The organism is Aquibaculum sediminis (genome assembly GCF_040712085.1).
In the GTDB taxonomy this organism is placed as follows: Bacteria; Pseudomonadota; Alphaproteobacteria; order Kiloniellales; family DSM-21159; genus Aquibaculum; species Aquibaculum sediminis.
In genome coordinates this window covers 112,296-169,413 of the sequence record NZ_JBFCVK010000008.1, presented here as the reverse complement: position 1 = coordinate 169,413, position 57,118 = coordinate 112,296, and the positions used below count along the sequence as shown (strand labels likewise).

Annotated in this window: 51 protein-coding genes (2 of these 51 only partly in view); 30 read left to right on the top strand and 21 right to left on the bottom strand. The window is 65.8% G+C overall.

Translation table 11 applies throughout. The annotated features are described in order from the left end of the window. The 7 genes from ABZ720_RS14050 to ABZ720_RS14020 form a co-directional block, all read right to left on the bottom strand. Positions 1-377: the start of a trans-sulfuration enzyme family protein gene (locus ABZ720_RS14050; protein WP_366556159.1), read on the bottom strand. The gene continues 793 nt to the left of window position 1, outside the view; 377 of the gene's 1,170 nt are visible here — the first part of the coding sequence; it begins with the start codon at positions 375-377; its stop codon lies off the left edge, out of view. Positions 378-385: 8 nt separating this feature from the next. Next, entirely contained in the window at positions 386-1,762 is a 1,377-nt protein-coding gene (locus ABZ720_RS14045) for a pyridoxal-phosphate dependent enzyme (protein ID WP_366556158.1), read from the bottom strand. Between the two features lie 72 nt (positions 1,763-1,834). Then, positions 1,835-3,067, bottom strand: coding sequence for a threonine ammonia-lyase (locus ABZ720_RS14040; protein ID WP_366556157.1), 1,233 nt, complete (start codon positions 3,065-3,067; stop codon positions 1,835-1,837). A 7-nt stretch (positions 3,068-3,074) separates the two neighbouring features. Further along, positions 3,075-5,447, bottom strand: a complete 2,373-nt coding sequence (locus ABZ720_RS14035) for a penicillin acylase family protein (protein ID WP_366556156.1) — start codon at positions 5,445-5,447, stop codon at positions 3,075-3,077. A gap of 152 nt (positions 5,448-5,599) precedes the next feature. Further along, a complete protein-coding gene (locus tag ABZ720_RS14030; protein WP_366556155.1) occupies positions 5,600-6,043 on the bottom strand; it encodes an acyl-CoA thioesterase in 444 nt (147 codons plus the stop codon). A gap of 17 nt (positions 6,044-6,060) precedes the next feature. After that, positions 6,061-7,539 (bottom strand): aldehyde dehydrogenase family protein, encoded by a 1,479-nt coding sequence (locus tag ABZ720_RS14025; protein ID WP_366556154.1) that lies wholly within the window; start codon positions 7,537-7,539, stop codon positions 6,061-6,063. A gap of 29 nt (positions 7,540-7,568) precedes the next feature. Continuing rightward, positions 7,569-9,086, bottom strand: coding sequence for a malonate--CoA ligase (locus tag ABZ720_RS14020; protein WP_366556153.1), 1,518 nt, complete (start codon positions 9,084-9,086; stop codon positions 7,569-7,571). A 175-nt stretch (positions 9,087-9,261) separates the two neighbouring features. Here ABZ720_RS14020 and ABZ720_RS14015 point away from each other — a divergent pair, with 175 nt between their 5' ends. Continuing rightward, positions 9,262-10,722 carry a malonyl-CoA decarboxylase gene (locus tag ABZ720_RS14015; protein ID WP_366556152.1) on the top strand — a complete coding sequence of 487 codons (1,461 nt, stop codon included), beginning with the start codon at positions 9,262-9,264 and terminating at the stop codon, positions 10,720-10,722. Between the two features lie 8 nt (positions 10,723-10,730). Here the strand turns inward: ABZ720_RS14015 and ABZ720_RS14010 are convergent, their stop codons facing one another. Then, entirely contained in the window at positions 10,731-11,174 is a 444-nt protein-coding gene (locus ABZ720_RS14010; protein ID WP_366556151.1) for a YybH family protein, read from the bottom strand. A 135-nt stretch (positions 11,175-11,309) separates the two neighbouring features. Here ABZ720_RS14010 and ABZ720_RS14005 point away from each other — a divergent pair, with 135 nt between their 5' ends. Continuing rightward, entirely contained in the window at positions 11,310-12,167 is an 858-nt protein-coding gene (locus tag ABZ720_RS14005) for an alpha/beta fold hydrolase (protein WP_366556150.1), read from the top strand. Here the strand turns inward: ABZ720_RS14005 and ABZ720_RS14000 are convergent. Further along, positions 12,164-13,063 carry a LysR family transcriptional regulator gene (locus ABZ720_RS14000; RefSeq protein ID WP_366556149.1) on the bottom strand — a complete coding sequence of 300 codons (900 nt, stop codon included), beginning with the start codon at positions 13,061-13,063 and terminating at the stop codon, positions 12,164-12,166. The genes ABZ720_RS14005 and ABZ720_RS14000 overlap by 4 nt on opposite strands. A gap of 311 nt (positions 13,064-13,374) precedes the next feature. On the opposite strand from ABZ720_RS14000, the gene ABZ720_RS13995 reads away from it, so the two are divergent. The 19 genes from ABZ720_RS13995 (at position 13,375) to ABZ720_RS13905 (ending at position 35,487) form a co-directional block, all read left to right on the top strand. After that, complete coding sequence (locus ABZ720_RS13995; protein WP_366556148.1) at positions 13,375-14,637, top strand: ABC transporter substrate-binding protein; 1,263 nt, start codon at positions 13,375-13,377, stop codon at positions 14,635-14,637. 63 nt (positions 14,638-14,700) lie between these two features. Then, positions 14,701-15,903: an iron-containing alcohol dehydrogenase gene (locus ABZ720_RS13990; protein WP_366556147.1), complete on the top strand. Its 1,203-nt coding sequence runs from the start codon at positions 14,701-14,703 to the stop codon at positions 15,901-15,903. 147 nt (positions 15,904-16,050) lie between these two features. After that, positions 16,051-16,887: an AraC family transcriptional regulator gene (locus ABZ720_RS13985; protein WP_366556146.1), complete on the top strand. Its 837-nt coding sequence runs from the start codon at positions 16,051-16,053 to the stop codon at positions 16,885-16,887. Positions 16,888-17,122: 235 nt separating this feature from the next. After that, entirely contained in the window at positions 17,123-18,127 is a 1,005-nt protein-coding gene (locus ABZ720_RS13980; protein ID WP_366556145.1) for a branched-chain amino acid ABC transporter permease, read from the top strand. Between the two features lie 5 nt (positions 18,128-18,132). Then, positions 18,133-19,218, top strand: coding sequence for a branched-chain amino acid ABC transporter permease (locus ABZ720_RS13975; protein ID WP_366556144.1), 1,086 nt, complete (start codon positions 18,133-18,135; stop codon positions 19,216-19,218). After that, on the top strand, positions 19,215-20,012 hold the full coding sequence (locus ABZ720_RS13970; RefSeq protein ID WP_366556143.1) for an ABC transporter ATP-binding protein: 798 nt from the start codon (positions 19,215-19,217) through the stop codon (positions 20,010-20,012). Before ABZ720_RS13975 ends, ABZ720_RS13970 begins: the two co-directional genes overlap by 4 nt. Continuing rightward, positions 20,005-22,224, top strand: coding sequence for an ABC transporter permease (locus ABZ720_RS13965; RefSeq protein ID WP_366556142.1), 2,220 nt, complete (start codon positions 20,005-20,007; stop codon positions 22,222-22,224). The genes ABZ720_RS13970 and ABZ720_RS13965 overlap by 8 nt, the downstream gene beginning before the upstream one ends. Before the next feature lie 4 nt (positions 22,225-22,228). Next, the gene (locus tag ABZ720_RS13960) at positions 22,229-23,059 is read left to right on the top strand and encodes a phosphoenolpyruvate hydrolase family protein (RefSeq protein ID WP_366556141.1); all 831 of its coding nucleotides are present in this window, start codon (positions 22,229-22,231) and stop codon (positions 23,057-23,059) included. 54 nt (positions 23,060-23,113) lie between these two features. Next, positions 23,114-25,987, top strand: coding sequence for a flotillin family protein (locus ABZ720_RS13955; RefSeq protein ID WP_366556140.1), 2,874 nt, complete (start codon positions 23,114-23,116; stop codon positions 25,985-25,987). A gap of 12 nt (positions 25,988-25,999) precedes the next feature. Beyond that, on the top strand, positions 26,000-26,437 hold the full coding sequence (locus ABZ720_RS13950; RefSeq protein ID WP_366556139.1) for an SRPBCC family protein: 438 nt from the start codon (positions 26,000-26,002) through the stop codon (positions 26,435-26,437). Between the two features lie 10 nt (positions 26,438-26,447). Continuing rightward, positions 26,448-26,909: an SRPBCC family protein gene (locus ABZ720_RS13945; protein ID WP_366556138.1), complete on the top strand. Its 462-nt coding sequence runs from the start codon at positions 26,448-26,450 to the stop codon at positions 26,907-26,909. Further along, positions 26,909-27,727: an FAD binding domain-containing protein gene (locus tag ABZ720_RS13940; RefSeq protein ID WP_366556137.1), complete on the top strand. Its 819-nt coding sequence runs from the start codon at positions 26,909-26,911 to the stop codon at positions 27,725-27,727. Before ABZ720_RS13945 ends, ABZ720_RS13940 begins: the two co-directional genes overlap by 1 nt. A gap of 3 nt (positions 27,728-27,730) precedes the next feature. Further along, positions 27,731-28,216, top strand: a complete 486-nt coding sequence (locus tag ABZ720_RS13935; RefSeq protein WP_366556136.1) for a (2Fe-2S)-binding protein — start codon at positions 27,731-27,733, stop codon at positions 28,214-28,216. A gap of 10 nt (positions 28,217-28,226) precedes the next feature. Next, positions 28,227-29,933 (top strand): xanthine dehydrogenase family protein molybdopterin-binding subunit, encoded by a 1,707-nt coding sequence (locus tag ABZ720_RS13930; protein WP_366556135.1) that lies wholly within the window; start codon positions 28,227-28,229, stop codon positions 29,931-29,933. 1 nt (position 29,934) lies between these two features. Beyond that, positions 29,935-30,957, top strand: a complete 1,023-nt coding sequence (locus ABZ720_RS13925) for a xanthine dehydrogenase family protein molybdopterin-binding subunit (protein ID WP_366556134.1) — start codon at positions 29,935-29,937, stop codon at positions 30,955-30,957. Positions 30,958-30,962: 5 nt separating this feature from the next. Then, a complete protein-coding gene (locus ABZ720_RS13920; RefSeq protein ID WP_366556133.1) occupies positions 30,963-31,844 on the top strand; it encodes an AAA family ATPase in 882 nt (293 codons plus the stop codon). Then, complete coding sequence (locus tag ABZ720_RS13915; RefSeq protein ID WP_366556132.1) at positions 31,841-32,956, top strand: vWA domain-containing protein; 1,116 nt, start codon at positions 31,841-31,843, stop codon at positions 32,954-32,956. The genes ABZ720_RS13920 and ABZ720_RS13915 overlap by 4 nt, the downstream gene beginning before the upstream one ends. Continuing rightward, positions 32,953-33,834, top strand: a complete 882-nt coding sequence (locus ABZ720_RS13910; RefSeq protein ID WP_366556131.1) for an amidohydrolase family protein — start codon at positions 32,953-32,955, stop codon at positions 33,832-33,834. Before ABZ720_RS13915 ends, ABZ720_RS13910 begins: the two co-directional genes overlap by 4 nt. A 66-nt stretch (positions 33,835-33,900) precedes the next feature. Beyond that, positions 33,901-35,487, top strand: coding sequence for an isochorismatase family protein (locus ABZ720_RS13905; RefSeq protein WP_366556130.1), 1,587 nt, complete (start codon positions 33,901-33,903; stop codon positions 35,485-35,487). A gap of 9 nt (positions 35,488-35,496) precedes the next feature. Here the strand turns inward: ABZ720_RS13905 and ABZ720_RS13900 are convergent, their stop codons facing one another. Genes ABZ720_RS13900 through ABZ720_RS13885 form a run of 4 tightly spaced genes read right to left on the bottom strand, consistent with a single transcriptional unit; the run spans position 35,497 to position 40,132 of the window. Continuing rightward, positions 35,497-36,432 carry a putative B6 ABC transporter permease subunit 1 gene (locus tag ABZ720_RS13900; RefSeq protein ID WP_366556129.1) on the bottom strand — a complete coding sequence of 312 codons (936 nt, stop codon included), beginning with the start codon at positions 36,430-36,432 and terminating at the stop codon, positions 35,497-35,499. Between the two features lie 7 nt (positions 36,433-36,439). Continuing rightward, positions 36,440-37,480: a putative B6 ABC transporter permease subunit 2 gene (locus tag ABZ720_RS13895; RefSeq protein WP_366556128.1), complete on the bottom strand. Its 1,041-nt coding sequence runs from the start codon at positions 37,478-37,480 to the stop codon at positions 36,440-36,442. A 16-nt stretch (positions 37,481-37,496) separates the two neighbouring features. Beyond that, positions 37,497-39,047 carry a putative B6 ABC transporter ATP-binding protein gene (locus tag ABZ720_RS13890; protein ID WP_366556127.1) on the bottom strand — a complete coding sequence of 517 codons (1,551 nt, stop codon included), beginning with the start codon at positions 39,045-39,047 and terminating at the stop codon, positions 37,497-37,499. 44 nt (positions 39,048-39,091) lie between these two features. Continuing rightward, positions 39,092-40,132, bottom strand: coding sequence for a putative B6 ABC transporter substrate-binding protein (locus tag ABZ720_RS13885; RefSeq protein ID WP_366556126.1), 1,041 nt, complete (start codon positions 40,130-40,132; stop codon positions 39,092-39,094). A gap of 417 nt (positions 40,133-40,549) precedes the next feature. Between ABZ720_RS13885 and dctP the strand changes: the two genes are divergently transcribed. The 3 genes from dctP to ABZ720_RS13870 all read left to right on the top strand — a co-directional run bounded on the left by dctP (position 40,550) and on the right by ABZ720_RS13870 (position 43,558). Next, positions 40,550-41,629, top strand: a complete 1,080-nt coding sequence (gene dctP, locus ABZ720_RS13880; RefSeq protein WP_366556125.1) for a TRAP transporter substrate-binding protein DctP — start codon at positions 40,550-40,552, stop codon at positions 41,627-41,629. Positions 41,630-41,735: 106 nt separating this feature from the next. Continuing rightward, on the top strand, positions 41,736-42,281 hold the full coding sequence (locus tag ABZ720_RS13875) for a TRAP transporter small permease (RefSeq protein WP_366556124.1): 546 nt from the start codon (positions 41,736-41,738) through the stop codon (positions 42,279-42,281). After that, positions 42,281-43,558, top strand: coding sequence for a TRAP transporter large permease (locus tag ABZ720_RS13870; RefSeq protein WP_366556123.1), 1,278 nt, complete (start codon positions 42,281-42,283; stop codon positions 43,556-43,558). The genes ABZ720_RS13875 and ABZ720_RS13870 overlap by 1 nt, the downstream gene beginning before the upstream one ends. A 10-nt stretch (positions 43,559-43,568) precedes the next feature. On the opposite strand, the gene ABZ720_RS13865 is transcribed toward ABZ720_RS13870, so the two are convergent. From ABZ720_RS13865 to betI, 4 genes are all read right to left on the bottom strand, one after another. After that, positions 43,569-44,600, bottom strand: a complete 1,032-nt coding sequence (locus ABZ720_RS13865; RefSeq protein ID WP_366556122.1) for a DUF6352 family protein — start codon at positions 44,598-44,600, stop codon at positions 43,569-43,571. A gap of 85 nt (positions 44,601-44,685) precedes the next feature. Beyond that, positions 44,686-46,347: a choline dehydrogenase gene (betA, locus tag ABZ720_RS13860; RefSeq protein ID WP_366556121.1), complete on the bottom strand. Its 1,662-nt coding sequence runs from the start codon at positions 46,345-46,347 to the stop codon at positions 44,686-44,688. Next, the gene (gene betB, locus ABZ720_RS13855; RefSeq protein ID WP_366556120.1) at positions 46,347-47,807 is read right to left on the bottom strand and encodes a betaine-aldehyde dehydrogenase; all 1,461 of its coding nucleotides are present in this window, start codon (positions 47,805-47,807) and stop codon (positions 46,347-46,349) included. The genes betA and betB overlap by 1 nt, the downstream gene beginning before the upstream one ends. A gap of 21 nt (positions 47,808-47,828) precedes the next feature. Continuing rightward, positions 47,829-48,431, bottom strand: a complete 603-nt coding sequence (gene betI / locus ABZ720_RS13850) for a transcriptional regulator BetI (protein WP_366556119.1) — start codon at positions 48,429-48,431, stop codon at positions 47,829-47,831. 141 nt (positions 48,432-48,572) lie between these two features. Between betI and ABZ720_RS13845 the strand changes: the two genes are divergently transcribed. The 6 genes from ABZ720_RS13845 (at position 48,573) to arfB (ending at position 54,661) form a co-directional block, all read left to right on the top strand. Continuing rightward, positions 48,573-49,532, top strand: coding sequence for a choline ABC transporter substrate-binding protein (locus ABZ720_RS13845; protein WP_366556118.1), 960 nt, complete (start codon positions 48,573-48,575; stop codon positions 49,530-49,532). Positions 49,533-49,556: 24 nt separating this feature from the next. After that, positions 49,557-50,396: a choline ABC transporter permease subunit gene (choW, locus tag ABZ720_RS13840; protein WP_366556117.1), complete on the top strand. Its 840-nt coding sequence runs from the start codon at positions 49,557-49,559 to the stop codon at positions 50,394-50,396. Positions 50,397-50,399: 3 nt separating this feature from the next. Continuing rightward, a complete protein-coding gene (choV, locus tag ABZ720_RS13835) occupies positions 50,400-51,605 on the top strand; it encodes a choline ABC transporter ATP-binding protein (protein WP_366556116.1) in 1,206 nt (401 codons plus the stop codon). 126 nt (positions 51,606-51,731) lie between these two features. Then, complete coding sequence (locus ABZ720_RS13830; protein WP_366556115.1) at positions 51,732-53,075, top strand: class I SAM-dependent methyltransferase; 1,344 nt, start codon at positions 51,732-51,734, stop codon at positions 53,073-53,075. 136 nt (positions 53,076-53,211) lie between these two features. Then, positions 53,212-54,228, top strand: coding sequence for a betaine--homocysteine S-methyltransferase (bmt, locus tag ABZ720_RS13825; protein WP_366556114.1), 1,017 nt, complete (start codon positions 53,212-53,214; stop codon positions 54,226-54,228). 13 nt (positions 54,229-54,241) lie between these two features. After that, on the top strand, positions 54,242-54,661 hold the full coding sequence (arfB, locus tag ABZ720_RS13820; protein WP_366556113.1) for an alternative ribosome rescue aminoacyl-tRNA hydrolase ArfB: 420 nt from the start codon (positions 54,242-54,244) through the stop codon (positions 54,659-54,661). A 15-nt stretch (positions 54,662-54,676) separates the two neighbouring features. Here the strand turns inward: arfB and ABZ720_RS13815 are convergent, their stop codons facing one another. The 4 genes from ABZ720_RS13815 to ABZ720_RS13800 all read right to left on the bottom strand — a co-directional run. Then, entirely contained in the window at positions 54,677-55,030 is a 354-nt protein-coding gene (locus ABZ720_RS13815) for an ACT-like domain-containing protein (RefSeq protein ID WP_366556112.1), read from the bottom strand. A gap of 119 nt (positions 55,031-55,149) precedes the next feature. Further along, the gene (locus tag ABZ720_RS13810) at positions 55,150-56,019 is read right to left on the bottom strand and encodes a class I SAM-dependent methyltransferase (protein ID WP_366556111.1); all 870 of its coding nucleotides are present in this window, start codon (positions 56,017-56,019) and stop codon (positions 55,150-55,152) included. After that, positions 56,019-56,861, bottom strand: coding sequence for a metal-dependent hydrolase (locus ABZ720_RS13805; RefSeq protein WP_366556110.1), 843 nt, complete (start codon positions 56,859-56,861; stop codon positions 56,019-56,021). Before ABZ720_RS13805 ends, ABZ720_RS13810 begins: the two co-directional genes overlap by 1 nt. 86 nt (positions 56,862-56,947) lie before the next feature. Then, positions 56,948-57,118 carry the final stretch of a 2-hydroxychromene-2-carboxylate isomerase gene (locus ABZ720_RS13800; protein WP_366556109.1) on the bottom strand. The gene runs 426 nt beyond the window's last position, so the window shows 171 of its 597 coding nt (coding positions 427-597); the start codon falls outside the window, past its right edge — the gene reads right to left on this strand; the stop codon is at positions 56,948-56,950.

Below are 57,118 nucleotides of genomic sequence, written 5' to 3'. Positions count from 1 at the left end.
AAGTCAAGACCGGCCGAGCGCCGGCGCACGTTCTCGAACAGGCGGTAGGTGCCGCCGTAGAGATCGTCCATGGCGATGATGTGGCTGCCGCTGTCGAAGCACTCCAGCAGCGTCGCCGCCGCTGCCAGACCGGAGGCGAAGGCGAAGCCCTGCCGGCCGCTTTCCAGGTCGGCGATGCAGCGCTCATAGGCGCCGCGGGTGGGGTTGTGGGAGCGGCTGTACTCGTAGCCCTTATGCACGCCCGGGCTCTGTTGCACATAGGTCGAGGTGGCGTAGATCGGCGTCATGATCGCCCCGGTGGTGGGGTCGGGCTCCTGGCCGGCATGGATGGCGCGGGTGCCGAAACCAGGGCGGTTGCGGCCAAAGCTCTCGGACATGGACTGGCTCACTTCAGTTTGCGGCGAAGGTGGTTGACGAGGTCGATGCGGGTGATGAGGCCCAGGAACTGGCCGTCGTCCAGCACGATGGCGACATGATCGCGCTCGAAGATCGGCAGCAGATCCTCGACCGGGCGATCCGCCTCGACGGTCTCAAGCTTGCGGGTCATGGCGCTGGACACCGGATCGCGAAAGCGCGCCTCCTCCTCCACTACGGCAAGGAGGAGATCGCTTTCGTCGAGGATGCCGATGGCCTCACCGGCTTCGTTCACCACGGGAAGCTGGGAAATGTCGTAGAGCTTCATGCGCCCGTGGGCGGTAAGCAGCGTGTCGTCCGGGGAGAGGGTGACTGTGGCCTGATCCTGGTGCCGGCGCGAGATGAGGTCGCGCAGGTCGCCGACAACGGGACGCTCCAGGAAGCCCTGATCCAGCATCCAGTAGTCGTTGTACATCTTTGAGAGGTACTTGTTGCCGCTGTCGCAGACCAGCGTCACCACGCGCTTCGGCTCGGTCTGCTCCCGGCAGTAGCGCAGCGCTGCGGCGAGCAGTGTGCCGGTGGAGGAGCCGCCCAGGATGCCTTCCTTCGCCAGCAGTTCGCGCGCGGTGAGCAGCGCTTCCTTGTCGGGAATGGAATAGGCCTTTCTCACCGGGGTGAGGTCGCAGATCGAGGGCAGGAAGTCCTCGCCGATGCCTTCAACGACCCAGGAGCCGACATCGTCGGAAATCTCGCCGGTCTCCACGTAGTTGGCCAGAATGGAGCCCTCCGGATCGGCCAGAACCATCTCGATGTCGGCGCCGGTCGCGCCGAAGCAGCGCGCCAGGCCCGTGATCGTGCCACCGGAGCCCACGCCGCAGACCATGGCGTCCATGTCATGGCCCATCTGCTCCCAGATCTCCGGGCCGGTGGTGGTCTCGTGAGCATAGGGGTTGGCGGGGTTCTCGAACTGATTGACGAAGAAGGCGCCGCGCTCCTCGGCGATCCTCAGGGCCATGTCCTGATAGTACTCGGGGTGGCCCTTGCCCACGTCCGAGCGGGTCAGGATCACCTCGACGCCCAGGGCACGCAGATGGAAGATCTTCTCCTGCGCCATCTTGTCCGGCACCACGAGGATCAGCTTGTAGCCCTTCTGCGCCGCCACCAGTGCCAGGCCCAGGCCGGTGTTGCCGGCCGTGGCCTCGATGATGGTGCCGCCGGGTTGCAGCTTTCCGTCGCGCTCCGCGGCCTCGATCATGGACTTGCCGATCCGGTCCTTGATCGAACCGCCGGGGTTCTGGTTCTCCAGCTTCAGGAACAGGCGGCAGGGCCCGGTGTCCAGGCGGGTCACCTCGACCAGGGGCGTGTTGCCGATGGTCTCCAGCGTGTCGTGGTAAGTGGAAAGCGTCATGAGAATCGGCCCCTTATGAGAGGAATTCAGCCTAAAGACCTGTGCCCAAATGCCGGCCGGGGCAAGCCCCGATCACAGATTGGCATCGATGGAGCGACTGGAAAGCACCCGGCTGGGGAAGCCGCCCTGCTTCAGGCCCTCGATGATCTCGGCGACATGCTCGCTGTCGCGTGTTTCCACCACAACATCGATGTCGGCGCGCTTGGCCGGCACGTCGGCGAAGAGGCGCTGGTGATAGACCTCGATGATGTTGCCGCCGCTGTTGCCGATCACCTGGGCCAGGCGGGCGAGTTGGCGCGGCTGGTCGATGATCTCGACCCGCAGCCGCACCACCCGACCGTCGCGCACCAGCCCGCGGGCCAGCACGCCGGACAAGAGGCGCACGTCGATGTTGCCGCCGCCGATCAGCGCCGCCACCTTGCGCCCGGCGAAGCGTTCGGGCTGGCCCAGCATCGCGGCGATGGCCGCTGCGCCGGCCCCTTCGGTAACCACCTTCTGGCGCTCGACCAGATAGTGCACGCCGGTCTCCAGCGCGGTCTCGTCGGCGAGCAGGATGTCGGCTACCAAATCGCGCACGATCTCACGCGTGATCTCTCCCGGTGACTTGACGGCGATGCCGTCGGCGAGCGTTGTGCCTCCGGCTGTTGGCGTCTGCCCGTGCAGGACCTGGTGCATGGAGGGATAGAGCGCTGCCTCGACGCCCAGGATCTCGATCTCCGGGCGCTCCGCCTTCAGCGCGGTCGCGATGCCGGCGATCAGACCGCCGCCGCCGATGGGCACGATGACGCAATCCAGGTCCGGCAGGTCCTGCAGCAGTTCCAGGCCGATGGTGCCTTGTCCGGCGATGATGAAGGGATCGTCGTAGGGATGCACGAAGGTCAGGCCGTCGCGTTCGGCGATCTCGCGCGCGGCCACCGCCGAGGCGTCCAGGGTTTCGCCCGTCAGCACCACCCGGGCGCCGAAGGAGCGGGTGCGCTCCACTTTGGCGAAGGGCGCGAACTCGGGCATCACGATGGTCGCGGGAATCCCCAGGCGCCGGGCGTGATAGGCAACGCCTTGCGCATGGTTGCCGGCGCTCATGGCGATGACGCCGCGCCGAGCCTGCTCCTCATCCAGGTTCATCAGCTTCCAGCAGGCGCCGCGGTCCTTGAAGGAGCCGGTGAATTGCAGGGACTCAAGTTTCAGGAAGAGTTCGCAGCCCAGGGTTTCCGCCAGGCGCGCCGCCGGGACCGTGGGCGTGCGCACCACATGCGCGCGGATGCCCTCGGCGGCCTGCTGGATGGACTCGAGTGTGATACTGCTCATGACGGATTTACTCTTCACTGCTGCTGTCGGCGGCGGGAGTGAGCACCAGGCGGCGGCGCTCCGCTTGTGCCGGGGCGACCAGTTGCACCGTTTCCCCGTCGCGCCAGGAGCGTGCCAGATCGTCGAAGTGCGGCGAGAAGGGATTGCCACTCTGCCCCGGCAGCATGGAAAAGCGCGAGGCCTCGAGGTCGGCAAGATCGAACACCGCCCGCAAGCCGGGGCCGTGGACCTGCCGGAAGCGGCTGGCGGGATCGCGGCTCGGGGAGGCGCGGTTGATGGTGTAGTCGCCGCCGCCGGTGGCAAGTTCCAATGCCAGCAGATCGCCAAGCAAGGGGATACGGCCCAGGAGAAAGTGGGCGATGCGGACCTGATGGCGATCGCCCCAGCGCAGGGCGCGCAGTTCCTCGCCGTTGGTGACCTCCAGCCCCTCTAGCGCCTGCTGCAGCGTCTGCTCCAGCAGGGCCGAGCAGTCGGTGGCACGTGCCTGGCACCAGGTCCCGTCGTCGCGTTCCAGGATGCCTTTCATGGCGCGCGGTTCCAGCCGCCGCAACTCGTCGTAGAGCGGGCCGAGCTTAGGTGCGAAAAGCCCCTCGTGCAGCACGTCGAGCCAGGCCCAGAGGATCAGGGGTTCCGGACGGTCCCGATCCATGGTGCCGTCCCACGCGCCCAGCAGCGCCTGGGCGTCTGCGGACAGTGGATCTTCCGCCTCGCCTGCCAACAGGATCGGTAGCAGGTCGCGCGCCATGAGGGAGATCTCGTCCATCTGCAAGGCGGCCATTGCCTCGGCATCCGGGTTCCCTGCTTCCTCTAGAACGGACTCTATTCGCTGCACGCGATAGGGCTCGGGCCAGCGGGTGCCGAGCAGGTAGGGATAGTCCGGCTCCACCGGCCGGTTGTTGGCATTGACCAGTCTCCCGCCCGGCGGATCGACGGTCTGTGGCAGGTCGGCGCGCGGGATGAAGCCGGTCCAGATCGCCTCGCGCTCGCTGCCCTCGACCGGAAGGGAGCCATCGTAGCCGTCACGGATCGGAACCAGCGCCGGCGCAGCGAAGGCGATGTGGCCTTCGGTGGTGGCGAAGAAGATGTTCTGCTGCGGCGCGACGAAGCGGGCCGAGGCGGCCTCGAAGTCGGCCGGGGTGCGGGCCTGGTTCAAGCGCACGAGGCCATCAGCGGAGGTGTCCTCCTCCTGCAGTGCGGGCCAGGCGAGGGTCAGGGCGACATCGCGGCCCAGCGCGTCGGCTTCGGCTTGCGAGACCACCGGCCCGAAGCGGCCCTTGCGGAAGGTGACGACCTCGGGGTCGCTGCCGCGAACGGCAATCTCTTCCTCCCAGGTCTCGAAGGCCCGGGGTCCGTCCGGGGTCTGGTAGTGATCCGGGTCGCCCTCGACCAGCCGCTCGATCACCAGGTCCTGGGTGTCGCTGTGGGTGGTGGTGAAGCCCCAGGCGACGTGGCCGTTATGCCCGATGACCACCCCCGGCACGCCGGGAGCGGTGGCCCCGGCCCAGACACCCTCTGGCGTCTCCAGCCGCGCCAGATACCAGGTGCCGGGCGCGCCCAGGCCGAGATGCGGGTCGTTGGCCAGCAGCGGCGCGCCCGTTTGCGTGTGCTCGCCCGAGAGCGCCCAGGCGTTGCTGGCGCCGCGGCGCTCCTGCCAGGCCTGTGGCAGGGCTTCGAGCAGGCTGGGCGCGGCGGCGGCCAGGCGCATGGCTTCGGTGAAGGTCGCCGGCGCGTCGGCCGGCTGTTCGGGAAAGAGCTCGGCCATCTCCTGCGCGCTCAGTCGGGTGGCAAGACGGGCGTTCTGCAGTTCTTCCCGCCAGTTTCCGGAGAGTTGCAAGGCCATGAGTTTGCCCCAGAGCACCGAATGCCAAGGCTCCCAGGGCTCGGGCTTGCCGGCGAGGAGGAACTCGGGCGGTAGGGGGCCGGAGTGGCTGGCCAGGAAGCCGTTGACCCCTGCCGCATAGCTTTCGAGCACTGCAAGCGTCTCGGGTTCCAGATGCTCTATGGCGGCCTGGGAAAGCCGCGCAAACTCAAGCTGTCGGAAGAGTTGGTCGCCGCGCAGGCCCATGCGGCCCACCACTTCGGCGGTGCGGCCAGTGCCCAGGCGGCGCATCAACTCCATCTGGGCCAGGCGGTCCTGGGCATGGGCATAGCCCAGGCCGTAGATCGCATCGGCGTGGCTTTGCGCCCGGATGGTCACCAGCCCCTGGGGGTCGCGCAGGATTTCCACCTCGCCCACGGGGCTTGCGACCTGCACTTCGCCCTCGGTCTGTGGCAGGGATCCGCGCAGCCAGAACAGCGTGCCCGCCAGTGCGAGCAGGAGGATCAGCAGGAGCCCGCCCAGACCCAGGGCACTCCACTTCAGCAGGCGCAGAAAAATCATCAGGGCTTCCGGCGAGAGGAACCAGCCGGCCCATCGATGCCGGCAGCGCGTATCGAACCATGATACAGCAGCCGGGATCAGGTTTCATGCAGAAGCGGCGCCGTGCGGCGCACGCCATTTCACGCCTGCCCCCGGTCGCAGGGGCGTGGTCCCTACTCGCTGCCGACCAGCAGGGACTGGAGGATCTCCCGCACCGCGTCCGGCAGGGGCGTGGAACGCCCGGCCTCGGGGTCGATGTGCACCGTCACCACTTCAGCCGTGGCGGCGCAGCGTTCGCCCTGAAAGATGGCCTGGGTCAGTTCGTAGGAGCTGCGACCCACCCGGGTGACGGCGGTGCCCACCTCCACCTTGCCCGGGTAGTGCAGCGCTGCGTGATAGCTCGCCGAGAACTTGACCAGGGCGAAGCCGGTGAGCACGCCGCTGGGCAGGGCGGTCATGTGGCGCTGGCGCAGGTCGACCCGGCCATCCTCGAAGAACTGGTTGATGGCGCCGTTGTTGACGTGGTTGTTCGGGTCGATGTCCCCATAGCGGATCGTGACCTCGGTCCAATCCCGATAGAGGGCGCGATCGGTCGGGTCGAATGCCTTGCCGCTCATTTGGTGCTGTCGGCCCCTCAGGTCATGTTGATGATGGCGGTCTTCTTGTGGGTGAAGTGCTCGAGCATGGCTTCGAGCGATGCCTCCTTGCCCAGTCCCGACTGCTTGATGCCGCCGTAGGAGAGGTTGGGCTGCACCACCAGGTTCTGGTTCACCTGGACGAAGCCGGCTTCCAGGCGGCGCACCCCTTCCATGGCGGTCTTGAGGTCGCGGGTCCAGATCGTCGCTGCCAGGCCATACTCGCTGTCATTCGCCTTCTCGATCACCTCGTCCAGGGTCGAGAAGCGCTGGATGGCCGTCACAGGCCCGAAGATCTCTTCGCTTATGACGCGGCTGTCCTCGGGCAGGTCGGTGAAGATCACCGGGCGCACGAAGTAGCCCTTGGCCAGTTTGCCGTCGCCCGGCAGGGAGGAGCCTTCGTGGGCCGTGCCGCCGTCAGCCTTGCCCTGGGTGATGTAGCCCAGCACGCGCTCGTACTGCTGCTCGCTGACGATGGTACCGATGTCGGTCTTCTCGTCCAGCGGATCGCCCATCACCATGGCGTCCACCTTGGCCTTGAGGGCCTCGATGAAGGCGTCGTGCAGGCTTTCGTGGACATAAATCCGGCTGGCCGCCGTGCAGGACTGACCCTGCCGAGTGAAGCGCACGCCGGAGACGGCCCCGGCGACGGCGCGCTCCAGGTCGGCATCGCCCATCACGATCATCGGCGACTTGCCGCCCAGCTCCAGCGTGACCGGCATCAGCTTTTCGGCCGCGCCGCGATAGATGATCTTGCCGGTCTCGACCGAGCCGGTGAAGGTCACCTTGCCGACGTCGGGATGCTCGACCAGCGGCGCGCCGCACTCCGGGCCGAAGCCCGAGAGGATGTTGAACACGCCAGGCGGCAGCACCTCGTTCATGATCTCGCAGACGCGCAGGACCGCGAAGGGCGCCTCCTCGGCCGACTTCACCACCACCGTGTTGCCGGCCACCATGGCCGGCGCGATCTTGAAGGCCATGAGCATCATCGGGACGTTCCAGGGGATGATCGCCCCGACCACACCGATGGGCTCGCGCAGGGTCACGGTCAGCATGTCCGGATTGAAAGGCACGCTCTCGCCCTTCAACTCGGACGCCAGGCCGCCATAGAAGGTGAAGGCGTCGGCCACCACGCTCGCCTCGACCCGGCTTTCGGTGCGCAGCGCCTTGCCGGTTTCCAGGGCCACGAGGCGCGCCAGTTCTTCCTTGTGCGCCTCGATGCGCCGGCCGCATTCCGCCACCAGCTTGCCGCGCTCGCGCGCGGGCAGGGCGGCCCAGGGCTTCTGGGCCTGCTTCGCCGCCGCCACCGCGGCATCGACGTCGGCCTTCTCGCCGAAGGCAGCCTTTCCGATGACCTCCAGCGTGGCCGGATAGATCACGTCGAAGGTCTTGCCGGAATTCGACGGAACAAACTGGCCGTCGATCAGATGCTTGCCGGACAGATCTTGTGCCAGCTTGAAAGGATCCTGGTCAGCCATGGCTCGTGTCTCCCTGTCACACCGCCGGATCAGGCGGTGAAGCTGTCCTTGTAGGTTTCGCGCAACTGGGCCTTCTGCACTTTGCCCATGGTGTTGCGCGGCAGTTCGTCGACGAAAAAGACCTTCTTGGGCACCTTGAAGCCGGCCAGGGCTTCCTTGGTGGCCTCCATGATGGCGTCCTCATCGGTGGACTCGGGTGCGCTGCGCTTGACCACGGCGGTCACTGCTTCGCCGAAGTCCGGATGCGACAGGCCGATGACCGCGCTTTCCACCACGCCGGGCAGGGCGTCGATCACCAGTTCGATCTCCTTGGGATAGACATTGTAGCCGCCGGAGATGATCAGGTCCTTGGCGCGCCCCACGATATGGACGTAGCCCTCGGCGTCGATCTTGGAGATATCGCCGGTGATGAAGAAGCCGTCCGATCGAAACTCTTCGGCTGTCTTCTCCGGCATGCGCCAGTAGCCCTTGAAAATGTTGGGACCTTTAGCCTCCAGTACGCCGATTTCATCGCGGCCGAGAATCTTGCCGCTGTCGTCGGTAACCCGCACTTCCACCTCGGGCAGAGGGAAGCCCACCGTGCCGGCCCGGCGCTCGCCCTCATAGGGGTTTGAGGTGATCATGCCGGCCTCGGTCATGCCATAGCGTTCCAGGATGCGCTGGCCGGTGCGCTCCTCGAAGCTGGCGAAAGTCTCCTCTAGCAGGGGGGCCGAGCCCGAGATGAACAGCCGCATGTGCGCGGCAAGCTCACGGGTGAAGCCCGGATGCTGCAGCAGGCGGACGTAGAAGGTCGGCACGCCCATCATCAGCGTCGCTTTGGGCAGCAGGCGCACCACCTCGTCCGCGTCGAAGCGCGGCAGGAAGATCATGGAGCTGCCGTTGGCCAGGGTGGTGTTGGTGGCGACGAAAAGTCCATGCACATGGAAGATCGGCAGGGCGTGCAGCAGCACGTCTCCCTCGCGGAAGCCCCAGATTTCGTGCAGAGCGAAGGCGTTGGAGGAGAGGTTGCGGTGCGTCAGCATCGCGCCCTTGGACCGCCCGGTGGTGCCGGAGGTGTAGAGAATGGCGGCGAGGTCGTCGTCGCTGCGCGGCTCGATTTCGGGGTCGGGCGCAAGCGCCATGGCGGCCTCGGTCAAGCTGCCGCCACCGTCGGAATCGAGGGTGCGAACGTGGGCTACGCCGGCGGCCTGCGCGACCTCTCGAATCTCGGAGAGGCTCTCGGGGCGGCAGACCACCAGAGTCGGCTCGGCATCGTTCAGAAAGTAGGAGACCTCTGCCTTCTTGTAGGCGGTATTGAGCGGCAGGTAGACCGCGCCCGCCTGGATGCAGCCGAGGTAGAAATAGAGCGCGTTCGGCGACTTCTCGGTCTGGACGGCGACCCGGTCGCCCGGCTTGACGCCCAGTTGGCGCAGCAGTGCGGCATAACGCCCCGCCATGGCTTCCAGATTGGCGTAGGCGTGCTGCTGCCCGTCGCCCAACTCCAGGACCGGGGCGCTGCGATCGGCGGGAAAAAGATCCGAAAGAAGGGCATAGAGGTTGCGGTTCATGCTCAAGGGTCCCCAGAACGCGTCTGTTTGCTTTTTTGATCGGCTGCCGGATCGGCGAGGCTTCATATCAGCCAGTAAGGAATATGTCACTTTACCTGCATTGCACGCTCCGGCGCGGGCAGGCTATCACCGAACAGGCGGCGGAAGCGCGCCGCAATCCGGATGTGGGATTGGTATGACCGAACAGGAGTCTCCTTCACTTTTCGATCGCGCACTGTCGAATCTTTCGGCGAGTTGGCGCGATATTTCCGTTTCGGCGGCACGCACGGTCGGTCTTTCGGTTTCCGACGAGGCCGTTGCCGATGCCGCGCGCTTGCAGACGCAGATGAAAGAATGCCTGGAGGCCCGCGGCGGCGAGGTTTCAGCGCGCGTGCGCGCGGCCTCACTTGGCCGGGCCTATCTGCAGCTCGATGCGCAGGGCCGCGCACTGTTCCTGGAGGTTCTGGCCCGTGATTTCGCCGTCGAGGAGGCGGCGGTTACTGAGGCCATTGCTGACTACCAGGCGCAGGAAGACGAGCAGGGTCGCATCGCGGCTGGTTTACGGCTGCGCGAGGTGTTGGAGCCGCCGCGCGTGCGCTTGCTTCACCAGTTCAACAGCTTACCCGAGGGTGTGAAGTTTCTGGTGGATATGCGCGCAGACCTGCTGCCGCTGTTGGACCGCAGTCCGCACCTGCGAGCGCTCGATCAGGATCTACAGGATTTGCTGACCTCCTGGTTCGATAGCGGCTTTATCGATCTCAGGCGCATAACCTGGGAGTCCAGCGCCGCGCTGCTGGAGAAGCTCATCGCCTATGAGGCGGTTCACGAGATCCAGTCATGGGACGACCTGCGCAATCGACTGGACTCAGATCGGCGCTGCTATGCCCTGTTCCACCCGCGCATGCCCAACGAGCCACTGGCCTTTGTCGAAGTAGCGCTGGTGGAGGGGATTGCCGGGAACGTCCAGGATCTGTTGGATGAGAACGCGCCCGCGGCCGATCCGGCCAAGGCGGACAGCGCGATCTTCTATTCCATCTCGAACACGCAGCGGGGCCTGCGCGGCATCACCTTCGGCGACTTCCTCATCAAGATGGTGGTGCGCGAGCTCAGCCAGGATCTGCCGAGGATCAAGACTTTCGCCACGCTCTCTCCGGTGCCCGGCCTGCGTGTCTGGCTGGAAGGGGTGGACGGTGAAAGCCTGGACCGCTTCCTGGGCAGCGACGAACGCTCCACCATCCGCAAGCTGGGACAGTCTGACGATACGGCGGAGGCCCTGAAAAACCTGCTGGCCCGCGAGAACTGGCACCGCCATGCCAAGGCGGCCGAAAGCCTCAAGGACCCGCTGCTGCGCCTGGCCGCCCGCTACTTCATGGAAAAGCGCGGCAACGGCCAGCCGATCGATCCGGTGGCGCGCTTCCATCTGCGCAACGGCGCGCGCCTGGAGCGGATCAACTGGCTGGGCGATACCTCCGCCAAGGGACTGCGACAATCGGCGGGCATCATGGTCAACTACCGCTATCTGCTCGACGACATTGAGAAGAACCACGAGGCCTACGTGGCCAAGGGAACGGTCGCGGTGAGTTCGGATGTGCGCAGCCTCATGCGCCGGGTGCGCGACAGCAGTAGCGGCACACTCCGGCGCTTGGGGCTGGGATAGACAAGGCCTCAGGGCGTGGCTTCGACCTGTGCCTTCAGGCTGACCGGGTCGAAGGGCAGCGAGAAGTGATCGTGGATGATGCGCCAGCCCGCGGGCGTCTTGCGGGCGGCCAGCGACATGCGCACCCAGCCGGATTGCGGATTTCCTTCGGCATCGGCGCCGACACAGTTTGCGAGGCAGTGGGCCATCAGGAGGTCACCGCTGGCCTGCACGCTGAGATGATGAGGCTCGAAGGACATGTTGCTGCACATCTCCATGCAGGTCTTCCAATGCGCCAGGTAGGCCTCCCGGCCGGAAATCTGTAATGGACCGATCGCGTCGAACGCCACGACGGCCTCGTCGTAGTGGGCGGCAATGGCGTCCAGGTCTGAGCTGTTGATGGCCTGGAGGCAGTCTGCAACGAAACGTTCGGCGTCGGCTTGCAGGTCGAGATTGGTGACGGTTGTATCCATGATGTTTGGCCCTGTTGGTGGAAGAGTAATCAAGTTGATATCAACGTATAGAATCCTGGTCAAGAGGGCTCGCGTCGGCAATGGCCATCTGCTAACCGATGGAGCCAGGCGCACAGAAAGAGGAAGCGTGCAGCCATGCAGCAGTCGGCAAAACTCCGCCATTTTCGAGGCTTGTCTCTCAGTGGCTTTCACCGCGTCGCCTATCGGGAATGGGGGGCGGCGGATGCCAAGCGGACGCTGGTTTGCGTCCATGGGCTGACCCGTAACGGCCGCGACTTCGATGAACTGGCCGCCGCTGCGGCCGCACGGGGGTGGCGCGTTATCTGTCCCGATGTGGTGGGCCGCGGCGACAGCGAACCACTGGCCGACCCAAGCGGCTATGCCTTCCCGCAGTACCTCCAGGACATTAATGCCCTGCTCGCGCGCCTCGATGTGGAGGAGGTGGACTGGGTCGGGACCTCGATGGGGGGGCTCATCGGGCTCTTTCTTGCCGCGCTCCCCGGCACGCCGCTCCGGCGCCTGATGATGAACGACATCGGTCCCTTCCTGCCGGCTGCAGCGCTGTCACGGCTTTCGCAGCAGGTCGGGGAGCAGCAGTCCTGGCCTGACTACAAGTCGGCCTATGCCGATCTTCGGGCCGCCTACGCCGGTTTCGGTCCGCTCACCGAGGCGCAGTGGCAGCGGCTGGTGGAAAGATCCCTCACAGCCGAGGGGGAGGGGTGGCGCCGCAACTACGATCCGGCCATCGGCAAGGCCTTTGCCGAGAGCCTGGAGGGTGATGTGGATCTCTGGGCCTTCTGGGATCAACTGCGCCTGCCTGTCCTGGTCTATCGCGGCGGCCAGTCGGAACTGCTCACAGCGGATACCGCGCGGGAGATGAGCGAACGTGGGCCGCGGGCGCAGGTGGTGGAGATCGCCGAGAGTGGTCATGCCCCTGCGCTGATGAGCGACGAGCAGATCAACCCTATCCTGGACTGGCTGGGCGAAGGCTAAACGGCTTCCTGGGATTGGTTTGCGTGCGGATGCTGCTTGCTGAATACCCGCAGGAAGGCCTTGATCTTGGGCGAGTTCTTGCGGTCGCGCAGGTAGGCGATGCGGAACACCATGCACAGCGCCTCCTCCTCGATCCGCACTGCCCGGACATCCGGGTGGGCGGCGGTCTCGAAGTCGGGCAAGACGCCGATGCCCAGTCCGTTCTCCACTGCCTTGCGCACCCCATCAGGTGAGGTGATCTCCAGCACGGACCGTGTGGCGACGCCGGCCTCCTCGAGGGCTTTCTCCAGGATGCGCCGCGAAGTCGAGCCCCTTTCGCGGAGCACCAGCGGCTGGTCCGCCAGGTCGGCCAGTCTGACGGACTCGCGTTCGAACCACTCGTGACTGCGATGGACGCTGACCAGAAGGGGGTGGGAGCAGTACTTGGAGCTGACGACGGCCGGGTCGCTGACCTCCTGGGCCAGGATGGCGACGTCCGCCGTCATGTCCAGCAGGCGGCTCAGCGTTTCCTGTCCCGTGCCCAGATGGATGGTCATGGAGACTTCCGGGTAGCTTCGCTTGAAGGTGCCCAGCATGCGCGTTGCGTGGAAGGCCCCGATAGAGGCTAGGCTCAACTCTCCATACCGGAAGCGGCCCTGGTTGGTGAGCAGTTCTTCGGCTTCGGTGTAGAGGCTCATCATGCGCTGCGTGATCTCGAACAGCGACTGACCGGCCTCCGTCAGTTCGATCTTGCGGCCGCACCTTTGCAGGAGCTCGACCTGAAAGCGCTCCTCCAGTTCGCGGATCTGGGTGGTGACCGTGGGTTGGCCGATGCCAAGCGCCCGTCCGGCGGCGGTAAAGCCGCGATGGACCGCGACTGCCTGAAAGGTGCGCAGGTGAACGAAATACGTCGACATTATGAATTGATAGGGCTCTACAATCGAAACTGTCAATGATCGTTCGCTGTTCGCGGCACGGCCCGGCAGCGGCCGGTTTCGCCCATCTCAGCGGAAAATCAGACGCAAGGGTATAAGGCGGCACGAGGGGGCATCAGTCTCAAAGGAGCTTTCTCCTAACCTGACTGCCAGCCTGATCGGCGGCGCTTTAAGCACGCCGGGGCTCAGGTGGCAATGCCGGTCCGCAACGGGTACGCACCGGCGGCAGGGCCACTGGAATGCAATTTGCCATGCCGCAGTGAAGCGGCCAGGTTCAGGGAGGATAAGGCAGTATGAAAAAGCAACTCATCGGTACGGTCGCGACCATCGCCATGTTGGCGCCGGGTCTTGCGATGGCCGAGGATGGCGTCATCAAGATCGGCCTGCTGGCACCGCAGGAAGGCGTGTTCACGGAAGGCGGGAACGACGGTATCCGCGGCTTCCAGATGGCCTTGAACAACTACGACAGCGAGATCGACGGCAAGACGATCGAATGGGTGCTGGGCCCGACCGACGAAACGCCGGACAACGCCGTGCGCCAGGCCCGTCGTCTCATCGAGCAGGAAGAGGTCGACTTCATTATCGGCCCGCTGTCGGGCTCCCAGGGCATCGCACTGCGCGACTATGCCAAGACCATTCCGAACAAGACCATCATCGACGCGGCCTCCGGCGCCATGGAGACCACCTATGTCGATCCGGCCGAGAACTACTTCCGCTACAACGCCAACGGCATGCAGTGGGGTTACGGTCTCGGCAGCTACGTCATCGAGGAGAAAGGCTGGACCCGCGTGGCGACCATCGCCGCCGACTACTCCTTCGGCTACACCAACTTCATGGGTTTTGCCGTCGACTTCTGTGAGGCGGGCGGTGAGATTGTCGACCGCTTCTGGCTGCCGCTGGGCAGCGGCGACTTCGCCTCGATCATTGCGGCTCTGCCGTACGACGTCGATGCCATCTACCTGGGCGTGGGTGGTTCGGATGCCGTCAACTTCCTCAACCAGTATGAGCAGGCCGGCGGTGACACCAACCTGATCGGCGGCACCATCATGGCCGACCAGACGGTGCTCTCGGCTCGCGGCCGTGCCAAGGAGGCCCTGGTTGGCACTCCGACCTCCGGCCCAATCGCCGATGACTGGGATAACGAGGGCTGGCAGGCCTATGTGGAGAACTATCAGAACACCTTCCCGGAAGGGGAGCGTTTCGCCTCTCCCTCGCTGTTCGCCACCAACTACTACAATGCCACCATGGCGGCGTTGATCGCGCTTGACGAGATCGACGGCGAACTGGACGACGATCAGGCGAATTTCCACGCCGCTCTGTCGGCCATCGACATGGAAGCGCCCAACGGGCGGATCACCGTCGACGACAAGCGTCAGGCGATTGCGTCGGTCTTCATCACCGAAGTGGTCGAGGGTGAGGACGGCGAGCTCCACAACACCTTCAAGTCGCGGGTGGAGGATGTCGATCAGATGCTCGGCATGTCCGAGGAGGAGTTCTCGGCCCTGGGTCTGCCGTCGCGCGACACGCCGGACTGCGAGGCTCTCCGCAACCAGTAACCCGGTATCGAACCGGCGGCACTGCGCCGCCGGTTCGCTCTTTTCTTAGAGCCTGACCAGGGTGTGAGCCGCCTGCCGGATCCGGCAGGCGGCAGCCTTGCGGAGCCGGCGGACGGGGGCGCTGCGCAAGCCATGTCGCTCATCACCTATGTCACCCGGATCCATTTCGCCGATCACGTGCTGGAGCACGCACTGGAGAGCGAGCTGGAAGCGCTCGGCGCCAGGCGACCCCTGGTGCTCTGCGACAGGGACGGGGCCCGCGACTTGGCCTTGGGCCGTCTCACGCTTGCCATCCCCCGTAGCGTTCGTGCGCACTACCTCACCCTGACGGAAACCCGTGTCACCCGGGAGGCCTGCGACAAGGCCGCAGAGTTATACCGGGAACAGGCCTGCGACAGCCTGATCGCGTTCGGCGGCGCCATTGCCTGCGATCTGGCCAAGGTGGCCGCCATTCGCATCACTCATGAAGGAACGCTCTGCAGCTACCTGGGAAGCGAGGGAGGCATGGCGCGTATCCGCAACGTGCTGCCGCCGCTGCTCGCGATTCCCACCGTCGCCGGGGCCGGCGCCGATGTTTCCGGTGTGGCATTGATCGCGATGGAAGAGGGGCCGAATCATGCGGTGGTCAGCCCCCACCTGATTCCCCGGGTGGTCATCTGCGACCCCACCCTGACTCTGGATCTCTCGCCCGAACGTACGGCCAGCACGGGCATGGATGCCCTGACCCATTGCATGGAGACCTTCATCTCCTCGGCTTTCAATCCACCGGCTGACGGCATGGCTCTGGACGGGATGCGCCGCGCCTTTGGCAATCTTGAGCGGGCCGTCGCGCAGGGGGACGACCTTGAAGCCCGCCGGGAGGTGATGGCCGCCGGGCTCAACGGCGCCTTGGCACAACAGAAGGGGCTTGGCGGGGTGCATGCCATGAGCAATGCGCTTTGCGGGCTGGGGCTGGGCCAGAGCGACCACGGAGCCATCACCGGCGTGCTGCTGCCGCTGGTGCTAGAGTTCAATGCACCTGCTGCCGGGGGGCGCTATGAGGAGATACGGCGCGAACTGGCTCTTTCCCAGGCGACCGGACTGGGTCAGGCCATCGTCGGCCTGCGCGAGCGGGTCGGACTGCCTGGCTGCCTGTCGGAGCTGGGGGCCGATGCGGCGACCCTTGAGCAGGCGGCCTGCTTTGCCGCGCGTGATCACGCCAATCGCACAAACCCGCGCAAGGCGGATGCGTCCGATTACCTCGCGCTGCTGCAGGAGGCGCTGTGACCACGCCGAGGGAACCATCGTCATGAGTCTCTGGACTCAATCAAGGGCTGAGATAGACTGCCAAGCAATAAGGAAGCCGTTCGACGGGCGGCGGGAGTGCTTGCGCCAATCCGGTGGTGCTGCCCGGTTCGACGGTGGGGGAGGACGATGAGTACTGCACTGGCAGTGCATCATGGACCATTCGGACGGGTGGCGCTCTATAACCTGGATCGCTCGATGACGCTGCACGCGCATCGCGAAGGGCACCTGATCTTTCACGTCCAGGGTCCGCCGGGGTCCATTGATATCGAAGGGGAATACTATCCGCTGGGGCCGGGGCAGGGCGTTGCGGTCAGCCCCTGGCAGCCGCACAACTATCGCTGCCTGCATCCCGGCAAGCTGTCGCTCTATCTCACGCTCTACATCAAACCCTTCTGGTTTCTGGAGGCGAGCCGCCGGGCCAGCGCCTCGCTGCGCTTCGGGCGCAGCCCTATCGACGTAACCGAGACGATCAATCGTCTGGTCTTCAAGATTGCCGGTGCGATGCTGGAGGATGCGGACGACAGCTATGTCGCCGGCTATCTCTACGGATTGACCCAGGAAAGCTTCGACCAGTCCTGGCAGTGGATCGCCGAAGGGGCTTCCTTCACCCGTTGCGCGCCGCCGGTGCGCGATTTCCGCGTGCGCAATGCCATCAAGCTGATGCGCGAAAGGGTGAGCGAGCGTGTGGTGCTGGATCGAATAGCGCGCGGCGCCGGACTGTCCCGACCGCATTTCTACAAGCTCTTTCGCCAGCAGGTTGGGATCACGCCCAACATGTATCTCAACACCCTGCGGATGGAGAACGCGATCGATCGCCTCGTGACCAGCGTCGATCCCGTCACCGATATCGGCCTCGACCTCGGCTTCTCCTCCCAGGCCAGCTTCACGCGTTTCTTCATCGCCAACGTGGGCATCGCGCCCAGCGACTATCGTCGGATCGTGCACTTCGCTGACGCGGCGTGATGCGTCTGGCGCGGCGTAGTCCCAGCCGGCGTCGTCCCGCATTGGGGTCAAACTTCATCCGATCGGCGACAGCAAGAGACTGTCGGGTATGCGCTCCCATGCGCTTTGCGCTTAGCCTAGCGACAGACAGCAGCCGGGCTCGGATTCGGCGCGCATAGGCCTGTGCCCGCTCAGGCTGCAACAGGGAGGATAGGATGACAGTGGCGTCCGGAAACAGGACGGTGGGAGGGGCCGCGTGAACGACCTCATCCGGCGTAATCCGGTCTGGACCGTCGTCATCGCCCTGGCGGCAGCTGTGCTGCTCTACTTCATCATTGCGCCCTGGTCGGCCGGCATGGAGGAAGTCCTCGGGCGCAAGCAGATTTTCCTCAATGCGGTCTTCAACGGTGTCACCTTGGGGGCGCTCTACTTCCTGGTGGCCAGCGGCTTCACGCTGATTTTCGGCTTGATGAAGAACGTCAATCTGGCCCACGGCTCGCTCTACCTCCTGGGCGGCTATCTCGGTTATGAGGTATCCGACGCGACCGGAAGCTGGCTCTTCTCCTTCGTCGTCGTGTTCATTGCCGTCGCCCTGCTTGGCGTGGTGCTGCAGTACACCGTCTTTCGCCGCATGGAAGGCGAGGATCTGCGCCAGACCCTGGTGACCATTGGCATATCCATCGTGCTGGCCGACATCATGCTCTGGCTCTGGGGCGGCTCCTCCTACCAGATTCTCACTCCCGACTGGCTGCGCGGCCCGGTGGAGTTGCCGCTGGTGGCGGCGGTGCGCGGGGACGACATCTATTTTCTGCGCTATCCCTCGGTGCGCATCGCCATCCTGGTGGCCTCCATCGTGCTGGGCATTCTCATGTGGTTGGCCTTGAACCGCACCCGCATTGGCATGCTGATTCGTGCCGGCGTCGATGACCGCGACATGCTCGCCGCCTCGGGCGTGCGGGTGCAGATCATCTTTATGGTGGTCTTCGCCTTCGGTGCCGGTCTGGCCGGCGTGGCAGGAATTGTCGGCGGTACCTTCCAATCGGTCGTGGCCGGTGAGGACATGCGTTTCCTCCTGGCCTCGCTGGTGGTGGTGATCGTGGGTGGCATGGGCTCGATCCTGGGCGCTGCGCTGGGCGCCGTGCTGATCGGTCTGGCGGAACAGCTCGGCTCGGTCTATGCGCCGACCTATTCGGTGGTCTTCACCTTCCTGATCATGGCGGCGGTCCTGGCCTTCCGGCCGCAGGGACTGATGGGGCGCTAGGGACCATGGCCGTCAGCGACTCCCCTCAGCAGTCCCAAACCGAGACCCGGCGCAGCCTGGCGACGCGCCTGAACGACTGGGTGCAGGGCATCCCGCTCGCCTATTGGGTCGTCGGCGCGATCCTGCTGCTCATGCCGCTGATCGCCAACGACTTCTTCCTCTACCAGATCTTCGGCTGGGCTTTCATCCTGGGCATGATCGCGCTCAGCCTGATGTTCCTGGCCGGCTACGGCGGCATGGTCAGCCTGGCGCAGATGTCCATTGCGGCATTGGGCGGCTACATGGTGGCGATCCTAGGTGACAGCGGCGCGACGTCCATCAGCCTGGGCTGGCCCTGGTGGCTCAATGTGCCGGTGGCGATCCTTATCGCCGCCATCTTTGCCACCCTCATCGGCGCCCTCGCGGTGCGCACCGAGGGTATCTACACGATCATGATCACCTTGGCCTTCGCCGCGGCCTTCTTCTACTTCACGCGCCAGAACTACACGATATTCAACGGCTATTCGGGCTTCGGCGACGTGGTGCCGCCGCAGCTCTTCGGTGTGAACTGGCGCGGCGCCATACCGTTCTATTACCTGACACTCGGCTGCGCGACGATCTGCTATCTGGTGGTTGTCTATGTCTCGCGCGCGCCCTTCGGGCTGGCCCTGCAGGGAATCCGGGATAATCCCCGACGCATGGCCGCCCTGGGCTTCAATGTCGTGGCCCATCGCATCACCGCTTATACCTTCGCGGCCGTGATCGCGGCCATCGGCGGCATCCTGTTGGTCTGGCAGAACGCGCAGATCTCGCCCGGTACCGCGGGGCTCCCGGCGGTGATCGACATCCTGGTGATCGCCATCGTTGGCGGCATCGCCCGGCCCATCGGCCCCTTCATCGGCGCCTTCATCTACGTACTGCTGCGCACCTTCTCGCCGGATGTGCTCCAGGCACTCTCCATGGCAGGCGATCGCTATAAGCTTCTGATCGGCCTAGGCTTCCTCGTGGTTGTCTACTGGTCCCCCGACGGGGTGCTCGGGCTCTGGGAACGCTGGCGTGCCCGCCGTCGCCGCCGGCGTGATCCTCTCGTCGACAAGCCGGAGGCGTCATGAGCACGGCCACGGTCCGCTCCGTCTCAGAACGTCTCTCTGCGGCCGGCACGGCCAACGCGCTGGAACTGCGCGGCGTGACCAAGCGCTTCGGCGCGCTGGCGGCGCTCACCGATGTGACCATCACGGTCAAGCCGGGCGAACGCCGTGCGGTGCTGGGCTCCAACGGCGCGGGCAAGACCACGCTCTTCAACTGCGTGACCGGAGACTTCCTGCCCACCTCGGGCACCATCCGGCTCTTCGGGGAGGACGTGACCAACTTCCCGGCACATGAGCGCATCCGCCGCGGGCTGCGCCGCACCTATCAGATTTCGCTGCTCTTCACCGGACTGACGGTGTTCGACAATGTCTACCTGGCCTGTCGCGGCGTCTCCCGCGGGCGCTTTTCCATGCTGCGACCGCGAAAGGGCGACGCGCTGGTCCAGTCGGCCTACGAACTGATCGAGGCCGTGCACCTTTCGGACATCGCGCAGACCAAGGTGTCGGATCTCTCCTACGGACAGCAGCGCCAGCTCGAGATCGCCCTGGCCCTGGCCGGTGCACCGCGCTTCGTGCTCTTCGACGAACCGGCGGCGGGCCTGTCCCCGAAAGAGCGCGCGGAACTGGTGGAGATTCTCACCAACCTTCCCAGCCACATCGGCTACATCATCATTGAGCATGACATGGATGTGGCGCTGCGCGTCGCGGAAAGCGTGTCGATGATGCACAACGGCCGCATCTTCAAGGAAGGCCTGCCCAGCGAGATCGAGAGCGATCCCGAGGTGCAGGAACTCTATCTGGGAGGGGGGCATGGCTGAGCGCGCGCGCCAGGGAGCCCCTGCGCTCGAGGTCCACGACCTCAACGTCTACTACGGCTCCTCCCACGCCTTGCAGGGTGTCAACCTGACTCTGCAGCAGGGTGTGTTGTCGGTGGTCGGGCGCAACGGCATGGGCAAGACAACGCTGTGCAAGGCCATCATGGGCCTGGTGCCGGCGTCGAGCGGCTCCATCAGCTTTCACGGCGAGTCCCTGCTTGGCCGCTCCCCGGCGCAGGTGGCGCAAATGGGCGTCGGCTACGTGCCGCAGGGCCGGCGGCTTTGGCGGTCGCTCACAGTGGATGAGCACCTGCGAATGGTCTCGGCCGGTCACCAGGGCAGCTGGACGGTGGATCGCATCTACACCACCTTCCCCCGGCTGGCCGAGCGGAAGAACAACGGCGGCGGTCAACTCTCCGGCGGTGAGCAGCAGATGCTGGCTATCGCCCGGGCGCTGCTGCTGAACCCCCGCCTGCTGATCATGGACGAGCCAACCGAAGGTCTGGCGCCGGTCATCGTGCAGCAGGTCGAGGAGATGCTGCTGGAACTGGGCGAGGAAAGCGGCATCGACGTTCTGGTCATCGAGCAGAACATCGGCGTTGCCACCACGGTGGCCGAGAAAGTCGGCATCATGGTCAACGGCCGTATCAATCGCGTGGCCGATGCCGGCCAATTGGCCGCCGACCGGGAGCTGCAGCAGCGCCTGCTGGGCGTGGGCCGGCACGGCGAAGACGCGGCAGAGGAGCCGGCCAGCGGCAGCGAACCGTCCGCTGACGAGGCCAAGCCGCAGGCGCCGCAGTCCCTGCGCGTCTATCAGTCGAACCCGGTGGTGCCGACCCGCTGGTCCAAGCCGGTGCCGCGGCGCCTGTTGATCCAGCAGGCGCGCACGCTCACCCGGGCACCGACGGGAACGGTTGCCGCGGCCCGTTCGGCCCAGGCCGAGCTGCGTCCCTTGGTCGCGACGGGCGAGCAGGTGGTGCTCGTCGCCGGCACGCTCGACACCAAGGGCGAGGAGCTGCGCTTCATCCGTGATCTCGTTCGGGCAGCCGGACTGCCGGTGCGGCTGGTGGACCTCTCCACCTCTTCGGGCCATCACTCCGGAGCGGAGGTGCCCGCGCACCAGATCGCTGCCTTTCACCCCCGGGGCGCGAGCGGCGTATTCGGCAGCGACCGTGGCGAGTCGGTCGCGGGAATGACGCTGGCCTTCGAGCGCTGGATCAAGCGCCAGTCCGGGATCGCCGGCATCATCTCTGCCGGCGGCTCGGGCGGAACCGCCATCGTCGCGCCGGCCATGCGGGTCCTGCCGGTGGGCGTGCCCAAGTTGATCATCTCCACCGTGGCCTCCGGTGATGTCGCCCGTTACGTCGGTCCCTCCGACATCGTGATGATGCACTCGGTGGCCGACGTGCAGGGGCTCAATTCCATCACCCGGCAGGTGCTGGCCAACGGCGCCAATGCCATGATCGGCATGGTGCAGGCCCGGCGCGACGCCGATCCGCAGGTCGCGATGCAGAGCGACGGCCTGCCGGCGGTGGCGCTCAGCATGTTCGGGGTTACCACCCCTTGCGTGCGGCAGATCTCTGCAGCCCTTGAGCGGGACTATGATTGCCTCGTCTTCCATGCCACCGGCATCGGCGGGCAGTCGATGGAAAAGCTGGTGGACAGCGGCCTGGTGCAGGGCGTGGTCGACGTGACCACCACCGAGGTCTGCGACCTGCTGGTGGGCGGCATCTTCCCGGCCAGCGAGGATCGCTTCGGCGCCATGATCCGGCGCAACATGCCCTACATCGGCTCTTGCGGCGCCCTGGACATGGTGAACTTCGCCGCGCCCGAGACCGTCCCAGAGCGTTTCCGCGAACGCAATCTCTATCGCCACAATCCGCAGGTGACGCTGATGCGCACCTCGCCGGAGGAGAACAAGGCGATCGGGCAGTGGATCGGCGAGCGCCTGAACCGCATGGAGGCGCCGGTGCGCTTCTTCCTGCCGGAGGGCGGTGTCTCCGCACTGGATGCGCCCGGGCAGCCCTTCCATGACCCGGCCGCCGACCGGGCGCTCTTCGCCGCGCTGGAGCGCACCGTGCACCAGACGGCCACGCGCCAGTTGATCCGCGTGCCGCACAACATCAATGACCCGGCCTTTGCGGCCGAAGTGGTGGCTGCCTTCCGGGCGCTGCACGGCGGCGGGCGGCCAAAGCAGAAGACCAGGAGCAGGTGACATCATGAGTCAGAGCCGCAGCGCCATTCTGGAACGCTTCCGCGCCATGATCGAGCGCGGTGAGCCCATCGTCGGGGGTGGTGCCGGAACCGGTCTTTCCGCCAAGTGCGAGGAAGCCGGCGGCATCGATCTCATCGTGATCTACAACTCGGGCCGCTACCGCATGGCCGGGCGCGGTTCGCTGGCCGGTCTGCTGGCCTACGGCGATGCGAACCAGATCGTGATGGATATGGCGCGCGAGGTCCTACCGGTGGTGCGCAACACGCCGGTGCTGGCCGGTGTGAACGGAACGGACCCCTTCCGCGACATGGACGTTTTCCTCGATGAGGTGAAGCGCATCGGCTTCGCGGGCGTGCAGAACTTCCCCACCGTGGGGATCATCGACGGGACCTTCCGGTCCAATCTGGAGGAGACCGGCATGTCCTACGGCCTGGAGGTCGACATGATCGCCAAGGCCCGCGGCAAGGACCTCCTGACCACGCCTTACGTCTTCAACGCGGACGAGGCTACGGCCATGGCCAAGGCCGGTGCAGACATCGTGGTCTGCCACATGGGCCTGACCACCGGGGGCAGCATCGGGGCGGAGACCGCGCTCAAGCTGGAGGACTGCCCGGCCCTGGTCGATGAATGGGCCGAGGCGGCGCTCAAGGTCAATTCGGAGGTGATCGTTCTGGTGCATGGCGGCCCCGTCGCCATGCCGGAGGACGCCGAGTACGTCTTGAAGAACACCGCTGCGTGTCACGGCTTCTATGGCGCCTCCTCTATGGAGCGTCTGCCGACCGAAGTCGCTTTGACGGAACAGACACGCCGGTTCAAGCAAGTTAAGGGCAAATGATATGCAGACGGAAGGTAGAAGAATAATGCCGACGTCGCTGCGGGAGGAAGTACAATGACCGGGGATTTCATCGGCCAGGGCATCTTGTGGCTTATCGCCCTTGTCATCGTCATTGCCATTATCTACTGGGTCATGACGTGGCTTTACCGTCGCTCCACGAAGGAAATTGCCTTCGTGCGAACTGGCTTCCTGGGCGAGAAAGTGGTGATCGACGGTGGCGCCTTCGTCTGGCCGATCGTCCACGACACCACGCCGGTCAACCTGAACACGCTGGCGCTCGAAGTGGAGCGCAGCAAAGACCAGGCCCTGATCACCAAGGACCGGATGCGCGTCGACGTGGAGGCGGAGTTCTACGTACGGGTCCGCCCGACCCGCGAAGCTGTCTCTCTCGCAGCCGCCACTCTGGGCCGGCGCACGCTGGAAGCACGCAATCTCAATGAATTGCTGGTGGGCAAGTTCGAGTCGGCCATGCGCGCCGTGGCCGCCGAAATGTCCATGGGCGAGATGCACGAGCAGCGCGGCGCCTATGTCTCCCGCGTGCGTGACGCGGCACAGGAGGATCTGGAGCGCAACGGCCTTGAACTGGAATCGGTGGCGATCATCGACATCGACCAGACGGCGCTCGAATACTTCAACCCCTCGAACCGCTTTGACGCCGAGGGCTTGACCGCGCTCATCCAGGACATCGAGGAGCGGCGCAAGCTGCGCAACGACATCGAGCAGGACTCGATGATCCGCATTCGCACCCGCAATCTGGAAGCGGAGAAGCAGTCCCTGGAGATCGAGCGGGCCAGCGAGGAAGCCCGCCTGGAGCAGGAGCGTGACGTCGAGTTCCGCCGTGCCCATCAGCGCGCCCAGTTGGCGCGTGAGCGGGCCGAGCGCGAGACCGAGGCCGAAACCGCGCAGATCACGGCGCGCGAGTCCATCGAGCGGGCGCGCATCGCCAATGAACGCGCCATCTCCGAAAGCCGCATTGCCTCCGAGCGGGAGGTGCGCCAGTGGGAGATCGAGCGCCAGAGGGACATCGAGGCCTGGGAGATCTCCAGCCGCGAAGCGACCGAAAAGGCCCGCATCGCCCAGGAGCGCGCCGTGCACGAAGCGCGCATCTCCAACGAGCAGGAAACTCAGACCCGCGAAATCACGCGGCAGCGTGAGGTGGAGCAGGCGGAGATCGCCGCTCGCGAGGCCACGGAGAAGGCCCGGCTGGCGCAGGAGCGCGCGCTGGCCGATGCCCGCATCGCCAACGAGGAGGAAATCCGCCGCCGCGAGATCGAGCGGGCGCAGACCATCGAGCAGGCAGAGATCGCAGCGCGCGAGGCGACCGAGAAGCTGCGCATCCTCGAGGCGGCCAACACCAACGAAGAGCGCATCCAGACCGACCGCAAGGTCCGAGAGCTGGAGATCGAGCGCCAGCGGATGCTCGACGAAGCCGAGATCGCCGCCAAGCAGGCGACGGAAGCGGCTTCCATCGCCCGCGACAAGCAGCTGGCGGCCGAGCGCATCGCCTCGGAGCAGGAGACCCGCGAACGCGAGATCGCGCGCAACCGGGCAGTGGACGAAGCCGACCTGTCGGCGCGCGAGCTGGTGGAATCCCAGCGCATCGAGCTGGAAGCCAAGATCGAGCGCGAGCGCATCGTGGCCGAGCAGGAGACCCGGTCCCGCGACATCGAGCGCAAGAAGATCCTGGAGGAAGCTCAGGTTGCGGCCGACGAAGCCGTCGAGGCGGCTCGGATCGCTCAGCGCAAGATGGTCGACTTCGAGCGCATCGCTGCCGAACAGGAAACCCGTGCTCGCGAAATCGGGCGCGACCAGGAGGTCGAGACCGTCGACATCCAGCGCCGTCGTGCGGTGGAGGAAGCCGGCGAGCTGGCAGCCATCGAACTGGCAGCGAAGAAGGGCGAGCGTGCGGAAGCCGAGGCCAAGCTGCGCCAGACCGAAATCGCCGCCCAGCGCGATGTGGAACGCTCCGACGTGGCCCGCGAACAGGCACTCGACGCCGCGCAGCTCGAGCGCAAGCGGGCGCTGGAGCAGCTCGAGGTGGCGCGGATGCAGGCCTTGCGTGAGGCGGAGATCGCCTCCTACGAGGACGTGGAGCGTACGCGCATTGCCGCCGAACGCGGCCTGGACGAGGCCCGCATCGGGCAGGAGACCCAGCGTCGACGCCTGGAGGTGGAAAGCACCCGCGACCTCGAATCGGCCGAGATGGAAAAGGCCATCACTCTCTACAAGAAGTCGCTCGAGCAGTCGGCCGCCCACGCGGAGGCCGAGGTCGCTCGGGCCCGTGCGGCCGAGGCGGAGGAGCGGGTCAAGACCACCCGCGAGACCGAGGAGGCCAATCGCCGCCGCAGCATCGACGTCGTCATGGCCGAGAAGCGGGCGGAAGAGGAGAAGATCGCTGCCGATGCCGAGAAGGTGCGCCGCGCCGTCGAGGCCGAGGCCCAGAAGCTGCTCTATGAGGCCGAGAACGTGCTTACCGACCCGGCACGCCACTCGCTCTTCCGTCGCAAGCTGCTGGAGCATGTCGAAGGCATCGTCTCCGCCTCGGTCAAGCCCTTGGAGAAGATCCAGGATATCCGCATCATGCAGCTGGATGGCGTCACCGGTGGCGGCGGTGGTCAGGGCGGCCCCCGGGCCAACATGACCGACGAGGTCATCAACTCGGCCCTGCGCTATCGCGTGCAGGCGCCGCTGGTTGACAGTCTGCTTGCCGACATCGGCATCGAAGGCGGCGCCCTGACCAAGCAGGGCGGGCTGATCCGCGAAGCCTCCGACATGACCCGCATGGCCGGCGAGTTGGAGAAGCAGGCCGGTAGCGGCGGCAGCGGTGGCAAGAGCGGTTCCGGCGGTGATGACTCAGGCTCCGGCGGATCCGGGTCGGGTGGATCCGGTGGCGGCAAGAGCGCCGGCGGTTCCAAGTCCAAGAAATAGGAAGGCTGCGTAATGCCGAGAGTTTTCATCTCCAGCGTGATTGATGCCCCTGCCGCCAAGGTCTGGGAGCGGGTGCGCGACTTCAACGGCATGCCACGCTGGCATCCGCGGATCCGGGAAAGCCGGATCGAGAACGGCGAGCCCTCGGACAAGATCGGTTGTGTGCGGGACTTCAACCTGCAGAACGGGGATCGCATCCGCGAGAAGCTGTTGGGCCTGTCGGACTACGACATGTTCTTCACCTACTCGATCCTGGAAAGCCCCATGCCGCTGACGGACTACATCGCCACCATGCGGCTGACCCCGATCACGGACGGCGACCGCACCTTCGCGGAGTGGACGGCCGAGTTCGAATGCGACGATGAGGTGGCCGACGACCTGGTGAATGGCGTGGGCACCAATGTCTTCCAGGCAGGTTTCGACGCCCTGAAGCGGCACTTCGGGCGGTAAGGCGCAGATCATGGTCAAGATCGTGAAAAGCACCATCTTGGAAGCGCCGGTGGAGGCGGTCTGGGAGGTGCTGCGCGATTTCAACGGGCATGATCAGTGGCACCCGGCGGTGGCCGATAGCCACATCGAGCGGGGCTTGTCGTCCGACAAGATCGGCTGCGTGCGGCGCTTCCACCTGGCCGACGGTTCGGAACTGCGCGAACAGTTGCTCATGCTGTCCGATGTCGACATGGCCTTCAGCTACTGCCTGCTGGATACGCCGATTCCGCTGCTGAACTATGTGGCGCATGTGCGGCTGATTCCGGTGACCGATGGGGACCTGACCTTCTGGCATTGGGAATCGCGCTTTGACACCCCGCCGGGCCGGGAAGCCGAGTTGGAGAAGCAGGTGGGCGAGCAGATCTACGAAGGCGGTTTCCGGGCCGTGCGGGCTTACATGGGGCTTGCGCCCCGAGGCGAAGGAGAGGCGTGATGCCGGTGAAAGTGGAGAGCTTCGACAGCCTGGATGGTGCGGCGCGCGCCTTGGGCGCTGCGCGCGGCGCCCGCTTCCTGGGCGGCGGCACGCTGCTGATGCGGGCCGTGAATGACGGAGACCAGTCCTTCGATACCCTGGTCCGCGCCGTCGATCCTGCCAGTCGGCAGATCCGTAGCGATGGCGATGGGGTGACCATCGGCGCCGGCGTGACCATGGCTGAGGTTGTGGCGCATCGAGACCTGAGCTTCCTGGCACCGGTGGCCCGGGTTGTCGGCGGTCCGGCGGTGCGCAACATGGCGACGGTCGGCGGCAATCTCTTCGCCAGTTCGCCCTACGGCGATTTTACGGCTGCGCTGCTGGCGCTCGGCGCGCGCCTCGATCTGGTCGGGCAGGGTGGACGCGGCATCGAGATTGACGAGTTCCTGCGCGACCGCGAGCGTTACGTGGGCTCCATCGTGCGCGCGGTGAGCGTGCCGCGCCCACGCGACCCGGGTGCCTTCCGCTTCGCGAAGGTGAGCCGGATCAAGCCCAAAGGGATCGCCCTGATGAGCATCGCGGCCTACCTGCCACAATCGGCGGGGCGGATCCGCGGGGCCCGTGTGGCCTACGGCTCCATGGGACCACGCCCGCTGCGAGCGACAGCGGTGGAGCGGGCCCTGGACGGGCAGTATCTCGATGCAGCCGCCATCGAACAGGCGGCTGCCGTGGCCTGCGACGGCATCGAGCCGCGCACCGACGGACTGGCCTCTGCCTGGTACCGGCGGGAAGTGGCGGCAGTGCATCTCAAGCGGCTTCTGGCCGGGGAGCGGAGGTAGATCATGGCGCGCAAGCCCTTGCAGTTTCACCTGAACGGCAGCGAGAAGGCCGTTTTTGTCGAGGATGGGCAGAACCTGCTCGACGTCCTGCGCCGTGGTGTTGGAGACCTGACTCCGAAGTACGGCTGTGGGCAGGGTGCGTGCGGCACCTGCACGGTGTTGATCGACGGAGAGCCGCATCTGTCCTGCCTCACGCTGGCGGAGACGGTGGAGGGGCGTCAGATCACCACCACGGCGGGCCTGGCCCAGGGGGCGGACCTGCACCCGTTGCAGAAAGCCTTCATGGACAACTTTGCCGCACAGTGTGGCTACTGCACTCCGGGCATGCTGCTGGCGGCCAAGGCGCTGCTGGACCGCAATTCCAATCCCTCCCGGGAGGACGTGGTCGAAGCCATTTCCGGGAACATTTGTCGCTGCACCGGCTATGAGCCGATCATCGATGCCATCCTTGAGGCCGCGAAATCCCGCGGTTCCAGGCAGTTCGGGTGAGGAGACAGCCGTGATCGAGTTTCGCAAAGAATACTTCGCGGACGAGCGCGACGACGATCTCAACGAGATCGGCAAGCCCACCCAGCGCCAGGACGCTCTGGGGCATGTCACCGGCCGCTCGCCCTATTTCGACGACCATCTGTTTGACGGGTTGCTGCACATTCGCTGCGTACGCAGTCCGCACCATCATGCCCGGGTTCGTCGCGTCGACATCTCCGAGGCCGAACGCATGCCCGGTGTGGTGCGCATCGTCCTGGGCAAGGATGTCCCGCACAACCTCAACACTCTGCTTTCACTGCTCGACTTTGGGCTCGATGACGAGCCGCTGATCTCCGACAAGAAGGTGTCCTATAAGGGCGAGCCTGTCGCGGCGGTGATCGCCGAAAGCGAACGGCAGGCGCGTGATGCCGTGGCCAAGGTCCGGGTCGACTGGGAAGAGCTTCCCGCGGTGCTCGACGTAGAGGATGCCATCAAGCCCGGCGCTCCGGTGGTCAACGAGGTGTACCCCGGCAACCGCTTCGTCTATCACGGCAAGTACGACCATCAGAAGCTGCGCTTCGGCGATGTGGAGTCCGCCTTTGCCCGCGCCGACCGGGTGATCGAGGGGCGTTATCAGATGTCGCCCATCGAGCAGGCGCCAACCGAGACCTGCGGCGCCATCGCGGCACCTGAGACCAATGACCGCTACGTGGTCTACACCTCGACCCAGGCGCTCTTCTTCTCCTTGGACACCACCTCCAAGCTCCTGAAGGTGCCGTCCAACCGGCTGCATTTCATTGGCGGCACCGTGGGCGGCGGTTTCGGCGGCAAGGTGGATTCCCTGCACGAGCCCATGGCGGTGCTGGGCACTATGCTCACCGGTCGGCCTTGCAAGTACACCTTCGACCGGGCCGAGGAGATGCAGGTGGGCGCGCCGCGCGGCGCCGAGCGCTGGTACCTCAAGGACGGGGTGATGAACGACGGGCGGATCGTCGCCCGCAAGTTCATCGGCTACTTCGATAGCGGCGCCTACACCCGCCTGTCGAGCTACGCCATCATCAAGGGTGTCGGGCATCTGCCGGGCCCCTACACCATTCCCAACGTCTATGCCGACGTCTATTGCGTCTTCACCAACCGCACCCCGGCAACGGCCATGCGCGGTTTCGGCATCACTGGCGTCGACTTCGCCATCGAAAGCCACATGGACAAGATCGCCCATGAGTTGGGCATCGACCCAATCGAGTTTCGGATCATCAATTCCTATCGCGACGGCGACATGAAGGCGCATCGCCGCTTGGCGAAGAACACGGCACTGATTGAATGCTGCCATGTTGCGGCGGAGAAGGCCGGCTGGTCGCTCAGTCCGGCCGCGCGCCAGGCCTCCTCCCTGCGCGATGGCGGTGGCACGCGTGCGGAGATCCCGCACACCGTGACCGACGAGCATGGCCGGGTCGAAGGCTACACCGCCGGGAGCTACGCCCAGAAGAAGCGCCCCGGCGGTTCCCCGCCCTCAGGGCCGACCGGGCCGGGACCGGGCACCACTCCGGGTGCACAGCGCGACAGTATCGCGGTCTCTCCCGGGGCTGCGTCCCCGAGCATCGACGCACCGCCGCGGCCCACGCCGCAGCCGGCGGCCAGCTCGCCACCACGCCCGGCTGCCGTGTCGCAACAGGAGCGCCCGGCGGAGCAGCGGCGGGTCACTCGCTTTTCCTCGATCTCTGGCCTCAGGAGGCGTTGAGATGGCACTGCATCGCGGTCGCGGTTTTGCCGCCATCAACTATCCCATCGGCATGAACCTGGGCGGCGACCCCTCACAGGCGCTGGTGCATTCAAACCCCGGCGGCAAGTTCATGGTGGCGCTCTCCTCCATCGACCTGGGGCAGGGCATGAAGTCGGTCACCCGGCAGATTGCCGCCGAGACCCTGGGTGTGCCGGTGGAGGACGTCTTTGTGGACACGGCCGATTCCGACACCGGGCCGCACTGCATGGGCTCCTTCGCATCGCGCGGCACGCACCGGGTCGGCAACGCCGTGATCGAAGCGTCGAAAGAGGCGCGCGCGGTCATGCTGGAGGCTGCAGCCGAGGAACTGGAGGTGGACCCGGCCGACCTCGTGACCGACGGCAAGGGCAACATTCACGTCAAGGGCGCGCCCTCACGCTCCATCTCGACCGCAGAGGCCTGCGGTGCCGCCCAGTTCAAGCAGGGGCGCACCGTCTCGGGCCGCGGCATCTTCCTGATCCCCCTGTCCGAGGTCGACCCCGAAACCGGCGAGCAGACCCCGGTGTCCTGCTTCGCCCACGCGGCGATGATTGTCGACGTCGAGGTGGACGACGAAACGGGTGAGGTCTCGGTGCTGGAGATGAACAGCGCCTACGAACTGGGCCGTGCCCTCAACCCGCGCCTGGTGGAGCAGCAGCTGGTTGGTGGCGCCTGGATGGGCATGAGCCATGCAGCCTGGGAGACCACAGAGCCCTACTATCCCGACCGCGATCACGGCCCGATCGATTTCAACGGCTATCTCATGCCGGGGCCTGGTGACATCGCCAAGCACAACATCGCCATCCTGGAGCGGCCGGCCCCCGATGGGCCCTACGGCGGAAAGGGGCCGGGCGAAATGTGCGCCAATCCCGTGCTGCCGGCGGTCGTCAATGCCGTCTTCAATGCCGTGGGCGTGCGCATCGATGACCTGCCGGTGACGCCGGAGAAGGTGCTGCGCGGCATCCGGGCCAACGGCGGCGCACAGCCGCAAGGGCGGCGCTGAGCGTCATGGCTATCCGGCGCTCCATCGTCGGGATCGACAGCCCTGACCGTCTGGCCGGGGTGCTGCGCGATGCGCAGTATCTCGCTGACGACGAGCTGGCGACATCCGCCTATTTGGCGCTGGCGCTGGGCAAGCCGCTGCTGCTGGAGGGCGCGCCTGGCGTCGGCAAGACCGAAGGCGCGAAGGCCATCGCTTCGGTGCTGGGACGGCAGATGGTGCGGCTGCAGTGCTACGAAGGCATCGATTCCGCCCATGCCCTCTACGAGTGGAACTACCCGCGCCAAATGCTGGCGATCCGCCAGGCCGGCGACGAGTACGTCAACATCTACGCCGACGACTTCCTGATTGCCCGGCCCATGCTGGAGGCGCTGCAGCATCCGGCCGATACCGTTCTGCTGATCGACGAAATCGACCGGGCCGATCACGAGTTCGAAGCCTTCCTGCTGGAGTTCCTGTCGGACTTCTCCATCTCGATCCCCGAGCGTGGCACCATTCGCGCGCAGGAGCATCCGGTCGTCGTGCTGACCTCCAACCGCACGCGCGAGCTGCACGAGGCGCTGCGGCGGCGTTGCGTCTACCACTGGATCGACTACCCGGCGCCGGAGCGCGAGGCGGAGATCGTGATGATGCGCGCCAGCCAGGTAGCGCATGACACCGCCTGGCGTGTGGTGGCGGCCGTGGGCGCCCTGCGGCGGGAGCCCCTGGCCAAGGCGCCGGGCGTGGCCGAGACGGTGGAGTGGGCCGAGGCGGCAACGCTGCTGCACGAGCAGGGCGCGCCCTGGCCGACGGCCTTCAAGCGCGCGATCGGTGTTGTCTTGAAGGATCAGGATGATCTCGCCTTCATTGAGCCGCGCCTGGATCAGATTCTGGAGGGCACGGCGGCATGAGCCGGGAGGAACTGCCGCGTCCGATCCTGCCCTTCGTGGAGTTCGCCACGCTGCTGCGGACCAACGGCTTTCCCGTGGCGCCGGAGCAGACTCAGAGCTTCGTTGCCGCCGTGGGCCTCCTGGGCCCGCGCTCCATGGAGGACATCCATCGCGCCGCGGTGGCGACGCTGGCGCCACCCATCGAACGGCGCCCGGAGTTTGATGCCCTCTTTCGACTGCTGTTCCTGGGGCAGGGGGCGGTCACCCCCGCTGCGGCAGAGGAAGACGAAGAGGAGGTTGAAGCCTTCGATGATCGCGACGGCGGCCTCGAGCCACCCGAGCCGGAGGAGGCGGAAGAGTCGGGCGGTACGCCCACAGGCGCCGAGCGTCTCTTCGCGCGGCAGTTTCCCGAATTGTCTGAGCCGGAGACCTTGCGTCGTTTCCGTCGCCGGGCACCCCGGGCGCTGCCGCACCGGCGCTCCCGGAGGCTGGGACCGGCAAAGGGCGGACGGCGCCTGGACATGCGCCGCAGCCTGCGCGATGCGGTGCGCCGCGACGGAGAACTGCTGCAGCTCCCGGCACTCGCCCGGCGGCAGCGGCGGCGGCGCGTGCTGGTGCTGATCGATGTCTCGGGCTCGATGAAGGAGAGGACCGACAGCTCGCTGCGCTTCGCTCACAGCCTCGCGCGGGCCACCGAACGCCTCGAGGTCTTCACATTGGGCACGCGCCTGACCCGCATCACGCGGGCTCTGCGGCGGCGCAACAGCGATCAGGCACTGGCGTTTGCCGGCAATCTCGTGGCGGACTGGGACGGCGGCACCCGTCTGGGCGATGCGCTGCAGGCCTTCCTGGCCGTGCCGCGCTTTGCCGGCTTTGCGCGGGGGGCGCTGGTCGTGGTGCTGTCCGATGGCCTCGAGCGCGGTGATCCCGCAGCCCTGATCGATGGCATGGAACGCCTCTCGCGCCTGGCCTGGGCCGTGCTCTGGCTCAATCCGCTGGCGAGCGGCCCCGATTACAGTCCCGAGACCGCCGCTTTGCGCGACGTTCTGCCCTATATCGACCGCCTGGGCGACGGCTCCAGCACGGCGCATGTCTGTGAGGAGGTGCTCGGCTTCCAAAGGAGAGCGGCATGAAGATCATCGATGCCCACCATCATATCTGGCGCCAGTCCGATCTGACCTGGCTGCAGGGTCCCACCCAGCCGCGCATCTTCGGCCCCTACGATGCGATCAAGCGCGACTATCCGATCGAGGAGTTTGTAGAGGATGTCAGCGGCACCGGCGTGACCCAGTCGGTCTATGTCCAGACCAACTGGCCGCCCGGCGGCGAGGAGGACGAGGTGGCCTGGGTCCAGGCCACGGCCGAGCGTGCCGGCTGGCCGCATGCCATCGTCGGCTTTTGCGACATGACGGTGGCCGACGCCCGGCCGATGCTGGAGCGGCTGGCGCGCTACCCGCTGATGCGCGGCATCCGTCAGCAGTATCACTGGCACGAGAACCCACTCTATCGTTTCGCCGCCCACGCGGACATGTGCCGGGACGGCAATGTGAAGCGGAACATTGCCCTGCTGGCCAACTACAACTGGGCCTTCGACTTGCAGGTTTTTGCCGGCCAGGTGGACGCTGCCTGCGAGTTGGTGGATGCCTGCCCGAAGGTGACCTTCATTCTTCAGCATGCGGGCATGCTGGAAGACCTCTCGGACGAGGGGCGCGCCACCTGGAAGGCACAGATGAAAAAGCTGGCGCAGCGGGACAATGTCGTCTCCAAGCTTTCCGGCCTGGGCACCTTCATTCACCGCAATGACCCGGTGCACGTGGAGCGCATTCTGCACGACACCGTCGCGCTGTTTGGTGCCGACCGCTGCCTTTTCGGCTCGAACTTCCCCATCGAGAAGCTCTGGACCGATTACGGCGCGCTGGTCGAGGCTTTTCGCCGCGCAGCATCGGACCTCAGCACCGCCCAACAGAAGGCGATCTTTCACGACACGGCAGCCCGGGTCTACCGGCTGTAACAGGGAGGGTCACCGGATCCCGGCAGGACGGGTGGGATCCGGGCATCAAAGAAGAGGGAGGCGAGCATGGCACATGAGGCACTGCGGCCGGAGTTCCGCAATCTGATCGACGAGCAGGTGCCAGTGCGCCAGGTCGGCTCTGGTTTCACCTTCACCGAGGGGCCGATCTGGCACCCGGTGGAGCAGTATCTGCTCTTTTCCGACATGCCGGCGGACGTGCGGCGGCGCTGGGATGAGGCGTCGGGGGTCAGTGAGGTCATGCGCCCGTCCAACAAGGGCAACGGCATGACCTACGATGCCGCCCTGAACCTCCTGGTCTGCGAGCACAGCACCTCCAGCGTCGTGCGCTTCGGGCCCGGCGGCCAACGCGAGGTGCTGGCCTCACACTTCGAAGGCAAGGAGCTGAACAGCCCCAACGATCTTTGCGTTCACTCCGACGGCTCGATCTATTTCTCCGATCCCTGGTATGGGCGCATGCCTGGCTTCGGCGTCGAGCGCCCGCGCGAGCTCGGTTGGCAGGGCGTGTTCCGCATCCATCCGGGCCAGCAGGGCGGCGAGCCTGAACTGGCGGTCGAGCGCTACACCTTTTCCCAGCCCAACGGCCTTTGCTTCTCGCCGGACGAAAGCCTGCTCTACATCAACGACACCGAGCAGGCGAACATCCGCGTCTATGAGGTGCGCCCCGACGGCAGCCTGGGTTCGGGGCGCATCTTTGCCTCGGGCATCAAGGACAGCCTGAAAGCCGGTGTGCCTGACGGCATGAAATGCGATGCCGAGGGCAACGTCTGGGTCACGGCGCCCGGCGGCGTCTGGGTCTACAACCCCTCCGGACAGCTGATCGGCAAGCTGGCCGTGCCCGAGATGGTGGCGAACATTCATTGGGGCGGGCGCGACTGGCGCACGCTCTTCATGACTGCATCCACTTCGGTCTACGCCGTGGAGACCCGGGTCGGACCGCGCAGGGAGCCCTTCATGGCCGCCGGCGCGGGTGGGGGAGGGGCTGCTGCTTCAAGCCATGCTTCGAGCGCGTCCAGCGATGACGGAGCCTTCCGCCTGGAGGCCGAGCGCTGTGCCTTGATCATCCAGGACATGCAGAACGACGTGGTGATGGAGGGTGGTGCCTTTGCGGAATCCGGCTCGCCGCAGCACTGCCGCGAGCAGAACACCATCGCCAACATCGCCCGCCTGGCCGAGCGCTGTCGGGCGCTGGGCATACCGGTGATCCACGTCTGGTTCGAGATCGATAATGACGGCCGCGGTCTGACCCAGAATGCGCCGCTCTTCGAGGGCGCGATGGCGGCCAACGCCCTGCGCAAGGGCACCTGGGGCGCGCAGCCGGTTCCGGGGCTGGAGCCGCATCCAGGGGACCATATCGTCTCCAAGATGCGCATGAGTGCCTGGGAGGGCACGAACCTGGAGACGATCCTCAAGGCCGAAGGGCGCGACATCCTGATCGACACCGGCGCCTGGACCAACATGTCCATCGAGCACACGGCGCGCACTGGCGCCGACAAGGGCTATATCATGATTCTGCCGGAAGACAGCTGCTCGACCATGAACGCCGACTGGCACCGGGCCGCCATCGACTACGCGCTGCAGAACGTCTCGGCTGTGACCACCACCGACGAGGTGCTGCGTGCTCTGGACGGCTGAAGCCGGCGGCTATCGCTCTCCGCGGCGATAGGCGCGGGCGAGGGTGGCCGGCAGTGCTGCCCGCCGTCCGAAGAACAGGAGCAGCAGCATCACCGCGGCGAAGGGCAGCATCTGCACCAAGTCCGTAGGCACCCGCAGGCCCGCCACCTGCAGCGCCGTCGTGAGCGAGAGGCATAGCCCGAAGAGCAGCGCACCCAGCAGGATCCAGAGCGGCCGCCCGCGGGCCAGCATGGCCAGGACGATGGCGATGAAGCCGGCACCGCTGGTCATGAAGGGCACGAACAGCCCGGCGCCGACCGTGGCGAGATAGGCCCCGCCCAGTCCGGCCATGGCACCGGTGAAAAGCACGGCCAGGCTGCGGGTGGCGCGCACGGAGACGCCGGCGGCGTCCAGGGCTGCCGGCCGATCCCCGGCCGCCTGCAGGTTCAGGCCGAGCAGGCTGCGGCGGTAGAGCCACGCGAGCAGCGGCACGGCAAGGATTGCCAGATAGACCAGCGGATGACGGTCGAACAGTGCCGGCCCCAGCACGGGTATTTCGGACAGCAGCGGGAGCGGGAGCGTGTCGACCCGGGGCAGGCGCGGATAGCTCTGACTGAACTGCACATGATGCAGCAGCGCGGTCAGTCCCTCCGCGCTAAGGGTGAGCGCAATGCCGACGACGATCTGGTTGAGGCCGAGCCAGACGCACAGCAGCACCATGGGCAGTGCCAGCGCCATTCCGCCCAGCATGCCGGAGAGAAATCCAAGCCAAAGCGAGCCGCTGGACCAGGCGCCGAGGAAGCCGCAGTAGGCGCCCAGCAGCATCATGCCCTCGAGGCCGATGTTGAGCACACCCGCCTTCTCCGACATCTGCTCCCCCAGGCCGGCGAGCAGCAGCGGCAGTCCGGCGGCCAGGCTGCCGGCCAGCAGGGCGGTGAGGAAGGGGGTGGTGAGCAGGCTCTCCATGTCGGCCTCACCCGCGCTTTCGCATCAGCGGCCGCGCCGACAGCCACTCGGTGAGCGCCAGGAAGACCAGGATCAGGGCGACGAGCACCAGCAGAAAGTAGTTGGGCAGGTCGGCGCGCCGTGCCGCCGTTTCGCCGCCGATGGAGAGCACGGCGAAGACGAAGACGAAGAAAATGACCGCCACGCCGTGAAAGCGGGCCAGGAAGACCAGCGGGATCACCAGCAATCCATAGGCGGGATTCCAGTCCGCGCGCACCGTGCCCCAGACCCCGAGTATCTCGACCGCACCGGCCAACCCAGCCAAGCCGGCGCTCAGACCAAAGGCGAGGAAGGTCAGGCCGGTCACGGGCAGGCCGACATGGCGTGCGGTCAGCGGATTGGCGCCGAGGATGCGTAACCGCAGGCCCAGGGCCGTACGAGTCATGACCCAGTGCACCAGCAGCAGCGCCAGCAGCGCGATCACCAGCCCCAAATGCACGGTGCTGCCCAGGAGTCGCGGCAGGCGGTCGGCGGAGGCGAGCGTCAGGGTCTGTGGCGAAGTGGTAGCAGGGTCGTTGAAGGGCAGCTTGATCAGAAGATTGGCCAGGCTGATCCCAAGGAAGGTCATCATCAGCGTGGTGATGATCTCGTTGACGCCGTAGCGCGCTTTCAGGAAGGCCGGCAGCGCCGCCCAGAGTGCCGCCACGACAAAGGCCGCGAGCATGGCAAGGGGCAGGGCCAACCAGGGCGGCAGCGTGGCAGCCAGCCCGGGGGCAAGGGCGGCGGTGATCACCGCCGCCAGCAGGAACTGGCCGTCCACACCCAGGTTCCACAGTCCGGCCCGGAAGGCGACGATCAGGCCGGCGGCCAGCAGCAACAGCGGTGCGCTGCGGGTCAAGCTCTCCTGCAGGCCCAGGCGGCTGAACAGGCCGCGCTCGACAATCGTGGCGTAGAAGCTCACCGGGTCACGGTCCAGCAGCAGGAGCAGCAGCGCGCCACAGGCCAGGGCGAGGAGAAGGGGCAGCAGCGCCTGGAGCAGGCGCCTCACGATCTGCGGGATGTCGATCACTATGTTCTGCCCACCATCATCCGGCCACCATCAAACGTCCGACGGCTTGGCGCGCGTCGGGGCCATTGTCGATGATCCCCACCATGCGGCCGCCTGCCATGACGGCGACCCGGTGGCTGAGCGCCAGGAGCTCGTCGAGGTCGGGCGAGATCAAAAGTGCGGCCACGCCGCTTGCGGCCTGGCGGCGGATGGCAGCATGCGCGAGCTGTTGGGTCTGGAAGTCGAGCCCGTAGGTCGGCTTGTTGTAGATCACCACGCGCGGCTGCCCTTCCAGCTCGCGGGCCAGCAGAAGCTTCTGCACGTTGCCGCCCGAAAGCGAGCCCAGGGGCGTGTTCGGGCCCGGTGCCCGGATGCTGTGTGCGGTGATGGTGTGCTGCGCATAGGCCTCGATCTCGCGCGGTTGCTCGACACCGTGGCGCCAGAAGGGCGCATCGCCGACGCGCTTGAGCAGAAGGTTGAGGCTGATGGGAAAGGCGGGCAGGGTGCCTTCGCCCAGCCGGTCATCGGTCAGGTAGCGCAGGCCGCGCCTCATGCGCTGGGGCACGCTCTTGGCCTCGATGGCTTCGCCGCCCAGTTCGATCCGCCCGGCCAGGGTCGCCCTCTGCCCTGCCAGGGCTTCCGCGAGTTGGCGCTGGCCGTTGCCGTCGATCCCGGCCACGCCGAGGATTTCCCCGGCCGAAAGGCTGAGATCCAAGCCGTCCAGCTGCGGCTCCTGATCACCGCATGCCACCCTCAATCCCTGAACCCGCAGCACGGGGGCCTTTCCCTGGAAGGACGGTGGGGGTGCCGGCGCTGCCCTGGCGGTACCCGGCGCATCGAACATGAGAGAGATGATCTCGGTTTGTGCCTGCTCAGGCCCGCGACGATGCAGGTCTGCGGCTGAGCGGCTGGCCACAAGGCGGCCGGCGCGCAGGATGGAAACGCGGTCTCCGAAAGCCAGTGCTTCGGGTAGCTTGTGAGTGACGAAGAGAATGGCCATGCCCTTCGCAGCCAGGTGGGTGAGGCTGTGTTGCAGGTCTCCCACTGCAGCAGGCGTGAGCATGGCGCTGGCTTCGTCGAGGATCAGGAGACGCCGGCCTTCCCAGAGCGCCTTCACGATCTCGACCATCTGGCGCTCGCCCAGGGACAGGCTCGACAGCAGCGCGTCAGCCGGCAGCCGCACGCCCAACTCGTCGCAGAGCGCCGTGAAACGCCGGCGGGTGGCGATCTGCCTGCGGCCCTGCCACCAGCGTCGCCCGAGCATCAGGTTCTCCAGGACCGTGAGGCTCGGGACCAGGGCGCTGTGCTGATAGACTGTGCCGATGCCCGCCTGCAGGGCCGCGCGCGGCGAGGAAAAGCGCACGGCCTGACCGTCGAGCAAGATTTGGCCTGCGTCCGGTTGCTGCATGCCGGCCAGCAGAGCGATCAGCGTCGACTTGCCGGCGCCGTTCTCCCCCAGCAGGGCATGGATCTCGCCGGCGTGAAGATCGAGCGTGATGGTGTCGTTGGCCAGGACGCCGGGATAGCGCTTCGTGACCTGCTCAAGCCGGATAAGCGGCGGTGCCTTGCCCTGGTGTTGCGCGCTCAAGGTGGATGTCCGGCCCGTTTATCGCGATCTGTGCGGCCGCGCTCTCAGTCCGAAACGGCGGTCATCAGGGCGCGTACGGCCTCGGCCTCGAACTCGGGCTCGACCGTGATCTCGCCGGCGACGATCTGCTTACGCACCTCCATCACCGTCTCCCAGACCTCTGCGGGAATGTGTTCGCTCTGCAGGAGGTAGAGCGACTCGTCTTCCAGGCGGATGCTGTAGCCGCGGGTGCCGAAAGTGCCCTTGCCGAGGTCCTCGATCATGGCCCGATAGACCGGCTCCAGGTTCCAGACCACCGAGGAGAGCAGGTGTCCGCCGTCGATGCTGCTCTTGTCACCGATCACGTCGATGAACCAGATCTTGCCCCCATCCGGAGCGTCGTTGGTTTCCACCGCCTGCAGGATGCCGAAGGTCGAGCCGTTGCCCTGGCCGAAGATGACGTCGGCGCCGGCGGCGATCACCGCATCGGTGACGCGGCGCGCGCCGGCGGCGTCGGCATAGGCGGCCGGACCGATCACGGAATAGCGCAGCTCGATGTCCGGATCGCTGGCGCGGGCGCCCTGGGCAAAGGCGGCCGATTGGCTGTTCCAGGACGGCGGTTCGCCCGAAACCACTATGCCCAGGGTGCCGCTGCGCGACATTTGCGTGGCCAGGACGCCGGCCAGATAGGCGCCTTCATGCCCGCTCAACGTATAGTCGGCCACCAGACCCGGCTGCATGAGGTCGGGGCGGTCGACAATGGCGACCGGCACGCCTGTCTCCTCCGCGATCTCCGGCGCCGTCGTGTTGTAGCCGCTGGCGTGGGCGATCAGCAGGTCGGCGCCTTCGGCGGCCAGTTCGCGCAAGGTGGGGCGCACGTCGCCATAGCCCAGTCCGCTGGCCAGGGTCACGTCGATAGAGAGGGCTTCGCCCACCGCCCGCGCGGCCTTGGCGGCCTGTTGATTCCAGCCGAAATCGTTGGGCTGCTCCGGCGTCAGCACCGCGATGTGGTTGATCCCGGGGTCCTGGGCAGTGGCGGGGGCGATTGCCAGGCCGGCGAGCAGCAGGGCACCAGTGAATGCGGGCAACGACAAACCGAGTGGCATCTTGCGTGTCTCCTTGTCCTGCCTGGGTCCTGCCTGGGTCCTGCCTGGCGGGAAGTTGGCAGGCGGCAGGCGGCGGGCTCCATGTGTGCGGCGCCAAAATGGTTAGAGGCGTGCCGACACCTGACAGCTGTGCCGGCTGGCTCTGGGAATGGTCCCTAGAGTAGAGCGCTATACAGTAATACCCAAGGGCCAATTCCGGCGGCCGATTTGGTTATATGGCGCTATGCGGACGTGAAGGACGTTTGGGTCAGCCGCTTGCTTCATCCGCTTTCATCGGCAGCACATTCACCCTTTCGAGTTTGCCCCTATTCTGCTTGTCGGCTAGGATTGGTCGAGCCAACACGCAAAACGATAATACATGCCAGCTAGAGGTCATAAGCCGGTTGGTCAAAGCCGAACGACAGAAGGGAGTGCTTTATGAAGATCCGTACAATGGGGCGTTTGACGCCCGTTCTCGCCGCCTCGGCAATGCTGGTGACAGCCACCGGAGCCGCGGCGCAGGATTATGAAATGACGATCTCCACCCTCGTGCCGGAGAGCCTCACCAATAACGAGATCTGGCCGGGCCTGGTTCACTTCAAGAGCCTGGTGGAATCCCGCACCGACGGCGATATTGCCGTAACGCTGTTCGGAAACTCCCAGCTGGGCTCCGAAGTCGAAACCGGCAGCCAGGTACAGGCGGGCGGCGCGGCGCTGCAGTCGACCGTGATGTCCTCCGGTGCGATGTCGTCCTTCTATGAGAAGTACCAGGTGGTGACGACGCCGTTCCTCTTTGAAAACTGGCGCCAGGCCTGGACCTTCTTCGACAGCGAATGGTTCGCCGATTTCATGCGGGGCACGATCGAGGAAGCGGACATGCGCTACCTCGGCACTTTCGATGACGGCGGCGGCTTCGTGGCCTTCACCACCCGCGGCAAAATGATCGAGACGGTGGAGGATCTCGAGGGCATGAACATCCGCGTCGAGGAGAATCCCTCGCACGTCGCGACCATGCGTGCCCTGGGCGCCTCGGCAACGCCGCTGCCCTGGGGCGAGGTGGTCACCGCTCTGGAAACCGGTCTGGCCGACGGACAGTTCAACGCGCCGGTGGTCAACACCTCCTTCAACCTCTACGAGGTCACCGACTACACGACCATGACCGGCCATGTGTACAACAGCCAGTCCTGGATGGTGAGCGAGACCTGGTTCCAGACGCTGCCGGACGACTATCAACGCATCATCGTGCAGTCGGCGCGTGAGGCGATCCAGCTGGCGCATGGTGCCTCGGGTGCCCTGGCAACGGCGGCCTGGCAGGAATCCTGCGAGAAGTTCGACGACTGCTACATCATGCCGGCGGACGAGCGTCAACGCATGGCGGAAATGGCGCGCCCGGCCTGGAAGGATTGGATCGTCAACGACTTCGGCATGGATGAAGCCTTGGTCGATGATCTCTGGGCCGAGGTTGATCGCGTCGGTCAGGAGCTGAACGAAGCGGACTTCGAGACCTACGGCCAGTAGGTGCCGGACAACTGGCGGGCGGCGATCGACGCCGTCCGCCGTCGTTCCGTCGGTTGTTTCTTACCTCTTCGTTCGTTTCCTAGAGGCCTAGCCTGGACCTAGTCAGATGCCGCTTCTAGCCGCAGTCCGGCGTGTCAGCGATATCGTCAACACGCTGGCCATTTGGTTGTGTATTGCCTGCGTGCTCGGGATGCTCTGCATCTCCTTCGTGGGTTTCCTGCATATCATGATAACCGGCCGGGCCTTGACCTGGACCTATTCGTTGGCGCGGGTTTTGCTGCCGTGGATCGGCCTGATCTCGGGCACGATCGCGTTGAGGTACGGTGAACACGTTGCCATGACGCTGCTGGCGCAGTTTTTGCCGCGCCCGCTGATCAGGTTCACCCAGGTGCTCTGCCTTGTCGCCATTGCGCTCTTTGGCTTCATGCTGATCTGGTACGGCTGGCCCTTCTTCACGGGCGCGCGCCAGACCTACATGGTTTCCGACCTGATCCGCATCCCGCAGTACTACACAGCCATTGCCGTTCCGCTCAGCGGTGCAATCATTCTTCTGCACCTGTCCCATGGTTTCGCCCTGCTCGGGCACGACACCTCGGCGCAGGAGGCAGTCAGCGAGGCCATCGGTGAAAAACCTTCCAAGCAGGTGACGTGATGGGTCTGGCGATACTTGTATTTGTTGGTTTGCTGCTGATCGGCACACCTATCGCGGTGATCATGGCTTTGTCCGGCGTGGCAGGAAGCTATTCCATCGGCGGCGAACGGATGATGAGCATCATCGCCGACCGCATGTTTGCCGGCGTGTCCTCCTATATGCTGATCGCCATCCCCTATTTCATCTTCACGGCTGAGTTGATGAATCAGGGCGGGCTGACCCAGAAGCTCATCACCTTCAACAACGCGCTGTTCGGTCGAATCAGGGGAGCGCTCAGCCACGTCAACGTGACGGTGTCGGTGTTTTTTGCCGGTCTGACGGGAGCGGCGATCACGGATACGGTGGCTCTGGGCAAGGTCCTGATCCCCTCCATGAAGGAGCAGGGCTACGACGCCGAGTACGCCGCGGCGGTGACGGCCTGCTCTTCGGTCATCGGTCCGATCATCCCGCCGAGCGTGGTGATGGTGGTCTATGCCACGCTGTTGCGCGATGTGTCGGTGATCGATCTCTTCGCCGGCGGCATCCTGCCGGGGCTGGTCATGGCGGCAGCGCTGCTGGTGATCAGCTTTTATCTCTCCTGGCGCCGCGGCTATCCTAAACAGCCGGCCATCTCCTTGCGGGTTGCCGCGCTTTCCTTCCTGGCGGCTCTGCCGGCGCTCTTTGTCCCGGTGATCATTCTTGGCGGCATTCTGTCCGGCATGACGACGATCACCGAAGCCTCCGGTTTTGCCGCGGTCTACACCCTGGTGATCGGCTTCCTGGTCTATCGCAATCTGACCTGGCGCAAGGTCTGGGACGCGCTGATAGTGACGGTGCGTTTCTCGGGCGTGGTTTTCCTGCTGCTTGCGGCTTCTGCAGTGCTGGGCTGGTTCGTCACCCGCTCCGGCATCGCCCACGAGGCCGCGCAGATCATCGTCACGGTGACCGACAATTCCTTTCTGCAGCTCATGCTGGTCGCGGTGTTCCTACTGCTGATCGGCACCGCCATCGATGTCCTCCCGGCTCTGGTGGTGGTGGCCCCGCTGCTGGTCCCGGCCATGATCACGTTGGGGTTCGATCCGCTGCACTTCGCGATCTTCATGATCGTGACCCTGAACATCGCCAACATCACGCCGCCGGTGGGGATGACATTGATGGCAGCGGCGCAGATAGCGCGCATACCCTACGAGCGCGCCATCGTGGCCTCGCTGCCCTTCTATCTGTCCTTCATCGTCGTGATCGTACTGCTGGCCCTGTTCCCGGGCCTGTCCACCTGGATCCCGAGCTTGCTCGGCTGAGTGGGCTCGCTCAGGCCCGCTCGGCCAGAGGCAGGTTCACCAGCAGGTTCTGCGGCTTGAGCCGCAGGCGGCCGTCCGGTGTCATGCACAGGCCCATGTAGACTGGCCGGCCAGACACGCTGGCCGCCATCACGCTGGGGTCCCGGAAGTCGAGCCGGAACAGGGAGAGGAGACGCCGCAGACGGTCTTCCTCCACTTCCTGGCCGTTGTAGAGATCGTTGAGCAGCTGCGATGCTTCGCTGTCCAGGCCCAGATGCCAGACCCAACGCTCGTCGCTGATCTGCTGGACCGGCTGGATCGAGACATCGATGGCCAGGAAATGCGCCACCCAGGCCTCCAGCACGCGGCAGAGTGCGTCGAGACCGGGTGAAGCAAAATTGAGGTTGAGCACGAGATCATGGCGGCTGTCCCGTTCCCAGTACGCGCCGGCATTCTCGGCCTGCATGACCTCGAGATCGACGGAACGCAGAGGCGTTTGCGCCTCCGCCACCAGGCGGCCCAGTGAGCCGAAACCGCCGGTGGTCGCATACATGTCCACCGTTTCCGCGTCGGCCAGCATGATGGCGTCGCCCTCGATGGTGACCATCTGTTCCCGGAAGAAGAGTTCGCCGGCCCGGGCCCGGAAGGGATCCTCGACGCCGTCGAGGACGTGACGCAGGATCACATGCGCCAGTTGATCGAGGAAGAGCGGCGGGACGGGCAACTCCCCTGCCTTCACGTCCGGCGGCGAGAGGAAATAGTAGAGATAGGCCTCTTCCAGGCTGCCGGCCGCCACCAGGCGGTCGCGGAAGGCGAGCCAGATCTGCCAGTTATCGCGCCCGTCCGGATCAGCCAGTCGGGCGAGCCTCGCCTGGCCCACCCGCTCGCGCGGGTTCTTGAGCAGGGTGGCGTGCAGCGCCCGTTCCTCGTCACAGGCCTCCTCCGGAGGCTGCATTTCGGGGCGCTGCAGGTAGGCGCGCAGGAAGTCGTCGGCGGGCAGCAGATAGTCCGCTTCGCTTCGTGTCGTGAAGTGATAGCCACTGTCGCGCCAGAAATCAGGCATGCCGGTCTCCTTTACCCAGAGCTCTATGCCAAGCTCCGCGAGCAGCGTCCAGGGCAGAGCACGTGCAGCCGCATCATAGAACGGATCACCGCTGCTTGCTCTCCCACTCCGGGTGGATCCAGACCGGCGCCTCTGAAGCGGGCAGTGGATCGCGGCCACGGATACGGTCGGCCAGCTTCTCGGCCAACATGATGGTGGGCGCGTTCAGGTTGCCGCTGACGATGTCCGGCATGATCGAGGCGTCCACCACGCGCAGCCCCTCCATGCCGTGCACCCGGCCGTCGCCGTCGACCACTGCCATGGCGTCGCTGTCCGGACCCATGCGGCAGGTGCAGGAGGGGTGGTAGGCGCTTTCGCCGTGCTGGCGCACGAAGGCATCGATGTCCGCGTCGGTTTTCACCTCCGGTCCGGGCGCCAGTTCCGGGCCGCGGTAGGGATCGAAGGCCTGCTGGGCGAAGATCTCCCGCGTCAGGTGGATGGCATCGCGCATCTCCTGCCGGTCATTCTCGGTGCCCATGTAGTTGAACAGGATTTCCGGCGCCTGGCGCGGGTCGGTGGAGCGGATGCGCACGTGGCCGCGGGCCGTGGGGCGCATGGGCCCCACATGGGCCTGGAATCCATGGCCCTTCACTGGATTGGTGCCGTCGTAGTTCATGGCGATGGGCAGGAAGTGATACTGCAGGTTCGGATGCTCGATCCCGGCGCGGCTGCGGATGAAGCCGCCGGCTTCGAACTGGCTGCTGGCGCCGGGGCCGGACTTGAACAGCATCCACTGCAGCCCGACCCAGGGCTTGCTCCACCACTGCGTCGCTGAGTAGAGGCTGATCGGCTGGGTGCAGGCGTGCTGCACGTAAACCTCAAGGTGGTCCTGCAGGTTCTCGCCCACGCCCGGCAGGTCCTGCACCACCTCGATGCCAAGCTCGCGCAGGCGGTCCGCCGGGCCGATGCCGGAGAGTTGGAGCAACTGCGGCGAGTTGATTGCACCGCTGCTGACGATCACCTCCCGGCTGGCGCGCAGGGTTTCGCGTTCATTGCCGCGTGCGATCTCAACACCCACCGCACGCTGCCCCTCGAACATGAGGTTCAAGGTGAGGACGCCGCTTTCCACCGTGACGTTCGGGCGCTGCATGGCCGGATAGAGATAGGCCATGGCCGCGGACCACCGCCGGCCCTTGTGGGTGGTCATATCCATGCGGCCGACGCCTTCCTGACGATGGCCGTTCATATCCTCGGTCACGGCGTAGCCGGCCTGGCGGCCCGCTTCCACCCAGGCCTTGAACAGGGGATTCTCCATCTTGCCGGCGGAGACCTGCAAGGGGCCTTCGCCGCCGCGGTAGTCGTCCGGCCCCAGTTCATGGCTCTGCGCGCGCTTGAAGTAGGGCAAGCAGTCCGCATAGTTCCAGCCGGGCAAGCCGTGCTGGCCCCAACGATCGTAGTCGCGGGCATGGCCGCGGACGTAGGCCATGCCATTGATCGAGGAGGAGCCGCCGAGCACGCGCCCGCGCGGACAATAGAGCGAGCGGCCGTCCATGAAAGGCTCGGGCTCGCTGTTGTAGTACCAATTGAACTTGTCGTTCGCGAGCGGGTAGGCAAGTGCCGCGGGCATATGGATGAAGATCGAGCGGTCCTTGGGACCGGCCTCGAGCACCAGCACACTCACATCCGGGTCTTCCGACAGGCGACTGGCGAGCACGCAGCCGGCCGAGCCGGCGCCGACAATGATGTAGTCGTAGTTCTTGGCACTCATCAGTAGGGGCACTCCACCTCACCCAGTTCCACATAGACCGACTTGAGTTGGCTGTAGTGCTCGATGGCGGCCTTGCCGTTCTCGCGGCCGATGCCGGAGAGCTTGACGCCGCCGAAAGGCATTTCGATCGGGGTGATGTTGTAGTTATTGATCCAGCAGGTGCCCGCCTGCAGGCGGGCGACCGTGCGGTGGGCACGGGTGAGGTCGCGGGTGAAGACCCCGGCGGCGAGGCCATAGGGCGTGGCGTTGGCGCGCTCGATGACTTCCTCTTCCTCGTCGAAGGCCAGCACCGACATGACCGGACCGAAGATCTCCTCTCGCACGATGCTCATCTCATCCCGGCAGCCGGCGAAGACCGTGGGCTCGACGAAGGCGCCGCGGGCGAGGGCGCCTTCGGTCACGCGCTTGCCGCCGATCACGATCTCGGCGCCTTCGGCTTTGCCCTGTTCGATGCAGCCCAGAACCTTCTGCATGTGCTCCTCGCCGATCAGGGCGCCGACTTGCGTTGCCGGATCGAGTGGATCGCCGATGATCATGTTACGGGTGCGCTCCACCAAACGCTCCAGGAAGGTGTCGAGCAGTTTCCGCTGCACGAAGACGCGGGTGCCGTTGGAGCAGACTTCGCCGGCCGAATAGAAATTGCCGAGCATGGCGCCGCTGACCGCCCGGTCCACCTCGGCGTCATCGAAGACAATGAGCGGCGACTTGCCGCCGAGTTCCAGTGTCACGTGCTTCAGGCTGGCGGCGGCATCGGTCATCACCTTGATGCCGGTGCCCACTTCGCCGGTCAGCGAGACTTTGGCGATGCCGGGGTGGCGCGTGAGTCGTTGGCCGGTCTCGGCAAAGCCCTGCACCACGTTGAAGACCCCCGGCGGCATGCCGGCTTCGGCGAAGACCTCCGCCAGTTTCAGGGCGGTTAGGGGGGTCAGCTCCGCCGGCTTGAAGATCATGGCGTTGCCGCAGGCCAGCGCCGGCGCTGCCTTCCAGCAGGCGATCTGCATGGGATAGTTCCAGGCGCCGATGCCGGCGCAGATGCCCAGCGGTTCGCGCCGGGTGTAGGCAAAGGCGCTGCCCAGGTCGATGTGCTCACCGGTGAGGCTCGCCGCCAGGCCGCCGAAATACTCCAGGCAGTCAGCGCCAGAGTGGATGTCGACGGCTTCCGTTTCCTGGATCGGCTTGCCGGTGTCCAGGGTTTCCAGCCGTGCCAGCTCGCCGTTGCGGGCCCGCAGCAGTTGGGCCGCGCGGGTCAGTATCCGACCACGTTCGGCACCGGTCATTGCCGACCAGACCGCAAAGCCGCGGCGGGCGGCCGCCACGGCCGCCTCGACCTCGGCCTCTCCGGCGATGCGCACTTGCGCCAAGATTTCGCCGGTCGCGGGGTTCAGGGTTTCGAAACAGTCGGTCGTGGCGGGCCGGTAGGCGCCGTCGATCCAGGCTTCGAGAATGCCGGTGTCAGTCATGCTCTTGGTCTCTCTTTGATGTCAGGCGGCGGGGCAGGGCAGCCGCTCGCGCCGCAGTAGGGTGTCGACGAACTGCAGGCAGAGCCGCTGTGACTGCTCCGCCTGGGGTGTGTCCCGGGACAGGGCGGCCCGCAGCCAGAGGCCGTCGATCATGGCCGCCAGGGCGATTGCCTGGCGCTCCGCTTCCTCGCCCGGCAGAAGCGAACGCAGGGCATAGCGCAGGTTGGACAGCAGTCGCTGCTCATAGACATGCTGCACGCGCTTGAGGCCCGGCGAATGGGTGAGCTGGCCCCAGAAAGCAAGCCAGACACGGGCGATGCGCGGCTCGAACTGCTCCGGTGCCAGTAGGCCGGAAATGACGGCTTCCAGGCGTGCCCGGGGCGTTCGCGCCCGGCGCAGCTTGGCAACGATGCTGGCGCTGAGATCGCTGGCCAGGCTGCGCAGGGTGGCTTCCAGCAGGCCGTTCTTGTCCCGGAAGTAGTGTGCCACCAAGCCCGAGGAGACGCCCGCGCGGCGGCTGATGGACTGCAGCGTGGTCGCGGCAAAGCCGACGTCATGAATGGATTCGATCGTGGCAGCGATCAACTGCCGGCGACGAAGCTCCTCCACTCCCACCTTGGGCATCGCGACCTCGGCTCCCGGATTCCGACGACTGAAGCAAGAGACTAGGATATTCTTTATTGATTGTTCAATCAAAAACCCGTTTCATAGGGACTCAGCTCGCCATAAGGCGGCACAGTATGAAAAACAGCGGAGGCACAGAGAATGCTCAAATCCGGACGCTTCGCGGCCGCGCTCATGGCCGCCACCCTGCTTTCTGCCGGGCTTTCTGCCGGCGGCGCCCTGGCTGCCGATCCCGAGAGCTGCCAGACGGTCCGCTTCTCCGACGTCGGTTGGACCGACATTACCGCGACCACGGCCACGGCCACGGTCGTGCTCGAAGGTCTGGGCTACACCCCGCGCACCCAGGTGCTGGCGGTGCCGGTGACCTATGCCTCATTGAGCAACGGGGACATCGACGTCTTCCTCGGCAACTGGATGCCCACCATGGAGGGCGACATTGCGCCCTATCGCGAGGATGGCTCGGTGGAGGTGCTGGACCCCAATCTCGAGGGCGCCAAGTACACGCTTGCGACCCTGGCGCCGACGGCGGAAGCGGGCCTGACGGACTTTGCCGACATCGCCGACTTCAGTGAGGAACTCGACGGCCAGATCTATGGCATCGAGCCCGGCAACGATGGCAACCGCCTGATCCTTGAGATGATCGAGGCCGACGCCTTCGGCCTGGGTGACTTCGACCTCGTTGAATCCAGTGAACAGGGCATGCTGGCGCAGGTGTCGCGCGCGGCGCGCCGGGACCAGGCCGTGGTCTTCCTGGGCTGGGAACCGCATCCCATGAACGCCAACCACGACCTAGTTTACCTCGATGGCGGCGATGACTGGTTCGGTCCCGACTACGGCGGCGCCACGGTCTACACCAACGTGCGCGCCGGCTACACCGAGGAATGCCCGAACGTCGGCGCCTTCCTGGAGAACCTCCGCTTCTCGCTGGAAATGGAGAATGAGATCATGGCCGCCATCCTGGATGACGGCGAAGTGCCGGAGCAGGCCGCGCAAGCCTGGCTGACCGACAATCCCGAGGTGCTCGAAGACTGGCTCGAGGGCGTGAGCACGCTCGGCGATGAAGAGGGGCTTCCGGCAGTGCGGGCGCACCTGGGGCTGTAAGCGGTACGCGACGGGGGCTGGGGCATGGAAAGCTGGATCACCGACCACAAGATCCCTTTGGGTCGTTGGATTCGCGATTTCGTCGATCTGCTGAACGAGGAGGCGGACTGGGTTTTCCAGCTGATCTCCGACGTGCTGGCCTTTCTGGTCGGCGGGCTGATCGACATCATGGCCTGGTTCCCGCCGCTGCTGCTCATCGCGCTTTTCGCAGCGCTTGCATGGTGGGTACAGCGCTCCCGCAAGCTGGTGGTGTTGCTCGTCCTTTCGCTGCTGCTGATCGTCAATCTCGGCTACTGGGAAGCGACGATCGAGACGCTCGCCCTGGTGCTCTTCGCCACCTTCTTTTGCATGCTCGTCGGCGTGCCGGTGGGCATTGCCTCGGCGCATCGGCCATGGCTGTACACGGCCATCCGACCCGTGCTCGATCTGATGCAGACGATCCCCACCTTCGTCTATCTGATCCCGACGCTGATCCTGTTCGGGCTGGGGGTGGTGCCGGGCCTGATCTCGACCATCATCTTCGCCATTCCGGCGCCGATTCGCCTGACGCAGTTGGGTATCGCCTCAGTGCCCCGACAGCTCCTGGAGGCCGGTGAGGCTTTCGGCGCCACGCCGCGCCAACTGCTCTGGAAGGTCGAGCTGCCCCACGCACTGCCGACCATCATGGCGGGCCTGACCCAGTGCATCATGCTCAGCCTCTCGATGGTGGTGATTGCCGCGCTGGTGGGCGCAGCGGGGCTCGGCCAACCGGTTGTGCGCGCGCTCAACACGGTCAACATCGGCATGGGCTTCGAGGCCGGTCTCGCCATCGTCATCCTCGCCATCCTGCTGGACCGGGTCTGCAAGCGCCGGGAAGAGGACTGAGCCGTGGCCGACTTCCCCGCAATCGCCTTCGACAAGGTCGACATCGTTTTCGGTGAACAGCCGCAGACCGCGCTGCCGCTGCTCGACGCTGGCCGAACCCGGGGCGAGATTCTCGCCGAAACGGAGACCGTGGTCGGCGTGGCCAACGCCAGCCTCGAGGTGCCGAAAGGCGAGATCTGCGTGCTGATGGGCCTCTCCGGCTCGGGAAAATCCAGCCTGTTGCGCGCGGTCAATCGGCTCAATCCCGTCACCCGCGGCCGGGTGCTGGTCGCACATCAGGGGCGGCAGGTAGACGTCGCCACCTGCGATCGCCGGACCCTGCGCGAGTTGCGCACGCGCAGGATCGGCATGGTCTTTCAGCAGTTCGCATTGCTGCCCTGGCGTACCGTGCGCGAGAATGTGGGCTTCGGCCTCGAACTGCGCGGTATGGACAAGGCCCGGCGCGACGTCGTTGTCGAAGAGAAACTCCAGTTGGTCGGTCTGCAGGACTGGGGCGACAAGCACGCGCACGAGCTTTCGGGCGGCATGCAGCAGCGCGTGGGCCTGGCCCGCGCCTTTGCCACGGATGCCGACATTCTGCTGATGGACGAGCCCTTTTCGGCGCTCGATCCCCTGATCCGCACCCGATTGCAGGACGAACTGCTCGACCTGCAGCAGAAGCTCCACAAGACCATCGTTTTCGTCAGCCACGATCTCGACGAAGCCATGAAGTTGGGCAATCGCATCGCCATCATGGAAGATGGTCGCATCGTTCAGGCGGGGGCCGCCGAGGAAATCGTGCTCAATCCCGCCAGCGAATACGTGGCGGAGTTCGTGGCGCACATGAACCCGCTCAACGTGCTCCGTGGCGCATCGCTTATGACTCCGGCGCGTGAGCTGCGCCGGGAGGATGAGGCGGTGCTGCTCGACCGGGAGGGGCGCTTGCGCCTGCATCTCGACCATCGCGGCCGGCCTGCATGGCTTTCCCTGGATGGCGCCGAAGGCAAGTTGCTGACATGGGAACCGGGCCGCGGTCCGGGTTTCCTTGCCGATGCGACCGTCATTCTGGCGCCGCTCGATTTGACCCTGCGCGATGCGCTGGTGCTGCGCCAGGCCAGCGGTCATCCTGTGGTTCTCGTCGACGGTGAGGGCCGCCTGGCCGGTATCTGCGGTGACGAGGAGATCTATCGCGGGCTGCTGGGCCGGGCGGAAACCCGGCTCGCCGGCTGATTCCGACTGTGGCATCGCAGATGACAATGTGCGGTGGCCGCGCGCGCCACGCGCCAACTTTCGGTTCGGTTGGAACACGATCTGGTTTAGCCTGCTGCTAGCGTTTGCCAGTTTTGAGGAGTCGTCATGCCGGCGCCGTTGTCCGATTCCGCCCGCCTTCAGGCAGCAAGGCGGTTGCTTGCCTTTGTCGCTGCGAAAGCGGAGTTGCCGCTAAGCGTACGCCTTTGGGATGGCAGCACGGTCGCACTGGGGGCGGAAGAGGCGGCACAGGGGCACATTCTTGTGACGGGTCCCGAGGTGCTTGGTGCGCTGCTGCGCCGGCCCTCGTTGGACACACTCTTCCGGGTCTATGCCAAGGGCGGTCTGGAAGCGGAAGGCCTCAACCTTATCCAACTCTTCACCTTGCTCCGGCAGGGGCGCAAGCGCGCACGGCCCAGCCTGGGTGCGCTGCTGCGGGGGCTGCCGTGGTCGGCCATGCTGCCGCTGCTGACGGCGCGCGGGCCCGTTGGGCAGGTGCAGCACGCCTATGGCGGCGACGAGGAGGCGAAGGATCGGGCGCGTCGCGACGACAAGCGGTTGGTACAGTTCCACTACGATGTCAGCAACGACTTCTACGCGCTCTTCCTCGATCCGGAGATGGTCTACTCCTGTGCCTACTTCAGGAGCTGGGAGACACCGCTCGAGCAGGCCCAGCGCGACAAACTTGACCTCATCTGCCGCAAGCTGCGCCTGCAGCCGGGCGAGCGCTTCCTCGATATCGGTTGCGGCTGGGGCGCGCTGCTGTGTCATGCTGCGCAGCACTACGGCGTGGAAGCCCACGGTGTGACCCTGTCCCAGGAGCAGTTCGACTTTGCACAGCACAAGGTTGCGGCACTCGGTCTGCAGGATCGCGTGACCATCCAACTGGAGGACTACCGCAATCTGGAGGGCCGCTGGGACAAGATCGCCAGCATCGGCATGTACGAGCACGTCGGCATCGCCGGCTATCCCGCCTATTTCCGCAAGATTCGCGATCTGTTGGCGGACGGTGGCGTTTTCCTCAATCACGGCATCACCCGCCGCGCCAAGGGCAAGCAGCGCAAATTCGGCCGTATCAGCGGCGGCAAGCGCGTGATTCTGAAGTACATCTTCCCCGGCTCGGAGCTCGATCATATTGGGCATACGGCCCAGCAGATGGAGGCGGCCGGCTTCGAGGTGCATGACGTCGAGGGACTGCGCCGGCATTACGCGCGCACCTGCGCTCTCTGGTATGAGCGGCTAGCGGCGCAGCGCGCCGAGGCTGTCGCGCTGGTCGGGGCGGAGCGCTATCGTATGTGGCTGGCCTATCTGGCCGGCGTTGCACTCGGCTTCGACCAGGGACCCTTGCGGCTTTTCCAGACCGTGGCGACGCGCCTCGCCGCCGATGGTTCCGCGCCACTGCCGCCCACGCGTGCCGATCTTTACGAGGAGCGCGGGCTGCAAGCTCCCTGATGCACCCTTGCAGGGGATCGGCAGCCGTCGTACCGCTAGGGCATGCCGCGATTGGAATGAACCGGGCCGGTTCCCGCTTGATTGCGTCCAACTCCAGTGCTCGTCTGGAGAACGGTCCGCTGTTACCGGAGAGACTATGTCTGACCTGCTGCAACGCCTGCTCGCCGAGCGCCCCTGGTTGCTGGCCGACGGGGCCACTGGCACCAATCTCTTTGCCATGGGGCTCCAGCACGGCGATTCGCCGGAGCTGTGGAACCTCCAGGAACCGGGCAAGGTGAGCGCGCATTATCGCGCCTTCATTGAGGCCAGTTCCGACCTCGTTCTCACCAACAGCTTCGGCGGAACGGCCAACCGCCTGAAGCTGCACGGAGCCGAAGGGCAGGTGCGCGAGATCAATGCGGCGGCCGCGCGGCTGCTGAAGCAGGAGATCGAGGCCAGCGGGCGCGAAGTGGTTTGCGCCGGCTCGGTGGGGCCGACGGGCGATCTTTTCGTGCCGCTTGGTCCTCTGACCCATGAGGAAGGCGTGGCCGCCTTTCAGGCCCAGTGCGAGGGATTGGCCGAGGGCGGGGCGGACGTGGCCTGGATCGAGACCATGAGTGCGCCGGAAGAGATGGCGGCGGCCCTGGAAGGGGCGGCGGCTGCCGGCCTGCCTGCGGTCTGCACCGTCTCCTTTGACACCAACGGCCGGACCATGATGGGGGTCACGCCGGCGCAGCTGCCGGACTTGCTGCGCGCCAATGCCCATCCGCCGCTGGCCTTCGGCGGCAACTGCGGCACAGGCGCGGCCGAGTTGGTGGCGGCGCTCCTGGCCATGGCCGAGGCAGCGAAGCCGGAGGATGTCCTGGTCGCCAAGGCGAACTGCGGCATTCCCGAGTTCGTCGACGGGGAGGTGCGCTACAACGGCACGCCCGAGCTCATGGCACGCTACGCCGTGCTGGCCCGCGACGCCGGAGCGCGCATCATCGGTGGCTGCTGCGGCACCACGCCGGTGCATGTGATGGCGATGCGCCGGGCGCTTGAGGAAACGTCGCGCGGGGAGCGTCCCGGGCTTGCGGAGATCGAGGCCAGCCTGGGCGCAATCAGCGCCGGCGGGCGCGGCGAGGGCCCCGACCCGGACAGCCGGCGTCGCGAAGGCCGTCGCCGGCGAGGATAGTCAGGCTGCGCCCGTGATCAGGATCACAGACAGCCTGTCCATCGACGAGGCGGAGATCGAAGAGAGCTTTGTGCGCTCCTCGGGCCCCGGCGGGCAGAACGTCAACAAGGTGGCCACCGCGGTGCAGCTGCGCTTCGATGCCGGCGGCTCTCCGAGTTTGCCCGAGGCAGTGCGCGCACGCCTGCGGCGTCTGGCCGGGCAACGCATGACCAAGGACGGCGTCCTGGTGATAACCGCGCAGCGCTTTCGCAGTCAGGAGCGCAATCGCGAGGATGCGCTGGAGCGTCTGGTTGCGCTGCTGCGCCGGGCGGTTGTGGCGCCACGGACGCGCCGGCCGACGCGCCCGACGTTGGCATCAAAACGGCGGAGGCTGGAAAGCAAGCGCAAGCGCTCGACGGTCAAGCGCTTGCGTCAGCGCTCCGGGGACGAGTAGCGAAGGTCGCTCGCGTCAGCCCAGGTTCTTTTCCGACGTCAGGACCGTCTCCACGCCATAGATCTGCCGCAGGCAGCGGGCCATGTAGTCGCTGGTGTGAGCGTCCAGGCCGGTCACCTGCATGTCGATGGCGAGCTCGTCGCCCTGAACGCCGATCCGGTCGGCGTGCCAGCGCAGGGGCACCAGCCCCCGCTTGGCCAGCAACTCCAGCACGCGGGGCATCACGCCCGGCTCGGCCGCGGCCTGGATGGCGAAACAGAAGACCTGCTCCTGCGACGCAGGCGCGTGTCTGGCGCCAGTGTGCTGGGCTGAGAGGGAATGCGCGGGGAAGGGAAGGGGGGAGGTGGTAAGGCCGCTAGTGGCGGACATGATGCGTCGTCTCCATACACAACGAAAAACTGGAATCGGCAGAGCCCGGTCGCCCGAAGGGCGCCGGGTCGCTAATTCGCAGAATCGCTGTGTAGGCGACGTTTCGCATGACCATGAGGCTAGGCCGGCTTCTGCCGCCCGTCAATGCCTGCTGAAGCTTCTTCGCCGGGCTTCTCCAGCACCTTGCAGAGGTAGCAGACCTTCCCGGCCTTGAGCGAGGCGTAGAGGGCGGAGTCCTTGGTGGCGGAGAACTGCCGCGCAACGGCACGCCCGAGGCGCAGGGAATCAATGAGCTTGCTCTTGCGCTCGTGCATGGCGTCCAGGGCGCGCAGCACGTCCTGTGTGATGTCCTTTTCCACCAGGGGCACCAGGCGGCTGTTTGTAAAGGCTTCGCGGGTCGCCGGCATCATGCCCTTGCCCCGGATGTCGACCCAGCCGAAGCGCCCTCCCGGCCGCAGCACACGTTCCACCTCGCGGAGAAAGGCGGGCACGTCACCGTAGCAGTGCGAGGATTCCACATTGACCACGGCGTCGAAACTTCCGTCCGGAAAGGGGAGCTTTTCCGCATCACCTTGCTGGAAGCTCAATCCGGGAACCCCGCTGTTCAAGCGACGAGCCAAGCGCACCGTGGCCGCGGAGAAGTCGATCCCGACAACCTCATCCGGCCGGTGGTAGCGGGCGAGATAGGAGCTGCCGCCTCCGCGCCCCGAGCCCACCTCCAGCACCCGCTTGCCTTCCGGGTCGAGAGAACTTGCCAGGAGGTGATAGAGCCCGATAAAGCAGCGATCGGGCTCGTCCGCGGGCTCGAGTGGAAAGGGTGAGACGTCTTCGGGCGGCAGCCAGCCGTAGTTCATGAAGGTCCACTGGCGGTCGCGCCAGCCAACGGCGAGGCCCTGATACCACCAGCGCCACACGCGCTTCTGCAGTCCAGAGGGCAGGCTGCCGCGGTTGATGGCACCCAGGAACGACTTGTAGGCGCGCGAAAGCATCAGGCCGAGGTTTCGCTGTAGCCACTGAAATATGCCCGCCAGGGCTCCGCGGCGCTGCCGTCATCGCCCTTCCAGGGGTGGAAGCCGGGGCGATAGTAGCGGAGATAGTAACCCAGGGCGCGGCGATAATAGCCCGGTCTGCCGAACATGACCCACAGCACATGAAAAGAGTGCTTTCGGCCTGTCGGAATGCCGCGGGTCTGCAAGATCTCTTTGACGTTGGTGAGGAGGATGCGGTGCAGGTTTCTGGTGACGATGGCCAGGGGAATGCAACGCAGCAGGTAGCGCTTGTAGGCTGGCATGTCCTTGGTGACCTGCATCAGCACGTCATAGGCCACTGCCTTGTGCTCCATCTCCTCGAGGCAATGCCACGTCCAGAGATCGTGGTAGGCCTTCGGGGCGTTTGCGAGGATCCGCAGGTCGTTCAGGACCAGGTGGGCGAGTGTCGCCGTCAAGTGCTCGATGGCGGCGGTGAGTGCCAGACGCTTAAGCGGACTCGTGACCTTCGCGAGGGCGACTTTGACGCGCTCCTCCATCAGATCGACGGGATAGCCCAGCTTGCGCAGTCCCTCGTTGTAGGCGCGGTGCTCGCGTGTGTGCATCGCTTCCTGGATGCAGAACTGCTTGGCCTGCGCCTGCAGCGTCGGATCTTTGATCTTGGGCAGATAGTGCTGCACCGACGTGATGAAGAAGCGTTCACCTTCCGGGAAAAAGATCGACAGCGCATCGCAGTAGGCGGAACGCTTCGGATCCTTCTCGAACCAGTCCGGATCAGGCGCCGCCTCGATACCGAATCTCAGATTGCGCGCTTCGATCGTCAAAGCCTCGGCCGTGTCGACCATGGTCCCATCCCCTCAGGTGACTGAGGGGACACTAGCCTCATCGCCGTCAATGGAAAAGGTCGCGGTATATCCCGCGACACGATAACTCACCCCTTGAGGCGTGCCTCGACGAAATCGAGGCGATCCTGTCCCCAGAAGAGTTCGTCGTCGATCAGATAGCTGGGGACGCCGAACACTCCGTCCTCCAGCGCCTGTGCGGAGTAGGCGTTGCGTCGCGCGGCGATCTCCGGCTCCTTTGCCTGTGCCAGAAGGTTGGC

Bases quoted from the DNA above. Each gene is read 5' to 3' on its own strand.
- ABZ720_RS14045 (WP_366556158.1), bottom strand. From the start codon at position 1,762: ATGACGCTTTCCACTTACCACGACACGCTGGAGACCATCGGCAACACG.
- ABZ720_RS14040 (WP_366556157.1), bottom strand. From the start codon at position 3,067: ATGAGCAGTATCACACTCGAGTCCATCCAGCAGGCCGCCGAGGGCATC.
- ABZ720_RS14035 (WP_366556156.1), bottom strand. From the start codon at position 5,447: ATGATTTTTCTGCGCCTGCTGAAGTGGAGTGCCCTGGGTCTGGGCGGG.
- ABZ720_RS14030 (WP_366556155.1), bottom strand. From the start codon at position 6,043: ATGAGCGGCAAGGCATTCGACCCGACCGATCGCGCCCTCTATCGGGAT.
- ABZ720_RS14025 (WP_366556154.1), bottom strand. From the start codon at position 7,539: ATGGCTGACCAGGATCCTTTCAAGCTGGCACAAGATCTGTCCGGCAAG.
- ABZ720_RS14020 (WP_366556153.1), bottom strand. From the start codon at position 9,086: ATGAACCGCAACCTCTATGCCCTTCTTTCGGATCTTTTTCCCGCCGAT.
- ABZ720_RS14015 (WP_366556152.1), top strand. From the start codon at position 9,262: ATGACCGAACAGGAGTCTCCTTCACTTTTCGATCGCGCACTGTCGAAT.
- ABZ720_RS14010 (WP_366556151.1), bottom strand. From the start codon at position 11,174: ATGGATACAACCGTCACCAATCTCGACCTGCAAGCCGACGCCGAACGT.
- ABZ720_RS14005 (WP_366556150.1), top strand. From the start codon at position 11,310: ATGCAGCAGTCGGCAAAACTCCGCCATTTTCGAGGCTTGTCTCTCAGT.
- ABZ720_RS14000 (WP_366556149.1), bottom strand. From the start codon at position 13,063: ATGTCGACGTATTTCGTTCACCTGCGCACCTTTCAGGCAGTCGCGGTC.
- ABZ720_RS13995 (WP_366556148.1), top strand. From the start codon at position 13,375: ATGAAAAAGCAACTCATCGGTACGGTCGCGACCATCGCCATGTTGGCG.
- ABZ720_RS13985 (WP_366556146.1), top strand. From the start codon at position 16,051: ATGAGTACTGCACTGGCAGTGCATCATGGACCATTCGGACGGGTGGCG.
- ABZ720_RS13975 (WP_366556144.1), top strand. From the start codon at position 18,133: ATGGCCGTCAGCGACTCCCCTCAGCAGTCCCAAACCGAGACCCGGCGC.
- ABZ720_RS13970 (WP_366556143.1), top strand. From the start codon at position 19,215: ATGAGCACGGCCACGGTCCGCTCCGTCTCAGAACGTCTCTCTGCGGCC.
- ABZ720_RS13965 (WP_366556142.1), top strand. From the start codon at position 20,005: ATGGCTGAGCGCGCGCGCCAGGGAGCCCCTGCGCTCGAGGTCCACGAC.
- ABZ720_RS13960 (WP_366556141.1), top strand. From the start codon at position 22,229: ATGAGTCAGAGCCGCAGCGCCATTCTGGAACGCTTCCGCGCCATGATC.
- ABZ720_RS13955 (WP_366556140.1), top strand. From the start codon at position 23,114: ATGACCGGGGATTTCATCGGCCAGGGCATCTTGTGGCTTATCGCCCTT.
- ABZ720_RS13950 (WP_366556139.1), top strand. From the start codon at position 26,000: ATGCCGAGAGTTTTCATCTCCAGCGTGATTGATGCCCCTGCCGCCAAG.
- ABZ720_RS13945 (WP_366556138.1), top strand. From the start codon at position 26,448: ATGGTCAAGATCGTGAAAAGCACCATCTTGGAAGCGCCGGTGGAGGCG.
- ABZ720_RS13940 (WP_366556137.1), top strand. From the start codon at position 26,909: ATGCCGGTGAAAGTGGAGAGCTTCGACAGCCTGGATGGTGCGGCGCGC.
- ABZ720_RS13935 (WP_366556136.1), top strand. From the start codon at position 27,731: ATGGCGCGCAAGCCCTTGCAGTTTCACCTGAACGGCAGCGAGAAGGCC.
- ABZ720_RS13925 (WP_366556134.1), top strand. From the start codon at position 29,935: ATGGCACTGCATCGCGGTCGCGGTTTTGCCGCCATCAACTATCCCATC.
- ABZ720_RS13920 (WP_366556133.1), top strand. From the start codon at position 30,963: ATGGCTATCCGGCGCTCCATCGTCGGGATCGACAGCCCTGACCGTCTG.
- ABZ720_RS13915 (WP_366556132.1), top strand. From the start codon at position 31,841: ATGAGCCGGGAGGAACTGCCGCGTCCGATCCTGCCCTTCGTGGAGTTC.
- ABZ720_RS13910 (WP_366556131.1), top strand. From the start codon at position 32,953: ATGAAGATCATCGATGCCCACCATCATATCTGGCGCCAGTCCGATCTG.
- ABZ720_RS13905 (WP_366556130.1), top strand. From the start codon at position 33,901: ATGGCACATGAGGCACTGCGGCCGGAGTTCCGCAATCTGATCGACGAG.
- ABZ720_RS13900 (WP_366556129.1), bottom strand. From the start codon at position 36,432: ATGGAGAGCCTGCTCACCACCCCCTTCCTCACCGCCCTGCTGGCCGGC.
- ABZ720_RS13885 (WP_366556126.1), bottom strand. From the start codon at position 40,132: ATGCCACTCGGTTTGTCGTTGCCCGCATTCACTGGTGCCCTGCTGCTC.
- dctP (WP_366556125.1), top strand. From the start codon at position 40,550: ATGAAGATCCGTACAATGGGGCGTTTGACGCCCGTTCTCGCCGCCTCG.
- ABZ720_RS13875 (WP_366556124.1), top strand. From the start codon at position 41,736: ATGCCGCTTCTAGCCGCAGTCCGGCGTGTCAGCGATATCGTCAACACG.
- ABZ720_RS13870 (WP_366556123.1), top strand. From the start codon at position 42,281: ATGGGTCTGGCGATACTTGTATTTGTTGGTTTGCTGCTGATCGGCACA.
- ABZ720_RS13865 (WP_366556122.1), bottom strand. From the start codon at position 44,600: ATGCCTGATTTCTGGCGCGACAGTGGCTATCACTTCACGACACGAAGC.
- betA (WP_366556121.1), bottom strand. From the start codon at position 46,347: ATGAGTGCCAAGAACTACGACTACATCATTGTCGGCGCCGGCTCGGCC.
- betB (WP_366556120.1), bottom strand. From the start codon at position 47,807: ATGACTGACACCGGCATTCTCGAAGCCTGGATCGACGGCGCCTACCGG.
- betI (WP_366556119.1), bottom strand. From the start codon at position 48,431: ATGCCCAAGGTGGGAGTGGAGGAGCTTCGTCGCCGGCAGTTGATCGCT.
- ABZ720_RS13845 (WP_366556118.1), top strand. From the start codon at position 48,573: ATGCTCAAATCCGGACGCTTCGCGGCCGCGCTCATGGCCGCCACCCTG.
- choW (WP_366556117.1), top strand. From the start codon at position 49,557: ATGGAAAGCTGGATCACCGACCACAAGATCCCTTTGGGTCGTTGGATT.
- ABZ720_RS13830 (WP_366556115.1), top strand. From the start codon at position 51,732: ATGCCGGCGCCGTTGTCCGATTCCGCCCGCCTTCAGGCAGCAAGGCGG.
- bmt (WP_366556114.1), top strand. From the start codon at position 53,212: ATGTCTGACCTGCTGCAACGCCTGCTCGCCGAGCGCCCCTGGTTGCTG.
- ABZ720_RS13815 (WP_366556112.1), bottom strand. From the start codon at position 55,030: ATGTCCGCCACTAGCGGCCTTACCACCTCCCCCCTTCCCTTCCCCGCG.
- ABZ720_RS13810 (WP_366556111.1), bottom strand. From the start codon at position 56,019: ATGCTTTCGCGCGCCTACAAGTCGTTCCTGGGTGCCATCAACCGCGGC.
- ABZ720_RS13805 (WP_366556110.1), bottom strand. From the start codon at position 56,861: ATGGTCGACACGGCCGAGGCTTTGACGATCGAAGCGCGCAATCTGAGA.